The organism is Lactiplantibacillus pingfangensis (genome assembly GCF_005404945.1).
Taxonomy (GTDB): domain Bacteria; phylum Bacillota; class Bacilli; order Lactobacillales; family Lactobacillaceae; genus Lactiplantibacillus; species Lactiplantibacillus pingfangensis.
Map to the genome: position 1 here is coordinate 1 of NZ_BJDG01000008.1, position 57,671 is coordinate 57,671.

Genomic DNA, 57,671 nt, shown 5'->3' on the forward strand with positions numbered 1-57,671 from the left:
GTATAAAAAGCACATAAAAAATCCGTTGCCAGTAATCAAGATTGGTCTTGATTACCAACAACAGATATTATAGAGCCTTGTTTTGTTGCTTTGCCAACGAAGATTGTCATGATTTGAATTTAAAAAACAGGCAACCAGCATTACTCAAGAAAATGGGTCAAGTAATGATGGTTGTCTGTTTTGAACTTATATAAAATAGTATTGTGAATGCTGATTAGTTCCTTTTTGCGTAAGACAAATTTAAGACACTTAACTAGTTGTGCTGTACAATTAACCCCAACTAGTTGTCATATATGGGAGCTGCAATAACCCGTCGGCAGTAGGATCGGTGGTGCCGATGGTTTTTAGATGCCATTGACCTTGATCATCTTTGGTGGCAACAACTTTCTTACGTTTGCCCTCGGTATTTTTGTAGAAGCAATTTTCGCTGTCGGCACTAATTTCACGGCCAAGCACCTGATTTGAGATGATATAACCATCAGCGGTTTGGAACTGTTCAATTTGGTCAACACTGGTTAATTCTGAGTGACCGCGTTGATAGATTTTTTCAATTAAGATCATAATAATTATCCTCTCGTAAAAAATTTCAGTTTTCTTGTTGAAAATAGTTTATCATAATCAAATTAGTTATCGGGTGTTTCTGCCATGTTTTTAGCAAAATATCAGGATATACGGTCGATTTCTTGCTTAACCGGTGGTGAATTGGTACAATAAGCGTTTAAAATCTGTTATAATATCTTTCAGAACTAACGGAGCTAGACTTAATTAATTAAGTTCTAGAATATAAATCAATTTCACTTGGTGAAGGAGAGATCAACGACATGTTAAAGCGCACGAAACAGTATTTGCGATCGATTAATTATGACTACGATAAGACGTATATTCGACCGCTGATGGTTCCTGATAGCGTTTACGTGTTGAAATTCGGTAAGGACCATCGAAATAATCGCGTGGTTGTGAAGTATAGCCATACTTGGACTGGACGCGTTAAAATTAATGAGATTGCCTTACGCCTGCATAAGCAGAAGCATCCTCGAATTTTTAAGCACGAAGCGGATATGCTCAAGTATCTAAATAAACGTTTGACCCGAAAAGCGGCTGATTAGTCGCTTTTTTAGTATCATATGGAAGGTGGCAGGCAACTTTGTTAACCAGTGAATTTTTCAGTGGTCGTTCGACACAACAAATCGCGGCGGCGTTGTTGGGAAAACTGCTCATCTGTCAAACGGACCAAGGACCGCTGAGTGCGTGGATCACAGAAACAGAGGCCTATTTGGGAACCGCGGACGCTGGTGCCCACGCTTTTAAGAACCATCAAACCAACCGTAATCGCGCACTGTGGTTGCCGGCGGGGACGATTTATATTTATCAAATGCGAACGCAGTTTTTGCTAAATTTGGTGACCCAAGCAGCTGGCGTGCCAGAATGTGTCCTCATTCGCGGGGTCGAACCGGCTAGCGGGATTGCAACCATGCAAGCAAATCGACCCGTGCCTCGCAATAATTTAACGAATGGTCCAGGGAAATTAATGCAGGCATTCGGACTTGATAAATGCTTGAATGGGACGCAATTATCCTCAGAGACACTCAACTTGGATTTCAAAGCCGCCCGGACGCCTGTAAAAATCAACAGCAGCCCGCGCATTGGTATTTTGAACAAAGCGGATTGGACAACTGCGTCTTTACGATATTTTGTCGTTGGAAATCCGTTCGTGTCCCGAGTTCGCCAGCGTGAGGTTGATGAGGTCAATCATGGTTGGCAGGAATAAAGTCACTTTAGATATGGAGGATTGAGTCAATGGCAACTGAACTTGAAAAACTTAATCAGGGTGAGTGGTACAACTTTTTGGATGCTGAGGTCGCTGCAAGTAAAGCTCGGGCGGCAAAGTTATGTCAGGAATTTAATGCCATTTCAGCCACAGATCCCGCAGCGCAAACTGCAAAAGCACGAGAAATCTTGGGTTCGGCCGGAAAGAATTTGTCGATGCAAGCGACATTTAACTGTGACAATGGGCAGCATATTCACGTGGGCGATGATTTTTTAAGCAATTATAACCTCACGATTTTGGATATTGCGCCCGTGATAATGGGAAATCATGTCATGATTGGACCCAATGTCGGGTTGTATACGGTCAATCACCCGCTGACAGCTGCTGGACGTCGGCAGTCGCTGGCAAAAGCGGCGCCAATCAAGATTGGTAATGATGTCTGGCTCGCGGGTAGCGTCACCGTTTTACCAGGTGTGACGATTGGCAACAACGTCGTCGTGGCTGCTGGCGCCGTTGTGACCCACGATGTGCCCGATAACTGTTTAGTTGGCGGTGTTCCGGCCAAGGTCATCAAAGCCTTACCAGCCGACTTGAAATAGACGACGTTTTTTTGCGTCAAACGGCGCTTTATGGTTAAAATAAAACTAACGAAGCTTGAACTTTAGGAGGAAATGACTCATGAAATGGACAGAAGTAACCGTCAGCACATCGAATGAAGCTGTGGAAGCCGTCTCAAACATTTTAATGGAATCAGGTGCGAGTGGTGTCAAAATTGATGATGCCCTTGATTACCAGAATTTAAAACCAGACCGATATGGTGAAATTATTGATTTAGCGACAATTCCCCATCCCACAAACGGCGCTCAAATTTCGGCATATTATCCTGAAACGATTTTTGTGCCAGAAATTGTTCCGACCATTAAGCAACGCGTGGCACAATTAGCAGAGTTTGGTTTGAATCCTGAGCCGGCAGATGTGACCATCACTGATCTCTCAGACGAAAACTGGGCAACGGCTTGGAAAAAATACTATCACCCAGTTCGGGTCACGCGCTATTTAACCATTGTGCCAAGTTGGGAAAAGTATGAACCAACCCAGCCTAGTGAGTTGGTTTTGAAGTTAGATCCCGGAATGGCTTTTGGTACTGGGACTCATCCGACGACTAGGTTATCGTTGCAAGGTTTGGAGACAGTCATCAATGGCGGGGAACATTTAATCGACGTTGGGACTGGCTCGGGTATTTTGAGTATTGCAGCTAAGGCGATGGGCGTAGGTCAGGTCGAAGCTTATGATTTAGATGAAGTGGCTGTAAAGTCCGCCCAAGCGAATCTAGACTTAAATCCGGTTGCGGCAGATATTAAAGTTGCGGCCAACGATTTGCTCAAGGGGATTCATACCCAAGCAGATATTATTGTCGCTAATATTTTGGCTGAAATTATACTACCGTTAGTGCCACAAGCCAAAGCAAACTTAAAACGTGGCGGTTATTTCATTACTTCTGGCATTATTGATGATAAGTTTCAAGGCGTGCTGGATGCCATCAAGTCAGCAGGCTTCCAAATTGCGCAACACACCCAGATGGGAGATTGGCATAGTATCGTGGCCTATCTACCAACGGATGCAGATTAACGGAGGACGCGGATGCAACGCTATTTTCTAACAAATTCAATCACAACTCGTCCTGGTGACCAGTTCAACTTGACGGGTGAAAGTGTTCACCATTGGCTAAAGGTCATGCGGGCACAAGTCGGTGATCAGGCCGAGTTTGTGACCAACAACCAACAAGTTGTGATTGGCAAATTGGTCAGTTATGCTAACACTGATGCTCAGGTCGCAGTCGTTAGTGTGACGACGCCCCAAGTTGAATTGCCAGTCAAGGTGGTGATCGCCTGTGGCGTTTCCAAAGGGGATAAAACGGAGCAAATCGTCCAGCGTGGGACGGAACTTGGTGCTAGTGAGTTTGTCTTTTTTGACAGTCAGTATGCGGTTGCAAAATGGGCGGCCAATAAGCGTGAGCGCAAGTTAGCCCGGTTAGCTAAAATTGCCTTGTCGGCGGCCGAACAATCACATCGAACGGTGGTCCCGACAGTGAGTTATCAACCTGGATTGATGCAACTAGTGCAACAAGTGCCTTATGATCAGGGCGTTGTGGCTTGGGAAGAATCCGCCAAGCAAGGTGAGAGTGGCCAGTTAGTCCAAACCTTGAGTCGGATGCAAGCGGGTCAACGATTGTTGGCTATTTTTGGCCCAGAAGGCGGGTTAACGACGACTGAAGTGAGCGACCTCGCCCAAGCAGGTGTCGTGGCAGCCGGACTGGGACCACGAATTATGCGGGCCGAAACCGCCCCAATGTACCTACTTAGCGCGGTTTCTTTTTCACAAGAATTAGTGTAATTTCACCGGTGGTGGTGTACAATAAATAATCATAGTCATTAAGCATTTGAGTGTAAGTGAGGGATTAGTTTGACGGAGAAATTTCGTAAATTTAACGGCCAATATTGGCTGGTAGCGATCTTTATTGGGGTCGTTTTACCATGGCTATTAAAGTTATTGGGTGTCAGCCGGTTTCATCAAATCGTCTGGTTACTATTTTGCTTTGACTTTATTGTTTCCATGATCATTGGTTGGCAGATTCGGCGGACGGCTCGTACGGGCTGGTTACTCTGGTTGTTACCAATATTTTGTTTACTTGGTCTCTATCTATTTTTCCCACAGTACGTCTACTATCTCGCATTAGTCGATTTAGGGCTCTCGTACTTAGCTTACGGGATGGCCGCACCTCGCGAAGCACAACGGGATTAGCGGTAAGCAAGGCACGTTGATGAACGTGCCTTTTTATGAAACTAAAATTTGGAGAAATCGTGGTGATATGGTATGCCCAAACAACCCACTTGGACGGCACAAGACGTCCTAACAGCGGTTCAAAAGTACATGAATGCTGACCACGTCGCGTTGGTTAAACGGGCGTGTGATTTTGCAACTTACGTGCATCAAGATCAGATTCGCCAATCAGGTGAACCTTATATTATGCATCCAATTCAGGTTGCTGGTATTTTGGCTGATTTAAAAATGGACCCAGAAACGGTCGCGTCAGGATTTTTACATGATGTCGTGGAAGACACTGGTGTCACGTTGGGAGACGTTGAGGAATTATTTGGTCATGACGTCGCCGTTATCGTGGATGGTGTCACTAAACTCGGTAAAATTCGTTATAAGTCTAATAAGGAACAGTTAGCCGAAAATCACCGTAAATTGTTGTTGGCGATGTCTAAGGACATTCGGGTCATGATTGTGAAGTTGGCTGACCGGCTACACAACATGCGCACGCTACAACATCTCCGTCCCGATAAACAACGTCGAATTGCGAATGAAACCCTCGAAATTTATGCGCCCATTGCAGATCGTTTAGGGATCAGTACGATCAAATGGGAACTCGAGGATATTTCGCTGCGTTACTTAAATCCGCAACAGTATTATCGAATTGTTCATTTGATGAATTCCCGGCGTGAAGATCGGGAAAAATACATCGAAATTGCGATTCAAGATATTCAAAAGGCTTTAAAAGATTTGAAGTTACCTGAAGCTGAAATCTATGGCCGCCCGAAACATATTTATTCGATTTATAAAAAGATGCGTGATAAGCACAAGCAATTCAGCCAGCTCTACGATTTGTTAGCCATTCGAGTTGTGGTGGATTCGATTAAAGATTGTTATGCCGTTTTAGGCGCAATTCACACGCAATGGAAGCCAATGCCTGGTCGTTTTAAAGACTATATTGCGATGCCCAAGGCTAATATGTACCAATCCTTGCATACAACAGTTGTTGGACCAGAGGGCAAGCCGCTGGAAATTCAAATTCGAACTTATGAGATGCATAAAGTTGCTGAATATGGGGTTGCGGCACATTGGGCCTACAAAGAAGGCGTGCGGGATCAAGTTCAGGCAACCAAGTCTGGTAATAAGCTGAACTTGGTGAAAGAAATTATCGAATTACAAGATGAAAGCAAAGATGCCGCCGATTTTATGGAAGGCGTTAAAGGTGACCTGTTTAGTGATCGGGTCTATGCCTTTACCCCTAAAGGTGATGTGACCGAATTGCCAAAGGGCGCTGGGCCATTAGACATGGCTTACTCGATTCATACTGAAGTTGGTAATCACACAACCGGTGCTAAGGTCAACGGTAAAATTGTACCGCTCGATTATCAAATTAAAAATGGGGATATTGTCGATATTTTGACTTCGACCAGTTCGACTGGTCCAAGTCGGGATTGGCAAAAACTCGTTTACACCCGTCGTGCCCGCAACAAAATTAAGCAGTTTTTCCGTAACGCTGACCGTGAAGAAAATATTATCACGGGCCATGAACTCTTGGAAAAACAACTTCGCGATTTCGACTTTAATCCAAAAGATGTCATGTCGAAAGAAAAGCTTGATGCAGTCGCCAAAAAGATGCACTACGGTAGTGAAGATGATTTATATGCGGCCTTAGGATTCGGGGACGTGCAACCAGTTGGTATAGCCAATCGGTTGACGAGCGATGTCCGCAAACAGCGTGAAGCGGATCGTCAACGTGAGCGTGAACGTGAAATATTAGAAGAACATCATGAACAAGCGACTAAGAAAAAAGCCAAGGATCAACAAGATGATAAGGACAAAAATGATAGCAAACGTCAGAAAGTTTCGTCTTCTGGTGGGGTCATTATTCAAGGCGTTGACAACTTGTTGGTTCGTCTGAGTCATTGTTGTTCACCGATTCCAGGCGATGAGATCGTGGGATATATTACTAAGGGACGTGGCGTTTCCGTTCACCGCGTCGATTGTCCAAACGTTAAAAGTGCCGAGTCGCAAGGTGAGCGTTTAATTGAAGTTCAATGGGAAGATCCAGAAGGTGACCGGACGAACTATAACTCAGATATTGAGATTCAAGGCTATAACCGTAATGGCATGTTGAATGATGTTTTGAAGGTCATTAATAATAACACCAAGTTTTTAACGAACGTCAATGGGAAAGTTGACCATAACAAAATGGTGATTATTAGCGTTTCGTTGGGTGTTCGTAATTTGGATCATCTGCAGCGAATTATTGATAGCTTGAAGAATGTTCAAGATGTTTATGTCGTTGAACGAAAGATGTTTTAGGAGGATTAGCCGCGTGCGAGTTGTTTTACAACGTGTTAAAGAAGCCCAAGTGACCATTGATAGCCAAGTTCATGGGGCGATCAAACAAGGTTTTGTCCTGTTGGTCGGTTTTCAAGCAACCGACGGCCAGGCAGAATTGGATTACTTGACGCATAAGATTTTAAACCTGCGGGTCTTCAGTGACGATAACGGCAAAATGAACCTTAATTTACAACAAGTGACCGGTGAAATATTGTCGATTTCACAATTTACGCTATACGCTGACACCCGGCATGGTAATCGGCCGAGCTTTACGGCCGCGGGTGCGCCAGAATTAGCAACTGAGTTGTATGATCGCTTTAATCGCCAGTTAGCTGCGACTGGCATCAAGGTCGCGACTGGTGAATTTGGTGCTGATATGCAAGTGGCCTTAGTGAATGATGGGCCAGTCACCATTTGCTACGATACTGATCAGAAGTAAGTTTGACTTGGCGTGATCTGGGGGGATCGCACTTTTTTGAAAATGACTAAAAAACACTTTGGAGGAAATTCAGCATGCGAGAATTTATTTGGGACTTTGACGGTACTTTAATGGACACTTATCCGGCAATGGTTGCGGCTTTTCAACGTGCGGTTCAAAATTTAGGTGGCGACTTAAGTTCAACCGAAATTTATGAGATGATGCGTCAAGCTTCAGTTGGGTTTGCTTATCGAGAAGTGGCGGACCGGTTTGGCTGGGATTGGCAGGACTTGCGCGCTGGCTACCAACAATATGAGCCAGTGTTACAAGCACCCAAGGCTTTTAACGGTGCGGCAGAGGTGTTGGAAAAAATTAAAGCGGTCGGTGGTCACAATTATTTGATGACCCATCGTAATCGCCAAGCACTTGATTATTTGGCACAAGCTAAACTGAAAGATTATTTCGATGATTTTGTCACGGCGGAACAGCCCTTTGCACGCAAACCAGATCCGGCCGCATTAGATTATTTGTTGGATAAGCATGCGGTTGATCGCAGGGAAGCTGTCATGGTTGGTGATCGCAATTTGGATATTGATGCTGGGCACAACGCCCACATTGCAGGCTTCTTGTTTGATTATGACCAGTTAATTAAGGTCACAAGTCAGCCGGAGCTGCAGGTGACACGGTTAGTCGAGCTGATGCCGTTCATTAAATAATCTATCCTTGAAAACTTTTAGCCGCTTGCTTTATAACGACTAGTCACAAAAAGCGCCTCAGCTGAGACGCTTTTTTGTTAGCTTTAAATTTTGAAGGCTGAAGCTGGTGGTTACTGCTTGCTTAATTGGTTGCAAAGTAGCTCGTTAAGCCCGCATAGACGGCATTAGCGACTTCTTTTGGATATTTTTGTGAGCTAATCGTTTTAAAGTCAGATTTATCATTGATGTAACCAAGTTCCATGAGAACGGCGGGAACTTGATTATCCCGAATGACTAAGAAGTCGCCAAAGGCCACCCCTTTGCTTGGAATTGGTAAGCCAACGACGTCATCACTTAAAGCATTCGCTAGCGCTAATGACGTCGATTTGTGATAGTAGTAAGTCGTAATCCCGGAAGCCGTATTCTTTTCGGGCGAGCTATCAAAGTGAAAACTAATGAAGGCATCGGCGTGAAGCTTATTGGCTAGTGCTGGTCGCGCACTTAAACTGACCGTTTTATCGGTATCACGAGTCATCACCACGTGAGCGCCGGCTGCGCGTAAACGGGCAGCCACAACATTCGCAACACGTAAGGTGTAAGTTTTTTCCATTTTATTTTTACTTGATAGCGCGCCAGAATCGGAGCCACCGTGGCCGGGATCAATCACAATGGTGGCATCGGAAATTTTAGTCGTTTTCGTCAATTGCGTGTTATGTTCGTTAACGAGCCAACTGGCGATCCAACCAAATTTATGATCGGCGTAACGGATGTAGAGCCAATTGTTTTTTCGACGCATGATATGAACTTTGGTGCCCTTACTCGTGGCATCTGTGATGGCGTAACTCATACCAGGTCCCTCACGAATATTAACGTTCGCGATATTGACCGTCGCGGTATTGTGGGTGGCCAAGACAAAAATGAACCCAACAATGAGTCCGATAAAGACGAGTGAAACGATAATTTGACGCCAAAAATGTTTGAGTACTTGCATGGAAGTCACCAACTAAGTCTAAATAAATTTTTCATTACTAAGTAGTATACCAAAAAATGCGTGGATTGCGGGTCAACCGGATTAATTTTAGGAGTGGTCGTTGACTTTTGCCTGAAAATCGTGTAACTTTAACCATATATTAATAAATCGACCGCAGAGAAAGTATGAGCATTGTGCAACGCTTTAACCAGAGACCGGTAGTGCTGAGAAGCCCGGATTGCGAACAATGAGGAGACGCTTTTGAGGTGAACGTAAAAGTTCCGCCTGTTATTAGTACAGACGTTATCAGTTAGTGCTCATAAAGGTGGTACCGCGCAAAAAGCGCCCTTGGATAAACAAACAAGGGCGCTTTTTTTGTCGATTTGAATAGAAGGAGGAAGTCAAATGAGATACCAACGGCCAAAAGGCACCGCGGACATATTGCCTGGTGATAGTGAAAAGTGGCAATATGTTGAACAAACTGCGCGTGAACTTTTTAAAACATACCAATTTAAAGAAATTCGCACGCCAATTTTTGAAAATTTTGAAGTCTTCTCACGCTCAGCCGGGGATACTTCCGATATTGTCACGAAAGAAATGTATGATTTCCATGATAAGGGTGATCGCCATGTGACCTTGCGTCCTGAAGGCACTGCCGGGGTTGTCCGCGCCTTTGTGGAGAATAAATTGTATGGGCCACAAGTGTTAAAGCCTTATAAAGTTTATTACATGGGACCAATGTTTCGCTATGAACGTCCACAATCTGGACGATTACGGGAATTTCATCAACTTGGCGTTGAAGCGTTTGGCAGTGAAAGTGCTGCATTAGATGTTGAAGTCATTGCAATGGGCTACAACTTGTTGAAAAAGTTTGGCTTAAATGATTTGAAACTTGTGATTAATACCTTGGGTGATCAACAGACACGTGACGACTACCGTCAAGCGTTGATTGATTATTTGGAACCACACTTTGACGAATTGAGCGACGATTCGAAAGCCCGCTTACACAAGAATCCGTTGCGCGTTTTGGATAGCAAAGCAGAACAAGATCAAAAATTTGTCGCCGCGGCACCATCAATTTTGGATTACTTGACGCCAGAAGCTAAAGCTCATTTTGAACAAGCCAAAGCCTTCTTGACCGCCTTAGAGATTCCTTATGAAATTGATGCGACGATGGTGCGTGGGTTGGATTATTACAACCACACGATTTTTGAAATCATGACGAATTCTAAATCATTAGGTCAAGGCTACACCACGATTTGTGCTGGTGGTCGCTACAATGGCTTAGTTAAGGAACTCGGCGGTCCTGAAACGTCTGGTGTTGGCTTTGGTCTTGGGGTTGAACGCTTGCTCGTCTTGATGGATGCTGAAAAAATTGCCTTTCCAACTGATGATCAATTAGACGTCTACGTGGTTGGCATTGGTGATGAAGCCAGTGCGACAACCCTCAAGCTCGTCCAAGCCGTTCGCGCTGCCGGTTTAACTGCCGAACGCGACTACTTAGACCGTAAGCCTAAAGCACAATTCAAGAGTGCTGACCGACTCAATGCGAGTTATACGATGACGGTTGGTGAAAGCGAACTTGAAAATGGTGTCGTGAACTTGAAGTCGATGGCGACTGGTGAAGAGACGCAAGTTGCCATGACAGCGGTGTACGCAAATATTAAACAAGTATTGGCAAGTCACTAATACAAGGAGGAATTGAATTGATGAAACGAACCACATATGCAGGATTAGTCAATGAAGACTATCTTGGTCAAGAAGTTACCTTACAAGGTTGGGTGCAAAAGCGCCGGGACTTGGGCGGCTTGATTTTTATTGATTTACGGGACCGCGAAGGTATTTTACAGTTGGTCTTTAGTCAAGAATTTTCAACGGATGCTTTAGCCGTTGCAGATCAATTGCGTAATGAATATGTGATTGAAGTTCAAGGTAAAGTCGTTAATCGGGCAGACAATGCGATCAACCCGAATATGAAGACGGGTAAAGTTGAAGTCGAAATTCATGACGCTAAAATTTTGAATAAGGCTAAAACGCCACCATTTTATATTCAAGATGATATCAATGTTTCTGATGAATTACGGTTGAAATATCGTTACCTTGATCTTCGTCGGCCTGAAATGCAACGGGGCTTGAAGATTCGTAATGGCATTACCAAGGCAGTTCACAGCTATTTTGACGATAATGGCTTTTATGATATTGAAACGCCATTCTTGACGAAATCAACCCCTGAAGGCGCACGGGATTACTTGGTGCCTTCACGGGTTTACCAAGGTCATTTCTATGCTTTACCACAATCACCACAATTGTTTAAACAATTGTTGATGGGGGCGGGCTTTGACCGTTACTACCAAATTGCCCGTTGTTTCCGGGATGAAGATTTGCGTGGGGATCGTCAACCAGAATTCACGCAAATTGATATGGAAACCTCTTTCTTAACGGCCGAAGAAATTCAGTCTTACACGGAAGGCTTGATCCAAAAAGTCATGAAAGACGTGAAAGGGATTGATGTGCCAGCACCATTCACCCGCATCACTTGGCATGACGCGATGAGTCGTTTTGGCTCTGACAAGCCCGATGTTCGTTTTGGCATGGAATTGAAAGATATGTCTGAAGTTTTTGCTGACACTGACTTCAAAGTCTTCTCTGGCACGATTAAAAACGGTGGCTTTGTGAAGGCTATTGCTGTTCCCGGCGGTGCTGACAAATATTCACGCAAGGCAATTGATGCTTATGCGAGCTATGTTGAACGCTTCGGTGCGAAGGGCTTGGCTTGGATGAAAGTTACTGATGATGGCTTCAGCGGACCAATTGCGAAGTTCTTCAAGGATGATTTTGCCGCAATTACGCAAGCTGCCGATGCTAAACCCGGCGATTTACTATTGTTTGCTGCGGATAACTTTAAGGTAGTTTCTGAAACATTAGGTTATTTACGGAAAGCCATTGCTAAGGAACAAGGCATGATTGATGAAAATCAATACGCCTATCTTTGGGTCGTTGACTGGCCACTCTTTGAATATGACGAAGGTATTGAACGTTGGGTACCTGCGCATCATCCATTCACGATGCCAAATGAAGAAGATGTGCACTATTTGAACGAGGGTGAAGATCCACATAAAGCCCATGCACAATCTTACGATATCGTGCTCAACGGCTATGAATTAGGTGGCGGGTCAATCCGTATCCATACTCGCGAGTTACAAGAAAAGATGTTCAAGGCGTTAGACTTTACTAAAGAACGGGCGCAAGAACAATTTGGTTTCTTACTAGATGCGTTAGACATGGGCTTTCCACCTCATGGCGGTTTGGCAATTGGCTTAGACCGCTTTGCCATGTTGCTTTCTGGTAATGACAATATTCGAGAAGTCATCGCATTCCCTAAGAATTCGAAGGCCTCTGAACCAATGACCAATGCACCAGCGGAAGTTTCGGAACGGCAATTACAAGATTTAGCCTTGTTTGTCACGAAACCTAAAGACTAGTTCACTAGCCTTAAAATGAAGTGTGTCCAATCAAGCGACTGGACGCACTTTTTATTTCGTGTTAGATTTATCTTAAAATTTAATTGGAGTGATTCTCATGAAAACTGAAACGGCAATCTTTGCTGGCGGGTGCTTCTGGTGCATGGTTAAGCCATTTGACAGCCAACCAGGGATTATTAGTGTAGTTTCCGGCTTTACTGGTGGTCATACGGTTGACCCAACCTATGAACAAGTCAAAACGCACACAACTGGTCACACGGAGGCGGTCAAAATTACCTTTGATCCGACGATGATCACGTATGCGGCGTTAGTCGAGATTTATTGGCATCAAACTGATCCGACAGATGCGATGGGCCAATTCCAAGATCGTGGCGATAATTATCGGCCAGTGATCTTCGTAAATAGCGACTCACAACGGGAGATTGCCACGGCCTCTAAAGCCAAGTTGCAGGCGGCAGAACGATTTGACAAGCCAATTGTGACGAAGATTGAAGCGGCTCAGCCGTTTTATCCGGCGGCAGCTGAACATCAACGGTTTTATCAAAACAACCCAGTGATTTTTGCTGAACAAGAAGCCGGCGGCCGGGCTGACTTTATTGCGCAAAAGTGGGCGGATACGCCTAAAGTGGACTAACATGATGGGAATTTTCTGAGAAGCGTTAGACTTTCAGGTGAAATGACGCAAAAGCTGTTTACCACAGTTTAGGCGTGTTAAAATAACGGGGACAGCAGACAAAGGAGCGAAAAAAATGACTGATTTTCAGCAGTTGACTCGTCGTCATCGTGATGTGACGAAGGCGTCAACGGCGTTTATCTATGCGATTTTAGTTTCCGTCGCCATGAACTTTTTTTGGACCCCAGGACATATTTATTCTTCGGGGATTACGGGGTTAGCGCAATTAATTAACAGTTTGTTGGGCAAATTTTCACCGATTCAATTATCAACGGCGCTATTGCTATTTTTATTAAACGTCCCAATGTTTATTATTGCCTGGCGCCAAATTGGGCATCGTTTTACCGTGTTCACCTTTTTAGCGGTTGCCCTATCAAGTATTATGATCAAAGTGGTGGCACCGGAAGGACTGACGCATGATCCAATCATCTGTGCCATTTTTGGTGGCGCGGTCAATGGTTTTGGTACCGGGACGGCGCTCAAAAATGGGATTTCAACGGGTGGCTTAGATATTATTGGAATCGTGTTACGCCGTAAAACTGGCCATAGTATTGGAACCATCAATATGGCGTTTAATTCGATTATCGTGATTGCGGCCGGTTTTATTTACGGTTGGCCGTATGCGTTTTATTCTGCGTTAGGGTTGTTGGTTAATGGTCGTGTCATTGATATGACTTATACACGGCAACAAAAAATGCAAGTGATGATTATTACCAGTCGGCCGAAGACGGTGATTGATAGTGTTCAAAATCGAATTCGACGTGGGGTCACCATTGTGCATAATGCTGAGGGTGCCTATAGACATGATGATAAGACGATTCTATTTACAGTTATCACGCGTTACGAAATGTCAGAATTGACGGCGGCCATGTCGGAGTCCGATCCGCATGCGTTTGTTAGTATTTCTGATACGGTTAAGATTCTGGGGCATTTTTATGAGCCCGAGCCTTGACAAGCAAAGAGTGGGACAAGAGGCGGGTTGCTACCGAGCATAGCCTAGGAAGCCGGATAATCGTTCGGCTTCCGTAGCTAAGCGGAGGTCGCAGCCTCTTGTTCCACGTTTCGAGGATAAATAGTCGGAGCGACAGAAAGAGTCTGGGGTTATTCCAGACTCTTTCTGTCGTTCGGCAACGCGGGGCGCTATGATATAATGCAAACAGGATTAAACCGTGATGAAAAGGTGAGTGTGAGTGAAAAAAATAGGTTATTTATGGCTAGTTAGGCTAGTCTCATGGTTAAGCCACTTCAGACAGTCGCAACAAGTCATTTATTTAATGAGTTTTGCTGACAATTTGGCATTTATTGAACAGTTGCACCAACGAGTTGGCGACCGGCTAGTGGTTTACTATTTGCCGGCTGCCGAGACTGGGGCGAGAAAATTGTTGCCGGCAGGGATCACGATTCGACCGTTTCATGATTCATTGCGGTTTGCAGTGACCGGTATCCCAGTCTTGACTGCTGCTGCCGATATTTATTGTGACAATTATTTTGCTTTCACAGCGGGATTAAAACGTCGCAGCACGCAGCGGCTGATTCAACTCTGGCATGCAAGTGGTGCCATCAAAGCATTCGGCTGGGGTGATCCACAAACCCAGCAGCGTAGCACCGCGGACCAACAGCGTTTTCAAGCGGTCTATGACCAAATGACAGATTTTGTGGTTGGGTCGGAGAAGATGGGACAAGTTTTTGCCAGCAGCTATCAGTTGCCGAAAACACGGATGCGGGTGCTAGGGTATCCACGTTCGGATCGCTATTGTCAGCCTGATTGGGTGCGTGCGACACGCGCGGCAATCTATGCGAAATATCCGGCATTACAAGGACGTGACGTGATCTTGTATGCCCCAACTTATCGTGCTGGGGTCACGTTTACGTTACCGGCAGACTTTTCACAGTTAAAATTGGCAGACAATCAGGTCTTGGTTTTAAAGCTGCATCCGCATTTGGCAGATCAAGCGCAACGTCTTTATGAACGCTATCCAAATTTGATCACGCTAGTCCCGACTTTCAGCACTGATGAGTTGCTGACGGTAACCAATACGTTGATTAGTGATTATTCCTCAGTTATTTTCGACTATGCCTTATTGCCCAATTGTCAGAAAATTGTCTTTTTCACCTTTGATTGGGACAGCTTTCAACGTTCGGTCGGATTACAGGCGGACTTCAAGCAATGGGCGCCGGGGACTTTTGTTAAGACGACCGCAGCACTTGATCAGGTGCTGAAACAGCCTGCCAATCCAAGTCAGTTAGCAAGCTTTAACCAGCTCTGGAACACAAAAAATGATGGACAAGCCACAGAACGGACACTCGATTACTTTTATCCGCGCTCAAATTAGCGTTAAGACGACTGGAGGATGACTAATGTTACGATTAGGATCACATGTTTCAATGAAAGCACCGGAAATGTTGTTAGGGTCTGCTAAAGACGCCGTGAGTTATGGTGCGAACACTTTTATGGTTTATACCGGTGCACCGCAAAATACACGTCGTAAACCGATTGATGAGCTGAATATTCCAGCTGCGCACAGCTTAATGGCCGCACATGATTTAAAACAAATCGTGGTGCATGCCCCTTATATTATTAATCTTGGTAATACCAAGAAGCCGGGATACTTTGAATTTGCGACTGACTTTTTGGCAGCCGAGATTGCCCGTGCAGAAGCGATTGGCGCGACACAGTTGACGCTCCACCCGGGTGCCCATATTGGTGCGGGCGCGGATGCGGCCATCGCGCAAATTGTCAAAGGGTTAAACGCGGTGATTCAGCCGACACAAAAGATTCAGATTGCCTTGGAAACGATGGCTGGCAAGGGGACTGAGGTTGGTCGGAGCTTTGAAGAATTGGCGCAGATGATTGATGGGGTGACTTACAATGAAAAATTGTCGGTCACGTTTGATACTTGCCATACGAGTGATGCTGGTTACAACATTAAGGATGATTTTGATGGCGTTTTGAATGAATTTGACCATGTGATTGGCATTGATCGACTAAAAGTCATTCATTTGAATGATTCCAAGAATCCACAAGGGGCTCACAAGGATCGCCATACCAACATTGGGATGGGGACAATTGGGTTTGATGCGTTGAACAAAGTTGCCCATCACCCGCAATTAGCTGATATTAGTAAAATATTGGAGACACCATATGTTGGTGAGGACAAAAAGCATCAGCTGGCCCCTTATAAGTATGAAATTGCGATGCTTCGGGCTGGTAAATTTAATCCCGAGTTAATTGCCGATATTGAAGGACAAGTTTAGGCGTCTTGATGAATTTTAGCGGTCGGTCTTTGAATAAAGCTTGATTCAGATCGAGCCGACAAAAAAAAGTGGTGACTAGTGATTAGTCGCCACGCTTTTAGATTACAATTAGTTGTTTGCTTCGTTATACCCGAGACTTTCAGTGATCAGTGTTGCGGTTTCTTCGATTGATTTATTCGCAACATTAATGACTAGACAGCCAATCTTCTTAAAGACCTTGTCTGCTGAAGCAAGTTCTTCTTTGATTTTGTCGGTATTCGAGTACATCGTGTCTGGATTGAGTCCGTATTGAACCATCCGTTGACGACGAATGTTGTTGAGCTTTTCAGGATCATTGGTTAAGCCAAAAATCTTTTTAGGATCAACTTGCCAAATTTCATCCGGAATTTGCGCTTTTGGAACTAGTGGCAAGTTGGCAACCTTGAGATTGCGATTAGCAAGATATAAGGATAATGGCGTCTTCGAGGTCCGTGAAACACCGAGTAACACGACATCTGCTTCCAAAAAGCCGGTTGGATTTTTGCCATCATCATAAGTCACCGCAAATTCAATCGCGTTGATGCGATCGAAGTAGTTGTCATTTAAGGCATGCACGGTACCTGGATGATTGGCAGGCTGCGTATGGGTGATGCCTGAAAAAGTGTCCAGAGCTGGTGTAATGACATCAAAGTAAGGCAAATTATGGGTCTGACAAAATTCTGTGGCCATCTGGCTGAGCTTGCGGTCAACGAAGGTGTGGAAAATGGCCGCTTGTTCTTTATCGGCTTGTACGAGGACAGTTCTGAGTAAGGATTCTGTCCGGACAAAAGGGAAACGTTGATAATTAATTTGAAAATCAGAAAACTGGGCGGCAGCCGCCTGTGCAACTGAATGTGCCGTTTCACCCACGGAATCTGATAAAATAAAGATCTTAATTTCTGGCATCGTTAAAACCCCGTTTCATTCTTAATAATGTCTCTAGTGTAGCATAGGCATGGGGTTATGAAAACGATTTACTGTCTGCAATTATCGATTAGTATCAGATTATTTTTATTATTCTTTAAACTTTTATTGACGGGGTTTTACGATTTATGTATAATTTACTAGAACAGTTGTATTATGTAAGGCTACATAATTTGACGGTTACTTTTTAAGCTCGGAGGGAGGGAATTTATTATGGCAAAAACAGTCGTTCGTAAAAACGAATCTCTTGATGATGCTCTTCGTCGCTTTAAACGTACCGTTTCAAAAAGTGGTACTTTACAAGAATACCGCAAACGGGAATTTTACGAAAAACCAAGTGTGAAGAAGAAGTTAAAATCTGAAGCAGCACGGAAACGTAAGAACCGTCGTCGTTTCAAGTAATTAGTATTTCGATACTAACACTTGGAATTGAGGAGGGTACCCAATGAGTTTAACAGATACGCTCAATGGTGATCTTAAAGCTGCGATGAAAGCACGCGATAAGCAAAGCCTCAGTGTTTTGCGGATGCTTAAGTCAGCATTAATGAATGAAAAGATTAATGCTGGGCACGATTTAACTGCCGATGAAGAAGTGAGCGTCCTTTCACGCGAACTAAAACAACGGCGCGAATCATTAAGTGAATTCGAAAAGGCTGATCGTCAAGATTTAGTTGACGGCGTCAAAGCCGAAATTGCCATTGTTGAAAAATACATGCCTAAGCAATTGTCTGACGATGAAGTCAAACAGATTGTGGCAGAAACGATTCAAACTGTCGGTGCAACCGGCAAAGGTGATTTTGGTAAAGTGATGGGAGCTGTCATGCCGAAGCTGAAAGGCCAAGCAGATGGTAAACTTATCAACCAAACAGTTAAATCATTATTGAATTAACGGTTAAGTCAAGGAGCAATCCTTGGCTTTTTTTGTGCATCCAAGTTGCTAGTTATCGCCGTCAGTTGACGATTAAATGGGTCAGTCACGACCAGTCATCAGTTACCGGATGAGCGGCAAAAACAAAATGGTTGACCAAGTGAGCGATGGCCCCGACTTCAAGGAGGCCAAACTGGTAGGGGCAAGGCTTTTATGCTATGATTAGTTAACAAAATGTCGCTAATTTTCTTGCCAAGGTGGTAAGAGTAGCGTTAGCCATGAGAATCGTGATGGCGATTAAATCTGTCGATAAAGGAGTCCATGTTTTTGACCGAAAACTCAAAATATGAACAAAAATTTCTTATTGCTGATCCCGGTCAATCGGTTGCTTTACTTGGACCAGAAGATCAGCATCTCGCAATGTTGGAAGATGGGCTGCATGTGACGCTCCATGTCTTTGGGGATCAAATGACCATCGCAAGCGATGATGAAGAAGCTGTTCATAAAACTTATGCTGTTTTAGAGAATTTGACAAGCTTAATCAAGCAAGGCATTCAGATTGGTGCCCCCGATGTCATCAGTGCAATTAAGATGGGCAATCGTGGTACCTTAGACTATTTCAAAGATTTGTATGCGGAAACGCTAATTAAAGATAATCGTGGGCGTCCAGTTCGGGTCAAAAACTTTGGTCAACGCCAATATGTCCAAGCCGTCGATAAAAGTGATATCACTTTTGGGATTGGGCCGGCCGGAACCGGGAAAACTTATTTGGCCGTCGTGATGGCTGTGGCCGCGTTGAAGCGTGGCGATGTGGAAAAGATTATTTTAACTCGGCCAGCCGTTGAAGCTGGTGAAAGCTTGGGCTTTTTACCGGGTGATTTGAAAGAAAAAGTCGATCCTTATTTGCGTCCAATCTACGATGCGTTGTATGAGATTTATGGCGCTGAACACACGCAGCGACTCATGGATCGCGGCATCATTGAAATTGCGCCGTTGGCCTATATGCGTGGCCGAACCTTGGATCGAGCCTTCGTCATCTTAGATGAAGCGCAAAACACGACGAATGCCCAAATGAAAATGTTCTTAACGCGACTCGGATTTGGGTCCAAGATGATCGTTAATGGTGATATTTCACAAATTGATTTACCACGTCAGACGACCAGTGGGTTAATTTTGGCGGAACGGATTTTGACTGGGGTTAGCAACATTGCGTTTGTGACCTTTACGGCGGATGATGTCGTTCGTAATCCAGTTGTCGCTAAGATTATTACGGCGTACGAAAAAGTAGAACAACGTTAGACGGAGGAAGTCATGGATTTAGAATTATTTGATCAAACCGTTGCGGGAGCACGAGCGTCCGATTTACAGCTCGTCCGTGACCTGATTGCCTTAGCGGGTAAAACGTTAGCACTTCGGGAGGATACTGAAGTTTCGGTAACGTTAATGACTAATGATGCGATTCAAAAAATTAATGAAAAATATCGTGGTGTTGATCGACCAACGGATGTGATTAGTTTTGCGATGCATGATGATGATGCGGATGATTTAATTGTGATGGCACCTGAAATGGCTGCGGAGTTACCTTTAAATCTGGGCGATATTATGATCTCAGTTGATAAAGTTGACGAACAAGCAGCTTTCTTAAAACATTCACGTGAGCGAGAATTGGGCTACTTAGTGGTCCACGGTTTCTTACATTTAAACGGCTATGACCATATGCAACCAGCAGACGAAACCGAGATGTTCGCACTACAACGAAAGATTCTTGACGCGTATGGCTTGGAAAAATAAGCCGGAACAACCGCAAGTGGGTAAAAATCATTCGTTTTGGCAGTCATGGTTGCATGCCTGGACGGGGTTAAAAACGGTTGTCCGTGAAGAACGTAATATGCAAACCCATTTGCTGTTAGGAGCCGTGGCTTTACTGGCTGGTTGGTTCTTTGGCCTAACTATCAACGGTTGGCTGTGGCTTTGTTTGGCCATTTTTCTAGTAATGCTGTGTGAAATCAACAATACGATTGCTGAAAATATTTGTGATTTAATTACCGGGCCACATTATCAACCACTCGCAAAAAAGGTTAAGGATATAGCAGCCGGAGCCGTTGTTTTTGCGGCGGCGTTCGCAGTACTGGTTGGTTTGATTTTGTTTGTGCCCAAGATTTGGCAACTTATTTCAACTTGGTGGTAAGAAAGGGATTAATTAATGATGGATAAGCAAGCGTTTCATTCAGGTTTCGTGGCAATTATTGGGCGACCTAATGTGGGTAAATCCACACTTTTAAATCGGATCGTGGGCCAAAAGGTCGCGATTATGTCTGATAAGGCACAAACGACACGGAATCGAATTCAAGGGATTTATACGACTGATGAGTCGCAGATGGTCTTTATTGATACTCCCGGGATTCACAAGCCTCATAGTCGCTTAGGCGACTTCATGGTCAAGTCGGCTTTATCAACACTTGGCGAAGTTGATGCCATTATCTTTATGATCAATGCTGATGAACGGCGTGGTGCTGGTGATAACTTCATTATTGATCGTCTGAAGGATGTCAAAAAGCCCATTTATTTAGTGATTAATAAAATTGATCAAATTCATCCTGACCACTTATTAGAAATCATGGATCAGTATCAGGACGCCTTAAAATGGGAAGATATTTATCCAATTTCGGCACTGGAAGGTAACAATGTGCCTGAATTATTGGCGACTTTGCAGTCCAAGTTACCAGTTGGACCACAATACTATCCTTCTGACCAAGTGACGGATCATCCCGAACGGTTCATTATTTCTGAGTTGATTCGCGAAAAGGTCTTAGAATTGACGCGTCAAGAAGTGCCCCATTCAACGGCGGTGGTGATTGATTCTATTAAACGTCAAGATGAAGAAAAGGTTCATATCCAGGCAACCATTATTATCGAACGATCCTCACAAAAAGGGATCATCATCGGTAAGGGTGGCAGTATGCTCAAAAAAATCGGGTCACTTGCTCGACGGGATATTGAAACGCTTTTAGGTGATAAGGTCTATTTGGAACTTTGGGTCAAAGTCCAAGAAAATTGGAAAGATCGGGAAAACTTGCTCGCAAGCTACGGCTATCGGCAAGATGATTATTAGAAACATTAGGTGAGTCAATGGCCCAACAAATGATTACGAACTTTAACGGCATTTTACTCTATCGGCGAGATTATCGTGAGCGTGATATGCTGATTAAGTTTTTGACGGCAGAGTATGGGAAGAAAATGTTTTTCATTCGCGGCGCACGCCGACGCGGCTTTAAAATGGCCGCGGAGCTGTTACCGTTTACCATGGGCGAATATGTCGGCGATTTGAAGGATCAAGGACTGTCATACATTAATAGTGTTAAAACGGTTCAATATTTTGAGCAGATTAGTCAAGATATCAGTCTGAATGCTTATGCGACTTACGTGATGAACTTGATTGATGTGGCTTACCCAGACAATCAACCTGTTGGTCGTTGGTATCAACAGATTACTAGTGCCTTGCAGCTGATTGATCAAAATGTTGCGCCAGCACTCGTCGCCAATGTGGTTGAAATTCAGCTCCTTGGCGCGTTCGGCGTCGCCCCCGAGTTACGCTGGTGTACGGTGTGTGGGCGTCAGGATTTGCCATTGGACTATTCTGAAAGCTATGGTGGACTCTTGTGTCAGCAGCATTGGCACTTAGATCCGCACCGCTTACACGCGAGTCAAGCAACGATTTTTTACTTGCGTCGATTTTCGGTGCTTGATTTGTCGAAGGTTAACTCTATTAAAGTCAAACCGGCCACTGCGACGCAATTACGGCGTGTTTTAGATGAAATTTACGATAATTCAGTCGGTTTACATTTAAAATCGAAGAAGTTCATTGACCAGATGGGGAGCTGGTATCAACCACTTAAACCCCGGTCAAACGATAATTGACAAACGTCAATGAGTCGACTATGATGATGAAGAACTGAATAGTTAAGTGTTGATGAGAGAAAGTTATCCCTTGTCTTTTCTAGTGAGACCATGTTGGTGGAAAATGGTTAAAAGATGATGATAATTGGCGCCCTCGGAGCTTTTAGAAATTAATCAAGCTGCTGAGGTCACTCAGAAGTAGGGTGGAACCGCGATTTAATCGTCCCTATGTCGTTTTTAGTGAACGACAGGGGACTTTTTTTGTGGCATCAAACTACTCAGTCACAAATTTTGGGAGGAAGAAAATGAGCAAAAAATTATCAGTGCAAGAAATTATTTTAACCTTGCAAGAATTTTGGTCAGACCAAGGCTGTATGTTAATGCAGGCTTATGATACGGAAAAAGGGGCTGGGACAATGAGCCCATACACTTTCTTACGTGCCATCGGTCCAGAACCATGGAATGCGGCCTATGTGGAGCCCTCACGGCGACCAGCAGACGGGCGCTATGGTGAAAACCCTAACCGGTTGTATCAACATCATCAGTTCCAAGTTGTGATGAAGCCATCACCAGAAAATATTCAGGAATTATATTTACAAAGTTTACAAAAATTAGGGATTAACCCCTTGGAACATGATATTCGTTTCGTTGAAGATAACTGGGAGAATCCATCAATGGGTTGTGCCGGTGTTGGTTGGGAAGTTTGGCTAGATGGCATGGAAATCAGTCAATTCACTTATTTCCAACAAGTCGGTGGCCTTGAAGTGGACCCCGTGACTTCTGAAATCACTTATGGTTTGGAACGGTTGTCTTCCTATATTCAAGACGTGAACTCTGTTTTCGATTTGGAATGGGGCGATGGCGTGAAGTACGGCGACATCTTCTTGGAACCAGAATTTGAAAATTCAAAATACGCCTTCGAAGAAAGTAATGAAGACTTATTATTAATGTTGTTTGACGAGTACGAAAAGGAAGCCAAGGCGCAAATTAAGAACGGCTTGGTTCATCCAGCCTATGATTACTGTTTGAAGTGCAGCCATACTTTTAATTTGATGGATGCGCGCGGCATGGTTTCGGTTACGGAACGTGCAGGCTATCTGGATCGTATTCGAAACATGGCAAAATCAATTGCGAAAGAATTTGTGGCGCAACGTGAGAAACGTGGCTTCCCACTGCTAAAACATGCGAAGGAGGAAACGAAGTAATGGCTAAAACTTATTTATTAGAAATTGGTTTGGAAGAAATGCCCGCTCACGTGGTGACGCCTAGTGTGATTCAACTAAAAGAACGTTTTGCGAAATTCTTAAAAGAAGCACGTTTGGATTTTGATGAAATCAAGACATTTTCAACGCCACGGCGGTTAACCCTCCAAGTTGAAGGCTTAGCGGATAAGCAAGCAGATGTTAAGAAGGAAGTCCGTGGACCCGCTAAGAAAATCGCGCAAGATGCTGATGGTAACTGGACCAAAGCCGCTATTGGATTTTCAAAAGGACAGGGCGCATCAACTGACGACATCGTCTTTAAAGAAATCAAGGGGACACCTTACGTCTTTGTCCAAACTTTCACGGCCGGTAAATCAGCCAAGGATGTGTTAGCGGGCGTCAAAGATGTGATCACTAAGATGAACTTTCCAACCATGATGAAGTGGTCAGCTTATAGTTTCAAGTATATTCGGCCGATTCGTTGGTTAGTTTCCTTACTTGATGATGAAATTGTGCCGATTGAAATCTTAGATGTTCAAGCCGGCCGGACGAGTCGCGGTCATCGTTTCTTAGGTCATGATGTTGAAATTAAAACAGCGAGCGATTATGAAGCTGACTTAGATCAAGTTTTCGTCATGGCCGACGCCGCGAAACGGAAAGCCAAGATTCGTGAACAGATTGCGCAACTCGCGACGGAACATGATTGGAAAATTCAAGTTAACGAAGACTTATTAGAAGAAGTCACGAACTTAGTTGAATTTCCAACGGCGTTCGCTGGTGATTTTGACACGAAATACTTGCAGATTCCTGATGAAGTGTTGATTACGTCAATGCGTGATCATCAACGGTTCTTTTACGTCACCGATTCGGAAGGCAATTTATTGCCACACTTTGTTTCCGTTCGAAATGGTAATGCAGATCATATCCAAAACGTGGCCCTTGGTAATCAAAAAGTGTTAACTGCGCGTTTGGAAGATGCCGCGTTCTTCTTCCATGAAGATCAGGAACATTCAATTCAGGAATACGTTGAACGACTTAAAAAAGTCAGTTTCCACGATAAAATTGGGACGATGTATGAAAAAATGCAACGGGTCATGTATATCAGTGGTTTCTTGGCCAATCAATTTGGTTTGACTGAGACCGAAAAGAACCAGTTGCACCGGGCCGCCCAAATTTATAAATTTGATTTGGTGACTGGAATGGTTGGCGAGTTCCCAGAATTACAAGGGGTCATGGGTGACAAGTATGCGGTCTTAAAGGGTGAAAATCCGGCCGTGGGTCAAGCCATCCGCGAACACTACATGCCAATTAGTGCCGATGGGGCATTACCACAGTCTAAAGTGGGTGCCGTCTTGGCAGTTGCTGACAAGATCGACTCAATTGCCAGCTTCTTCGCGGTTGGATTAGTACCAAATGGGTCAAATGATCCATTTGCCCTCCGTCGTCAGGCCTTTGGGATTGTCCGGATTGTCCGTGACCAAGGTTGGGACTTCCCAATTCGTCAGTTTGAAACTGAAATTCAAACCGAGTTACAGGCACACGATGCGACCTATAATCTTGATTTCGAACAACAGACGCAACCCGTTGCCGATTTCTTAACCGATCGTGTCAAGCAATGGTTCAGTAATCAGAAGATTCGCTATGATATCGTGGATACAGTTGTCAAAGGTCAGCGCCAAGATATTCGTCAGATGTTCAAGGCGGCGGATGTCCTCAACGCACATCAGAATGATCCACAATTCAAGGACACGATTGAAGCCTTAACCCGGTTATTACGGATTACTGCGAAATCAGATATTGCGCTGAGCGACTTGACGGTTGATCCGGCACTCTTTGAAAATGATGCGGAGCAGGCCCTTTACGAGGCCGTCGAAAAGTTACAAAAGACGGTCACACCAACCATGTCGATGGATGAACGCTTCAAGGCTTTAGCGGGATTACGGCCGTTGATTGCCGCGTATTTTGAAGCAACCATGGTGATGAGTAAGAATGAAAAGGTTCGTGACAATCACTTGAAGCAATTACTAATTATTGCGAACATGGTGACGGTCATGGGTGACTTGAATCAATTAATCGTTAAATAGCCTTTAGCGGTGTATAATTTAGGGATCTACCGGCGAGTGGTTTGGCCGGTGAGATTCCTTTTTTTGTCTCCAGATTTCAAGTGAGACAAACTTGACAGATCTGTCTAATAAGCGAGACTTATTATTGCAGTGCTGTCAAACTTGTGGTAGACTATATTTTGTAGAAATTCGCACATTAATAGTCGCATCTCGTTGTCGTGATGCGACTTTTCAATGTTTTTAGATTAGTGTCAGTCGTTATGGTGAGAAATGGGGTGGCGATTTGGCCAATTTAATTCCAGAAGAAAAAGTTGATCAGGTTCGCACCGCGGTCAATATCGCAGACTTTGTTGGCCAGTATGTCCAACTGAAAAAGGCTGGCAAAAATTTATTTGGGCTGTGTCCGTTTCATGAGGAACGGACGCCGTCTTTTTCGGTCAATGAACAAAAGCAAATTTTTCATTGTTTTAGTTGTGGTCGAGGCGGTAATGTTTTTTCATTTATTATGGACTTGGAAAATTTATCATTTCCAGAAGCCGTCGCCAAAGTGGCTGATTTTGGGCACATTGACTTGCCAGCCAGTTACACCGCACAAAGTCAGCCGGCAACGCCAAAAAATCAAGAACAAGCTGATTTACTGAAATTATATGCCGATAGCACGAAGCTCTACCAGCACGTGTTGATGAACACCGAAGCCGGTGAACCGGCGCTGAGCTACTTGCATGAACGGGGCTTGGACGATGACATCATCAAAACCTTTGATATTGGCTATGCACCGCCTGAGCGCCTGCTACTGGATTTCTTTCAGGAACATCAGATTGATTATCAGTTATTACGGCAATCAGGTCTGTTTATTGAAAATCAAGCGGGTGAATTGCGTGACCGGTTCGTCGGTCGGGTCTTATTCCCCATTAAAGATGCTAGTGGTCGGGTGATTGCGTTCTCGGGACGAATTCTTAAAAAATCTCCTGATGAACCGAAGTATTTGAATAGCCCAGAAACCAAGCTCTTTAATAAACGGTCGGTCTTATTTAATTTTGATCTGGCGCGCGGTGCCATTCGTCAAAATAAATCAGTTGTGTTATTCGAAGGGTTTATGGACGTCATCGCCGCCTACCGGGCTGGGATTCAAAATGGTGTGGCCTCAATGGGGACAAGCTTGACCAACGAGCAAATTTACATGTTGGAACGGGTGACGGATCAGCTTTATATTTGCTATGATAGTGATATGCCGGGACAGAAGGCCACGGATCGCGCCTTAAAGCTCTTAGGTGGCAATAGTCGGCTGAAGCTCGGTGTGATTCAAATGCCAGACGGAATGGACCCAGACGAGTACTTACGTTCTGCTGGGACTGAAAAGTTTGCGGCCGTTTTTAGTGCGGGACAACAAACGCCGACTGCGTTTGAAATGCAATACTTGCGGCATGATTTAAATTTGCAAAATACCCAAGACCAGTTGACTTATATTGCAGCGGTTTTGCAACAGCTGAGTCAACTTGATTCCAGTGTTGAGCAAGACTTATATTTAAACCAATTGGGTCAAGAGTTCGGGTTAGATAAAGCCGACTTGCGACAACAATTACGGCGAGTGGTGGGCCAGCAAACGGTTCATCAGCAACAGCCGCACGGTGGGCCACCAACGCCACCACCACCAGTTGACATGACGCCACCGCCCCCGACGATCACGGGGATGGCACCAGATAATGGGCCGATTAGCCGCGTTGAACGGGCAGAACGCTTGCTATTGTTCCGATTACTGCATGATCATGATGTTTGGCTACGTGTCATGGCAATTGCGGGCTTCCATTTTGTGCATGACAATTATCAGCAGATTCTAGTTTATGCGGAAGCTTACTTTAAGACACATCCTCAGTTTGAGCTGGCCAATTTTACCGACTTTATGGGCGATCAAGCCTTGCAGCCGGTAGTGACGAGCCTCGAGTTTATGGATGTCGCGAGTGAGACGTCGAAAGAAGAAGTAGCGGATCTAGTCAATGTGATCATGAATCAACAACCGGTCGCGGAAAAAATTAATGGTAAAAAAGCCGAGTTAACAACGGCGAAACAGTTGGGCAACAATGATTTAGTCCAACAACTGACTTTGGAATTAATTGAGTTGTACCGGCAAGCACAGCGGGTACAACAAGCTGACAACTTATAGGAGGCTGCAATTTTATGGCAAAAGCAAAATCAACAAGCACAACGACTGAATATAACAAGGCCGTACGTGCCTTAATTAAAGATTACAAGAAAACGGGTACGATCAAGTATGATGAATTATCCGACAAACTTGCCGCACCGTTCAAATTAGATGCCAAGAAGATTGATAAATTATTACAAAAAGTTGAAGATGCTGGGATCAGCGTTGTTGATGAAAAGGGCGAACCAGATGCTCGGGCCGTTAAGAGCGTGAAGAAGGTCAGCAAGAAAGAATTAAGCACGGCCGGTTCCTCAACTGGGATTAAAATCAATGATCCCGTACGGATGTATTTGAAGGAAATTGGTCGGGTTGATTTGTTAACTGCTGATGAAGAAGTTGCGCTAGCCTTGCGGATCGAACAAGGTGATGAAAGTGCCAAACAAGAATTAGCTGAAGCCAACTTGCGGTTGGTCGTTTCAATTGCCAAACGTTATGTTGGGCGTGGCATGCAATTTTTGGATTTGATTCAAGAAGGTAACATGGGCTTGATGAAGGCCGTTGAAAAGTTCGATTATCGCAAGGGATTCAAGTTCTCAACGTATGCCACTTGGTGGATTCGCCAAGCGATTACGCGGGCAATTGCGGACCAAGCACGGACCATCCGGATTCCAGTTCATATGGTGGAAACCATTAATAAATTGATTCGGATTCAGCGTCAATTGTTGCAAGATCTTGGTCGCGAACCAACCCCTGAAGAAATTGGGGCCGAAATGGATATGCCAACGGAAAAGGTTCGTGAAATCTTGAAGATTGCCCAAGAACCCGTTTCATTGGAAACACCAATTGGTGAAGAGGATGACTCGCATTTGGGTGACTTCATTGAAGATCAGGATGCCACTTCCCCTGCGGATGCGGCCGCTTATGAACTTTTGAAAGAACAATTGGAAGGCGTCCTTGATACCTTAACGGATCGGGAAGAAAATGTCTTGCGGTTACGTTTCGGTTTAGATGACGGTCGGACTCGGACTTTGGAAGAAGTTGGAAAAGTCTTCGGTGTGACGCGTGAACGGATTCGTCAAATTGAAGCGAAAGCGTTGCGGAAGTTGCGCCACCCATCACGTAGCAAACAATTAAAAGATTTCTTGGAATAAAGAATGAGCGGAAAACGGTCGTATCAGTCACCTCAATGAGGGTGCTGATACGACCGTTTTTTTTGTTTGTCGGCGGCGTATATGGGCTGGTTATTAAGGAAGCGTAGAATGAGGTTACAAGCTCAAAGCAACGAGGTCAACTAAGAGGTGACAACTCCAAGACCCCCAGAGACTTTTTCCAGTCGCTAAATAAATACCGTTAAAAATTAGGCGAGCCATGCCTTGAAGAACAATCACGTGGACGAAGGTTGAAACAAGGTCACCATCCCAGTAAACAACTGCGTGCATCAGGCCAAAAATGAGGGCACTGATTAGCGTGCTAAATAGCAGTGAACGCCCCTGATTGCGAGCGACTTCGAGAATACCAATCCCTAATAATTCTTCACCCATTAACATCAAGGGTAACTTGAAAATCAGGATGGTCAAGTGACCACTTTCCGGATTTGCTGACCAGTTAAATCCCAGTTGTTTGGCTAATAGTCCGACCGCCAGGCTTAAGAGCAAATAGCCGATTGCGCCTAGTGGAATGGTCCAAAGACGATGTGGTCGTCGGAATGCTGACCAAGTCGTTCGTTGAAACACCACGAGCCAAGCCAGACCGCCGCCAATCAGTAGCGCCCACCAGGCCCAACTAAATGCGGTTAATAACCAGAAACCGCCAATTAAACCGAGACTGCCTAGCACTAATCTTTGAAAATTGATTGGAATGATTTCAAGACTGTTCATATTAAATTTCCTCCTTCGATGGTTGGCGCTGCATGTGCAAGCGTAACAATTGTTTGTGACGAAAAAGTAAGCTATATTTGATGGAAATACTATAACTTCTACAATATGATTTTTATAAGAAAGTAGCCTATTTGCGACTACTTAATTTTAAGGAGTGAGACGCATGTCAAGTTTTGGTGAAACCATGCGACAGATTCGCCTCAAAAAAGGCTTAACGCAAAAAAGACTCTATCAAGAAATTCTATCGAAGTCTTATGCCATTCGTTTTGAGCAAGGCAATCATGAAATTTCTTTTTTCTTGCTTCAACAAATCTTGGCACGATTTCCGATGGATCTGGCAGAGTTTTTGTATATTCATCGTGGTTATCGGCCCGATGAGACTGAATGGTTTTATGCGGGGTTCTTACACTGGGGTAATCGAACAGATTTGCAGGCATTACGTCAGTTTAAACAGGAGTATTTGGTGCGTTACCCACATAGCGAGCAACAAGCGATTCGGGTATTACAACTTGAGTTACGCTTGTCTCAGTTGGCTTATTATCAAGCCAGTGGCAAGGTGCTTGGCGATACTGTGCCGGAGACAATCAAACGTCCCGTGACCGAATTGTTAGCGGCAATCCAATCATGGACGATTGAAGATATTCGCTTTGCGAGCAACACAATGGATCTGATTACTTCGGAAGATTTAACGTTGTATTTTCGAACGATCATGGCTAGCCTACAACGTTATCGTGAGTTCACCCCCGGCAAAAGTATTATTTGTGTCTTCCTCATTAACGCCATTCATCAAGTTATTTTCGCAGATGAACTGGCTTTGGCAACCCAACTGTTGGCGAGCCTTGCCGAATTTTCACAAGATGAAACACAGATGTTTTACCGCAATTATGCCGAATTCTATGCAGGCATTGTTCAATTGTTACAAGGAAATTTAGCCGCACAGGCTCGCTCCGATCAGGCAATCACATGTTTTCGTCAACTGAATTATCAGCATCACGCGCAACTGGCAACTGCAACCTTAAACTCGGCTCGACAGCTTTATGAAAGCCGCAGATCATAAAACCCCCAAGGTTGGCATTTCTGTCCAATCTTGGGGGCTACTTCGACTTTAGTGATATAACCATTTATGGTTTTTAGCTCGTGATGGCTAGCGGGCAGCGTTAGGACGCAGAGAAATAACTAATCACATCTAAACTTGTGTAACTCACTGGAAAGGCTTGTTGCTGACGGATTTGTTCCTGACGTTTGGTAATGCCGCCGTTGGCTAGTGATTCTGGACTTTCTGCGAGATTGAAATTGAAGACACGGAAGGTATCTGGCACACCCCAAGGCAACGCAATCAGCTGCGGATTACCTAGAAACTTAGGAAATTGACCATAGATGGCAGCCAAAAAGTACATCGCGAGTGGCTCGATTAGTCGGTGCAGCCGCTCATATTGTGTTCGAGCGACTAAATTACCGACTTGTAAATAGCGTTCAAGTTCGGCGTCGGTCGGTTCGCTGCTGAGTTGCATGCCACCGGCTTCAAACCAAGCTTGTTGTTCGGGATATTGTTCTAGTAGTTGCAGTAAGGCGCGTTTTGACGGTGACAAGGTTTCAACGGGTAAGAGTTGATCTAATCTGGTCGCAATCCCATCACCCTCAAGCACCTCATCAAAGGCATCGTTCAAAGTAAAGGTGAATAGACTACCATTCTGATGATAGCGACCAGTTAAAGGTAGATCAAACTGCAGTTGTTGATCATGATCAATAAAGCTAACAGTGCCATTAAATTGCTGGGCGTTTTCATCCATCGCTGTGAGCGTCACATCAAGATCCAAGTCTGGAGAAATCAGGAATAAGTCGTTGAGTTCGATATCGAGTGCCCGGATGATTTTGTTTAACTGTGTAAAGGTAATACTCTTGGCCCGACCATCAATAATTTTAGTCAATGCCTTTTGATTGATGCCCGTCATGGCGGCTAATTCTTGATTAGTAATGGTCCGATCTAATAGGATCGTTTTCAGTTGGGATTGAATCATCGTTTAACACTCCTTAGTTGGGTTGGTTTTAGTAGGTCTCAATACGATTTAATACGCAGCAATGGGTCGCTGTCTCCTTTACAAGGGTCAGTTACGCAAGCCGATTCTAGATCAGTTTAATTTGATGAAAATATTGGGGCGACGTCATTGGCGTGTTAAAAATTTTGGCGATTGTCACTAACAGGCTTCACAAACAATGGTAAAATAAAATCAGGAAAGCGATTTAAATAATAACGTTAAAAAAGGGGTTATGTCGGTGGATGCCAAACAATTATCAGTACGATTAACAACGGTTGGCGCTTTTGTGCCACAAGGGGCGCGATTGGCCGATATTGGTTCAGATCATGCCTACTTGCCGGCTAACTTAGCGTTAAATCGGCGAATTAGTTACGGTGTCGCAGGCGAAGTCGTTAAAGGACCATTTGAGAATGCCCAGCACGAGATCGAAAAATTGCGGTTAGGTGACCACTTGGTGGCGCGGTTGGCGGATGGTTTAGCAGCGATTCAACCGGCGGACCAGATTGATACGATTACAATTGCCGGCATGGGTGGGCCGTTAATTCGACACATTTTAACCCAAGGCCCGGCTGCCTTAATTGGCGTAAAACGATTGGTGTTACAGCCGAATGTTGGTGAGGCAACGGTGCGTGACTGGTTAGCACACAATCAGTTCAAAATTACCGCGGAACGGATTTTAGCTGAAGACGGCCACACTTACGAAGTCATTGTAGCGGATCGGACCACTGAGTCGGTTCACTATACGCCCGCAGAACAGTTATTTGGGCCGTTTTTGGTCGCTGAAAAGTCACCAGTCTTTGTCGCAAAATGGCAGCGAGAATTACAACGGTCCCAGTCGGCTGTTGCGCAGATGCAGCAAGCCAAAGTTGCCCCAACGGCACATCTAGCTGCCGCGGAGACGAAAATTAAATTAATCGAGGGAGTCTTATCAGATGTTGGCAAATGAGTTAATCCAACGTTTTGAACAATTTGCACCATTAAAGTTGAAATGGGATCGTGATCCAACTGGGTTACAAATTGGTGATCGGAACCAAGAAATCCATAAAGTTTTAGTGACCTTGGATGTGCGGCCAGAAGTCGTTGATGAGGCCATCAAGCTTGGTGCGGATATGATCTTTGCGCACCATCCCGTGATGTTTCGACCAGCAGCTAACTTAGACTATCAAGACCCACAAAAAGCAATGTATGCGGCCATTGCGGCGCATCGCATCGTCGTCTATGCGGCACATACCAATTTAGATAGTGCTGACGGTGGGATGAATGAATGGCTGGCAACGGCGTTAAAACTACAAAATGTGACCGGTCTAGTGCCTGGTTATCATGCCGATGCCGTCAAATTAACGGCAATCGTGCCAACCGATCGAGTCGAAGCAGTCCAAGACTATTTGACCAAGACTGCTGGGGCTAAATTAGATCGTTATGCGTTTAATTCAGGCGAACAGTTCACGGTCGACATTTTACAAGATGCCGTCGCGACTGCGGTGGCTGGCATTAATCAAATTGTTCCAGCCAATCAGTGGGATTACCAACTCCAACCCTTAGTAAGTGGTGGTCATCAGTACACGATGGGCCGCATTGGGACTCTCGCTGAACCGATGACCGTACGGGCTTTTGCGGAACAATGTAAAACCACGTTCCACATTCAAGGCTTACGGCTAGTCAGTCAGCAGCCGGATGCCTTGATTCAACGTGTCGCTGTGCTTGGTGGCGATGGCGGTAAGTTTTACAAGACGGCGCTCAAGCAGGGTGCCCAAGTCTTTGTGACCGGAGATGTGTATTATCATACGGCGCATGAGATGCTTGCTGCCGGGTTGTCCGTGGTTGATCCTGGACATCATATTGAAAGTATTTGTAAACCACAGCTGACCACGCTATTTAAGCAGTGGCAAGTTGAAAATGACTGGTCACTTGAGGTGGTCGCCTCTCAATTAACGACTGATCCTTTCACATTCATTTAAAATTCAAGGGGGAAATACCGATGGCAACTTATCCAAATTTAATTTCTGATTTTCTAACGTTCGTCAAAGTCAACAGCCGCTCAGATGAAACCTCAACGACGGTCCCTTCATCACCACGAGAAACGGCCTTTTTAGACCAATTGAGTCGTAAACTCACTGATTTAGGGTTAAGCAATGTTCATCAAGACCCGCAGAGTGCGTATGTTTTTGCCACCTTACCTGCAAATACCGCCGCTGATGTGAAAACGTTAGGCTTTATTTCACATATTGACACGGCCGACTTTAACTCGGAAAACATTCAACCACAAATCGTTGAAAACTATGATGGTCAATCGATTATTAAGTTGGGGACGAGTGGTTACGAACTCGATCCGAAAGTGTTCCCACATTTGAAGAATTATGCAGGTCACACGTTAATTACAACCGATGGGAACACGTTGCTTGGCGCTGATGACAAGTCCGGGGTCGCGGAATTATTCAGCGTTGCTGGCTACTTGTTGGCACATCCAGAAATCAAGCACGGCACGGTTCGCTTCGGTTTTGGTCCCGATGAAGAAATCGGCACGGGTGCAGATCATTTTAATGTGGCCGATTTTGCGGCGGACTTTGCTTATACTGTTGATGGTGGGCCTTTAGGTGAGTTGGAATATGAAACCTTTAATGCGGCGCAGGCTGAAGTTAAGATTAGCGGAGTCAATGTCCATCCCGGTGAAGCATACGGTGTGATGGTCAATGCGTTACAGTTAGCCGTTGATTTTCAAAATGGCTTACCGGCAGCCGAAGTTCCTGAAAAGACTAAGGGACGTGAAGGTTTCTTCTTCCTGTTAGCCTTAGATGGCACTGTCGATAATGCCAAATTAACTTACATTATTCGCGATCACGACCGGAAAAATTTTGAAGCACGCAAAGCGCTGTTTAAAGCCGTCGCTGCTCAGATTAATGACCGCTTAGGCGTGGAACATGTCAAAGTTGAGATGAAAGATCAATACTACAATATGCGCGAAGTCATCGAAAAGGACATGACCGTCGTTGAACTAGCTAAGCAAGCGATGCTCAAGCTAGGAATTGAACCAGTGATCGAACCAATCCGTGGTGGGACTGATGGTTCCAAGATTTCATTCATGGGATTACCAACGCCAAACTTGTTTGCCGGTGGCGAAAACATGCATGGGCGCTTCGAGTATGTTTCAGAAGAAGTCATGTCACAAGCGGTCGATGTGGTGCTCCAAATTATTCAAGATAACGTCCAAGAAACTAAATAGTTGGCAAGGTTGGTCATTCGTTATATAATGCAATGGTCAATAAAGGTCAAACAAAAATTGGCAGCTTTCAACGCTGCCTTTTTGCTAACCTAAATTTGAGGAGGTTATCAATTATGAATCCAGAACAATTAACAGAAAGTTTACAACAAGCCTTAGCTGAGGCCCAAAAAATTGCCCAAACAAGACACCATCAAGAAATTGGCGTACCACATTTATTTAAGTTTTTAACGCAACCCGGTGAATTGGTGCGGCAGATTTTTAGTGAGGCGGGTGCCGATTTAGATCAGCTACAAGCCGAGCTTGATCGTGAATTAGATGAAATCAGTACGGTTAGCGGTGGCAACGTGCAATATGGTCAAAGTTTGAGCAGCAGTTTGGCAACCTTAATGCAGACAGCCGATCAAAAACGGCAGTCACTCGGTGATGATTTCTTAGCCACTGATACCGTCGCTTTAGCGTTGATGGCGCAAACTGGCGATCAATTAACGAAATATTTGACGCAACAGGGCATCACAGCGGGACAAGTCAAAAATGCGGTTGACCGTATGCGTGGCGGTCAACGTGTGACGTCACGCAATCAAGAAGACCAGTATCAAGCGCTGGAAAAATACGGTGTGGATTTGGTGAAAGCTGCCCGCCAAGGCAATCAAGACCCAGTCATTGGTCGTGATGAAGAAATCCTAGATGTGATTCGGATTTTGTCACGCAAGACTAAGAATAATCCGGTCTTGATTGGTGAACCGGGTGTTGGGAAAACGGCGATCGTTGAAGGCTTAGCACAACGGATTGTGCGTGGCGATGTGCCGGAAAATTTAAAAAATAAAACCTTGTTCTCCTTAGATATGGGGTCGCTGATTGCAGGTGCCAAGTATCGCGGTGAATTTGAAGAACGATTGAAAGCCGTTTTGAAGGAAATCAAGAAGAGTGATGGCCAGATCATCATGTTTATTGATGAAATTCATAATATTGTTGGTGCCGGTAAAACTGAAGGTAGCATGGACGCTGGTAATTTATTGAAACCAATGTTGGCGCGTGGCGAACTTCATTTGATTGGCGCAACCACCTTAGATGAATATCGGCAGTACTTGGAAAAGGATAAAGCCCTTGAACGTCGCTTTCAACGGGTCTTGGTGGCGGAACCTTCTGTCGATGATACGATCAGTATTTTACGTGGCTTGAAAGAACGTTTTGAAATTCATCACGGGGTACGGATTCATGATAATGCCTTAGTTGCGGCGGCAAAATTATCGGATCGTTACATTACGGATCACTTTTTGCCAGATAAAGCACTCGACTTGATTGATGAAGCTTCCGCAGAAATTCGCGTGGAAATGAATTCTAATCCAACCGAGCTTGACCAAGTTAATCGGCAATTGATGCGGCTTGAAGTTGAAGCAGCAGCACTGAAAACTGAAACGGATGACGCGTCGATTAAACGCTTGGCTGACTTACAGCACGAATTAGCAAGTGCGAAAGAAAAACAACGGGCGTTGGCTGAACGCTGGGATGCTGAAAAGAAGAGTTTAAAGGCGTTGAGCGACAAGAAGGCCGCCTTAGATAAAGCCAAACACGATTTGGAAACGGCCGAAAGCCACTATGATTTGGAAACGGCGGCGAAGTTGCAACACGGCACGATTCCAAAATTAGCGGCCGAACTGAAACAAATGGAAGCCAATGACCACCATGACGATTGGTTGGTTGAAGAATCCGTGACCGCTGATCAAGTTGCCAACGTCGTCTCACGGATGACGGGTATTCCGGTTAATAAACTGGTAGCTGGCGAACGGGAAAAATTGTTACATTTGGCAGATCATTTGCATGAACGGGTTGTCGGTCAGGATGCGGCAGTGAATGCGGTGTCCGACGCTGTCTTGCGGTCCCGTGCGGGCTTACAAGATCCGAACCGGCCATTAGGATCATTCATGTTCCTTGGCCCAACCGGGGTTGGGAAGACGGAATTAGCGAAGGCATTGGCGGAAGACTTGTTTGATGCGGACGATCACATGGTTCGAATTGACATGAGTGAGTACATGGAGAAAGAATCCGTGTCACGGTTAGTCGGGGCGGCACCTGGTTATGTTGGCTATGAAGAAGGCGGCCAACTGACGGAAGCTGTGCGGCGCAATCCTTATTCCATTGTCTTATTTGATGAAATTGAAAAAGCCCATCCGGACGTCTTTAATATTTTGTTACAAGTGTTAGATGATGGCCGCTTAACGGATGGTCAAGGTCGGACGGTTGATTTTAAGAATACAATCTTAATTATGACTTCGAACTTAGGTTCTGAGTTGTTGTTGGCGGGCGTGGACGATCAGGGTAAGTTGTCGGCTGAAACGCATCAACAAGTCATGCAGTTGGTTCAAACACGTTTTAAGCCAGAATTTCTAAACCGAATCGACGATATTATCATGTTCACACCGTTGTCCTTGGACGCGATTGAACAAATCGTGGTTAAGCTAATTGATCGACTTTCAACGCGACTTCAAGATCGTGAGATTACGCTTAAAATTTCGGATGACGCCAAGAAATGGCTAGCTAAGCAAGGGTACGAACCAGCATATGGGGCCCGACCATTGCGCCGCTTTATTACCAATAATGTCGAAACACCGCTAGCCAAAGAAATTATCGCCGGCCGTGTGGCACCACAGTCAACGGTGACGATCAACTTGTCGAATAATCAGTTGGTATTTGAAACGTCTCAACCGGTTGAAAAGACCAGCGACTAAACAAAGAAGACCACCGCAACGGTTAACGTTGCAGTGGCCTTTTTGTTTTACAATTGCTTATTTGTTTTCTGAACCTTTAATGGGCATAGAATGATTAGTAATCAGTGAAATGCCGTTAACCGTGACTAAAGCGAAAATTGCGGCCACAAGACCGATTTCGCCTGGGTTGTAAGTCATCGATTCCAAAGCACTACCAATATAGCCAATGACTTCACCAAAAAGGACACTCCAGAAAATAACTACAAGTTGTTTCGTCATCTTCTAACACCTCCCAATGAAAGTAATTTTAGCACAATCAACCAGAAAAGCAATTGCCTTATCACTGCTTTATGGAACAAGGGTTTGGTATAATAGGTTTAATAAAACTAAAGAAGGGAGACGTCAATATGCAGGTCGTGCCTTTACAGGTCATTAGTACCTTCAGTTTACTTCAGAGTACCAGCACGGTTACGGCGCTTGTTCAAGCGGCCAAAAAACAAGGTTATCCAGCACTGGCTTTAACCGACGTTGATGTGATGTACGGCATCGTTGATTTCTATAATGCTTGTCGTCAGGCTCAGATCACGCCGATTCTTGGCATTACGCTAGAACTGGCGGGTAGTCAGTTAGCTGAGCAAACCTTCAAATTAGTTGTGCTAGCCAAAGATTGGGCGGGCTACCAAAATTTGATGCAGCTCTCGACTTTGAAACAAACCGCTGCGGCGGAAACACCGATCACTCTTAGCACAATTTTACCGTATCTTGGGCACTTAATCGTCATGACCCCCGCTAAGGAGAGTGAATTGATTGCGTTATTGCAGCAAGATCAATCTTCAGCAGCAATTGCTTGGTTGCAGTCACTAAAAAAGAGCTGTGATCCAGACAGTTTGTATTTAGGCATATCGTTAGACCAATCGCCAGCCTTACGCACAACGCTAGTCTCATTTGCCAGTGACCAGGAGTTGCCAATCGTCGCCCTTGATCCCGTTGACTATGTCCAAGCGACGGATTACTTTGCGGTTTCCGTGTTACGGGCAATTGAAAGTGGTCAGCAGATCGACCAACCAGAAAATTTACAAGGCATTTCTGGCTCGCACTATCTGAGAGCCGCTGACGAACTTGTTGCGGCCTACACGCAGCTTAATTTGACGGCTGCGCTTGAAGCGACGACAGCGATTGCAGCCGCTTGTCAAGTCGAACTAGTTTTCAAAAAGCCGCAATTACCACATTTTCCAACGCCACAACAATTGCCGGCGTCTCAGTATTTACGACAACTCTGTGAAGCCGGATTGACGGAACGACTTAAAGCCGTGACGACCGCGGTTGACCCGGCGCCGTATCACGAACGCTTGCAACGAGAATTACAAGTCATTGACCAGATGGGTTTTGATGATTATTTCTTGATTGTTTGGGATGTGATGAATTATGCGCATCGTGCCGATATTACCACTGGTCCTGGTCGTGGGTCTGCCGCTGGGTCACTTGTGGCCTATGTGCTTAAAATTACGGATGTCGATCCTTTGCAATATGGGCTGTTATTTGAACGTTTCTTAAATGCCAAACGGGCGAACATGCCCGATATTGATTTGGATATTCCAGACAATAAGCGCGAACAAGTCCTCGCGTATGTTCATGACAAATATGGTCATGATCGCGTGGCTCAAATTATTACTTTTGGCACCTTAGCCGCGAAGCAGGCATTACGTGATGTTGGCCGGGTGTTTGGGCTGTCGACCTTTGAAATGAGTGATTGGAGTGCGGCTATTCCCAATCAGTTGCATATTACGTTAACGCAGGCCTATCAAGATTCTCGGCGGTTACAAAATTTAATTGCCGATTCAAGTAAAAATCGGCTGTTGTTTGAAACGGCCAAACGGATTGAAGGGTTGCCACGGCACTATTCGACCCATGCGGCTGGCGTGGTCCTCAGCGAAGTGCCTTTGATTGAAATTGTACCGTTGCAAGCTGGCAGTGAGACGATGATGATGACGCAGTATACGAAAGATACCGTTGAGGCAGTCGGACTGTTGAAAATGGACTTTCTTGGTCTGCGGAATTTATCGTTACTGGCGAGTGCCTTACATTATGTTCAGCGTCAAACGGGGCAAGCGCTAGATATTACCAAAATTGATTTGAATGATCCTGAGACGCTCAAATTATTCCAAGCGGGTGACACATCCGGCGTCTTTCAGTTTGAATCAGCCGGTATTCGAAATGTCTTGCGGAAATTGCATCCCGATAATTTTGAATTGGTAGCGGCGGTTAATGCGTTGTACCGACCGGGTCCGATGGAAAACATTGATCATTTTATTGCGCGCAAACAAGGCCGTGAGCCAGTCACTTATGCCGCACCGGAACTACAACCAATCTTGGGACCGACATACGGTATCTTGGTTTATCAAGAGCAAGTGATGCAGGTCGCGGCGGTAATGGGTGGTTTTAGTTTAGGCGAAGCCGATTTATTACGCCGTGCGATGAGTAAGAAGAAAAAAGCCGTGATTGATGAAATGCGCCAAAAATTCATTGATGGCGCGGAAAAGCAACAGTTTACGGCAGCGGTTGCGACCCAGGTCTACCAATATATTGAGCAATTTGCCAACTATGGGTTCAACCGGTCACATGCGGTCGCCTACAGCAAAATGGCGTTTGAACTGGCCTATTTGAAGGTACACTATTCTGGCGCGTTCTTTGCCTCACTGATGAATTCGATTCTTGGTAACGCGACTAAGTTGAAACAATATTTGGCAGAGGCGAAACAGCATCAAGTTAAGGTGGTACCGCCGGATATTAATGTCAGCGGGGCCTACTTCGATTGGAATGGTCAGCAGTTGACGTTTGGGTTGAGCTCAATCAAGGGCTTACGGCGCGATTTCATTGCGAGTGTGATTACTGAGCGACAAGCGAATGGCCCGTTCAAAAATTTGCAACAGTTAATGCAGCGTTTAGATCCAAAGTGGTTGAAAGCGGATCTAATGAATGCGTTGATCTACGCGGGGGCCTTAGATCATTTTGGCTTAAACCGTGCGGAATTACTGACGAGTGTGCCTGAATTGATGTCTAGCGCAGAATTGGCAGGTAACAGTATGAGCTTGTTTGCCTCATTAGCGCCTAAGATCAAGAAACAGCCAGAGTTGCCATTGGCTGAACGTTTAGCAAAGGAAGCAGATGTGCTCGGCGCGTATGTTTCTGGTCATCCAGTCGAATCATACAACTGGCTGGCACAGCAACAACAGACGACCTCAGTCAGCTCGCTCAGCGCTGAACAAAATGTCAAATTATTGGTCTACATTACTAAAATTCGGGTGATTCGGACGAAACGTGGTCAGCAAATGGCCTTTGCGACCGGCAGTGACTTATCTGGTGAGATTGATTTGACGATTTTTCCGACAACTTATCAACGGTTGCAGGAGACACTTAAAACGGACAGTATTGTCTTGATCAGCGGCAAAGTTGAAGTCAAACGTGGGTTGCAAGTCATTGTCAATCAGTGGCAGTTGGCCACGAGTTTCCCGGCGCCATCGGGTCAGTTATTCTTGCGTTTACAACCGGAAACAGCTACGCCAGCAACTCAAAGGGAAATCTTGACAATTTTGCGTCAATTTACTGGATCGAATCCAGTGTTGATTTATTCCAGTGTAGCGCATAAGACTGTTGAACTAAATTCACAGTATTGGGTCCAAGATGATGCGAAAATGATTGGAGCGCTTACAAGCCTATTAGGTCGCGATAATGTTGTCATGAAAAGCGTAATCCCTTGATATGACGGCGTTTTTAATTGCTGCTATTTTCAAAAAAAGCCAGACAATTTTCGTGAAAAGTGTTAAAATCACTTATGGAGTTACGAACTCAATTTATTGCCTGAGGTGAAAAAATGAAACGCATTGGTATTTTAACTAGTGGCGGCGACGCTCCTGGTATGAATGCGGCCGTTCGTGCAGTTGCTCGTAAAGCAATGGCCGAAGGGTTAGAAGCATACGGCATCAATTACGGCTTTGCCGGATTAGTTGCTGGTGACATTCATAAAATAGAATCAGTAGATTTAGACGGTGTTGTTGGTGAAGGCGGAACGTTACTCTATTCCGCTCGTTATCCAGAATTTGCACATGTCGAAGGTCAATTGAAAGGGATCGAACAACTGAAGAAATTCGGTATCGATGCCTTGGTTGTTATTGGTGGCGACGGGTCTTATCATGGGGCCTTACGTTTAACTGAACATGGCTACAACACAATTGGTCTTCCTGGGACCATTGATAATGATATTCCATTCACTGATTTCACGATTGGTTTCGATACGGCGGTTAATACCGACGTTGAGGCTCTTGATCGGATTCAGGATACTGCTCACAGTCATGATCGGACTTTCGTTGTGGAAGTCATGGGTCGTGGCGCTGGGGACGTGGCATTATGGGCTGGCGTTTCTGCTGGTGCTGATGAAATCATCGTTCCTGAACGCGAATGGGACATGGAAAGTGTTGCTAACAAAATCAAACACAACCGGGCTAATGGTCATCGCAGCAATATTGTTGTTTTGGCTGAAGGCGTTATGGGTGCGGATGAATTTGTTGAAAAGCTTTCACAATACGGTGACTTTGATGTCCGTGCAAACACAATTGGCCATATGCAACGTGGTGGCCGACCATCTGCTAAAGACCGGGTCATGGCCAGCAAGATGGGTGCCTATGCAGTGGAACTTTTACTTAGCGGTAAGGGTGGCCTAGCTGTTGGTATTCAACACAATGAACTAGTGAACCACAGTATGCTTGATCTGTTTGATTCTAAGCATGAAACTGAAGCGTCACTAGCTAAGTTGAATGACGAAATTTCATTTAGCTAACTTGTTTCTTACTAATTTGATAAAAATGACGTAAATGTCTTTTTATAAAAACTTTCAAGGGAGAGATTTTTCTTATGAAGAAAACCAAGATTGTTTCAACACTTGGTCCTGCCAGCACCGATACTGACACTATTGTTAAATTGATCGAAGCCGGCGCAAATATTTTCCGCTTTAACTTCTCGCATGGTGACCATGCAGAACATTTGGATCGTTTAAACAAGGTTCACGAAGCAGAAAAGATTACAGGTAAGACTGTTGGTATCATGCTTGATACTAAGGGTGCTGAAATTCGGACGACTGTTCAAAAAGACGGTAAGTCTGAATACAAGATCGGTGATAAGGTACGTATTACCATGGATGATTCACTCGAATCAACCAAGGATAAGATTGCCGTTACCTATGATGGCCTATTTGACGATGTTCATGTAGGTGGTCATGTCCTCTTCGATGATGGTTTATTAGACATGAAGATCGACGAAAAAGACGAAGCTAACCGCGAATTGGTTACCACTGTTCAAAACGCCGGCGTTTTAGGCTCACGTAAAGGTACTAACGCTCCTGGCGTTTCTATCAACTTACCTGGGATTACTGAAAAAGACTCAGACGATATTCGTTTTGGTTTGGATCACGAAATCAACTACATTGCTGCTTCTTTCGTTCGTAAACCACAAGATGTCTTAGACATCCGTGAATTACTTGAAGAAAAGCATATGGAACATGTTCAAATCTTCCCTAAGATCGAATCACAAGAAGGTATCGACAACGTCGATGAAATTCTTAAGGTTTGTGATGGTTTGATGGTTGCTCGTGGTGACATGGGTGTTGAAATTCCAGCTGAAAATGTGCCTTTGGTACAAAAGAGCTTAATCAAGAAATGTAATGCTTTGGGTATGCCAGTTATTACTGCAACTCAAATGCTTGATTCAATGCAAGAAAACCCACGTCCTACTCGTGCCGAAGCATCTGACGTTGCCAACGCTGTCTTTGACGGTACTGACGCAACGATGCTTTCTGGTGAAAGTGCTAATGGGCTTTACCCAGTTGAATCAGTTGCCATGATGGCTAAGATCGACCAAAAGGCCGAAAACACTTTAGCTGAAAATGGTAACTTACAATTAAACCGTTTCGACAAAACTAGTGTTACTGAAACAATCGGTATTGCGATTGCTCGTGCCGCTAAGAACCTTGGTATCAAGACGATTGTTGCTGCGACTGAATCTGGCTACACTGCTAAGATGATTTCGAAGTACCGTCCAGATGCTGATATCTTAGCAATCACTTTTGACGAACGGACACAACGTGGCTTAATGGTTAACTGGGGTGTTCAACCAATCGTGGCTGAAAAACCAGAAACTACTGATGACATGTTTGATTTAGCTGCTTCAAAAGCTGTTGAACTTGGTTTTGCCAAGGAAGGCGACTTAATCTTGATTACTGCCGGTGTGCCAGTTGGCGAACGCGGTACAACTAACATCATGAAGATCCAATTAATTGGTTCTCGTTTAGCTGATGGTCAAGGTGTCGGTGACGAAACCGTTATCGGTAAAGCAGTTATCGCAACTTCTGCACAAGAAGCAATCGACAAGGCCGTTGAAGGTGGCGTCTTAGTTACTAAGACAACCGACAAAGACTACTTGCCAGCAATCGAAAAGTCTAGCGCTTTGGTTGTTGAAAATGGCGGTTTAACTTCACATGCTGCTGTTGTTGGTATCTCAATGGGTATTCCTGTTATCGTTGGTGTTAAGGATGCTACAACGGTTATCGCTGATGGTCAATTGATCACGGTTGATTCACGTCGTGGGATTGTTTACCGCGGTGCTTCAAACGCCTTATAAAATTCACTTAAACCTGAATTTGAAAAGTCGTCGCTTAGCGGCGGCTTTTTTAATACATAGCTAAAGCTTGAAAGATGGCAATCACTAATAAGTGCCATCGTGTCAATAACTAGTTTATACGAATTAATTAGCAGTTGTTGCTTCCGGCTAGGACTGATAACATGCGGTCGTGGGACCGGTCCAAGCCAAGGACGTCTTGGACCTCGCCCGAAACATTTGCAAAAATCGCAAGTGTCCCGGACAGTCCGTGGTGTAACGTCGGCCAAAACCAGCCGATGCAACGCCACCATCACGACCGATGTTATCAGTCCCAGCCTGCAGCTCACTAGTTTTAGTGAAGACAGTCGAAATCACAGACCGTAGTTTGCAGGGCGATAGCACGATGATTCTGACTGGCGGAACACTTCATCACGAATTTGATTTAGGAGCGACGGTTGTTAATATGATCCTGTTCACAACTCTTTTTGTCACTTTTAACTTTTAGGAGTTAAGCATTCTTTTTCAGTCTGGTAATGACAACTGTATTAGTCCGTCCAGATCCGCGGCTGTCTCAACAATTGATAGGTGATCCAGTTGTCACGAAGGGGTGACTAATAATCTAAAGAGTGCTCATCTGTAGCCGTGAGGGACTTCGTTTGGGGCTCAGCCGTGGCATTTGACTTAGCGCGGTGATTTGTCCGCGGTTAGTCAAAAACCAGCTTTTGAGACCGCCTTTTGGCTCAAAAATGGTTCATGGCGTTCCAGCCCCAAACGAAGCCCCCGGTAGGCGGGAATTGGAATCCGTTCACATACAATTTATGACCATTCCTCGCTATCTGGGGCGTTTTCGGTTACAATTAAACACACGTGAGGTGTCGTATGGAAAGCTGGCTATTTTTATTAGCGATATTATTAATTGCCTGGTTAGGTAAAAACCAATCACTACAAATTGCGACCTTAGTCGTGTTAGTCATTAAACTCATTCCCAACACAACGAAGTTATTAACGACGATTGGTCAAAAAGGAATTAATTGGGGCGTCACGGTCATCACCGTGGCGATCCTCATTCCGATTGCAACTGGTCAAATCGGTTTTCGTGACTTATGGCATGCGTTTAAATCACCAGTTGGCTGGATTGCGGTGGCCTGTGGGGTGTTAGTTTCGGTTTTGTCATTTCACGGCGTTGGGCTGCTAAGTGCTTCCCCAGAAATTACGGTGGCATTGGTTTTTGGCACGATTATGGGTGTCGTCTTACTACGCGGTATCGCAGCTGGACCAGTGATTGCGGCCGGTATTACTTATTGCATTATTCAAGTTTTACATTTAAGTTTGCAATAATTTAAAGGAGTTCATTATGGAAGATAGTATTATGGGAACGGTCGTTACTGCAAAAGTAACAGATGAAAATGACGAGGCCTATTTTGTTCAAGTCAATGGGCAAACATTATGGGTCGACAAACAAGAACCAGAACAACCGTTGCATATTGGCGGCATGTATGAAGGGTTTGTTTACGAAAATGAGAACCACCAAGCACAATTGACACGACATGTGCCAGAGATCTCATTTGAAAATTTTGTTTGGGGCACAGTTGTCCGGACGCGTCATGATTTAGGCGTGTTCGTTGATGTTGGGCTACCAAATAAGGATTTGGTGGTATCTTTGGATGAGCTACCAACGCTCAGTCGATTATGGCCTAAAAAGGATGACCGATTATTAGTAAAACTGGCGCGTGATAATAAGGAACGTCTTTGGGGTACCTTGGCTGATCAAACCGTCTTCACGGACATGGCAACCCCTTATGATCGTGACCAAGTAAAAAATGCTGACACTGAAGTGACCGTTTTCCGACTAAAAATGGCGGGAACATCGGTAATCACAGATGATGGACATCTCGGATTTGTGCATCCTTCAGAACGAGATCAAGAACCCCGCTTAGGACAGCACATGAAGGCCCGCGTCATTGGGCACCTGCGTGACGGTGAATTGAACTTGTCTTTGAAGCCGCGGGGTTACGAAGAAATTGGTGACGATGCGCAAATGTTATTGGCGGCCTTGCAACATCAAGCAGATCATACACTGCCATTTTGGGACAAGAGTGATCCAGAAGATATTCGGACTTACTTTAATATTAGCAAGGGACAATTCAAGCGCGCGGTAGGTAATTTATTAAAACAACGGTTGATCACGCAGCAACCAGGTGAAATCAAATTAACTGAGGTTAATGATGACGAAACCGACGATTAATCAAACGATGCAGGACCAGCTTGCTGATTACCTGCATTTTTTGCGTGTTGAACGCGGGTTGGTGACGAATAGTCTCAAAAGTTATCAGCAGGATTTAACTGAGTTCGCGGGCTATCTGACCACCCAAAAAATGACGTCGTTTAAGCAAGTTGATCGTTATGTTGTTTTGAATTATTTACAAGTGCTTGATGAACAAGGCAAGGCGCGCAATACGATTATCCACGCAGTGTCCAGTCTACGAAAGTTTTTTCAATATTTGGCTCAAATGGGTGACGTGGATAGTGATCCAATGTTAAAAATTGATACCCCAAAACGGGCGCAACATTTGCCGCAAGTCTTATCTGCGCATGAGGTGGAACGCCTGCTAGCGGTGCCTAAGATTGACACGACGCTCGGGCTACGAGATCGCGCGTTACTTGAAGTCATGTACGCGACGGGACTACGGGTCAGCGAAACCATTAACGTGAAACTTGATGATTTACACTTAGACCTGGGCTTGATTCAAACGATCGGTAAAGGTGACAAAGAACGCATTATTCCGATTGGGGACGTGGCGATTGATTTTGTTGAGCGCTATTTAAAAAACGCTCGGCCAAAGTTGGTCTCTGCGAAGCGACGCAACAACTACCTCTTTTTGAACAATCATGGCGGGCAACTGACGCGACAGGGCGTTTGGAAGAATTTAAAGGCCCAAGTGAAAGCTGCCGGGATTGAAAAAGACGTCACGCCACATACGTTGCGCCATTCGTTTGCGACGCACATTTTGGAAAATGGCGCCGATCTGCGCGTGGTTCAGGAATTATTGGGCCATGCCGATATTTCAACGACTCAGATTTATACGCATATTACCAAGAAACGACTGGCGGAGGTCTATAATAAATACCATCCGCGGGCGTAGTTAGGAGAGGCCAAATGCTTGTCAAATATCGTAAAGACTATGAAAAAGTTGCCATGGGCCTACTTTCGTTTATTCCTGATTTCAAGGAGATTACCCATTTACAAACCGAAATGCAGTGGTATCAGGCCACGAATAATCATCAACTTTTGTTGTGGCGTGAAGCCGATGGTGATTTTTGCGGTATCGTGGGCATTGAAATCGGGCCTGATTTTATTTTAGTTCACCACGCGTCGCTGTCACCAGAAGAACGTAATTCACAAAATTTACAACAAATGTTAGACGAATTGGCGGACTTGTATCCGCAGCAACGGGTCATGGGGACGTTAGAAATGGCACCAGTTATTGGCGCATGGGAGCGAAGTCGTGATGAACAACGAACAACCGATCACCATTAAAATTTCAGAATTTGAAGGCCCCTTGGACCTCTTATTACATTTGATTCGCCAAAATAAAATGGACATTTATGATATCCCAATTGCCGCCATTACCAAACAATATTTGGATTATTTACAGTCAATGCAAGCATTACAACTAGACATTGCTGGCGATTATTTGGTGATGGCGGCGACGTTGATGACGATCAAAAGTCGTGATCTATTGCCACAGGCGCCGGTGGCGGAAGATGAGGCCGACGACGAGCTGGATCCACGGGAGTCACTGGTGGCTGAACTGCTAGCTTACAAAGTTTATCAAGAAGCTGCCGGCGAATTGCGGGTGAAAGAACAGGCCCGGCAACAACATTTTACCCGTGAAGCGATGCTCATGCCGGCAGAGTTACCGACACCACAATTGACGGCCGGCATTACGGTCGGCGACTTGCAGGCGGCCTTTCGGCAATTAGTGGCCAAGCGTCGCCGGGCACAACCATTAACGAAAACGGTCACTGCCGATCCAGTCACGATTGAGACCCGGATGGCACAAGTTCGCCAACGACTCGTCGCTGAACCACAAGGGGTTGACTTTGCGACCTTATTTACACCGAGTGCCAGCGATGATATGCTGGTCACAACTTTTATGGCTGTGTTAGAATTAACCAAGCAGGATCAGTTGACGCTCCAACAGACCGCACGACTGGGTCCAATTCACTTATATTTACGACAGGATGAAACGCATGACGAACATTGAACAAATTGAAGGACTACTTTTTGTGGCTGGCGACGAAGGTGTGACGGTGGCGGAAATTGAACATGCCACGGGTTTTGCCAAGCCGGCCATCAATACGATGTTGACGACGCTGGCAGCGCATTATGCCGACGATCCGGATTGTGCCTTGGTGATTTTATCAACGGCGAATACGTTCAGACTAGCAACGAAAGCTGCGCTAGCGCCGGTCTTAAAACGTTATTTTGAAGCGCCATTGTCGACGAGTTTGTCCCAGGCCTCGTTAGAAGTCTTGGCAATCATTGCCTACCGACAACCCTTGACTCGAATTGAAATTGATGAGATTCGCGGGGTCCAAAGTGGGTCAACAATTCAAAAGTTGGTGCTCCGTCAATTGGTGACGGAAACGGGGCGACTCAGCGAACCTGGTCGTCCGATTTTGTATGGTACCACTGAGTTGTTTTTAGACTATTTCGGCTTAAAGTCACTCGATGAGCTACCGGCAATCGACCTCGAGGCGTTGACGGATAGTGAACATCCAGCACCCGAAACAGATCTGTTTTTGACAGCATTTCAAGCAAAACTCAACGGAGAACATCCAGATAGTGAGGAAAATTAATGGCAGAACGTTTACAAAAAATTATGGCTGAAGCGGGCGTTGCGTCACGGCGCAAGTCAGAAGTCTTAATTACTTCCGGTCATGTGAAGGTCAATGGTAAAACCGTGACCGAATTAGGGGTTAAAGTCGAACGCCATGATCAAATTGAAGTCGATGGGACGCCAATCTTGGCCGAAAAACTTGTTTATTATTTGTTTTATAAGCCACGTGGGGTCGTGACAACGGTCCATGATGAACGCGGTCGTAAGACGGTGATGGACTATTTCAAGGACGTGCCAGAACGGATTTATCCGGTTGGCCGCTTGGATTATGATACTTCGGGACTCCTGATTATGACTAACGATGGCGCTTTAGCTAATCGCTTGACGCATCCAAAGTATGAAGTTAAGAAAACTTATTTGGCTAAAGTCGAAGGGGTGCCGACCAATGCCGACCTTAAACAATTGCGTTTAGGGGTTGAAATTGATGGTCGGACCACCGCGCCGGCTAAATCGAATTTGTTAGATAGTGATCATAAGAAGCAAAATGCCTTAGTGCAATTGACCATTCATGAAGGCCACAATCATCAAGTTAAAAAGATGTTGGCCGCCATTGGTCACCCCGTAACTAAGTTAAAGCGGGAACGCTATGGTATTTTGGACCTACAGAGTTTACAAGCTGGTGAGTATCGCAAGCTAAAACCAATTGAAATTAGCAAGTTAAAGGGTGAACGATAGCGCTTGCATTTTTGTATTGAAGTGTGTAAACTAAAGATGTTAAAAAATAATATTTGGTTCATCTTCAGGGCAGGGTGTAATTCCCGACCGGCGGTTATAGCCCGCGACCTATGTGTAAGCATAGTGATTTGGTGTAATTCCAAAGTCGACAGTTAAAGTCTGGTATAAAGAAGATCGAGCTTATTTGGCATAAATCCGCAAATAAACCCGCCCTGATGACAGTTCTTTTGTTGTCGGGCGTTTTTTTGTAGTGTTATGACGAAGCGGTTCATTGAAGATGACCCATAGGAGGGTGCGTTATGCAACAAACGACGTTACGCCGACTTGTGGGCATTGCCTTGCTCGGCGCGTGTGCTTATATTTTGATGTTATTGGAGTTTCCAATTATTCCAATAGCGGCTTGGATGAAGATTGACTTCTCAGATATTCCGATTCTGATTGGGTTATTCTTGTACGGCATGGGTGGTGCGTTTGCGATTACCTTAGTCAAACTATTTCTTCATTCAGCCACGATGGGATTCGCCATCCCAGATTTGATTGGGTCTTTGGCGAGTTTTCTCGGATCGGCGGTCTTAATTATCGCCTTTGCCTTAGTTTTACGTTATTTTCATGGCAATGAAAAGTGGCGGATGCCATTAGCCATCATCTTAGCAACGGTCGGTTTAGTCATTGTTGAATCGTTGGCAAACTTAACTTTTGTCTTGCCGTTCTACATGCAAGTCATGGGGATGAAATTAAGTGTTTCACTCAACACCTTAGTTTTGATTGCCGTGGTACCGTTCAACTTGATTAAGGGGCTCTTGGTCGGCGGCGTCTTTTGGCTGGTCTACCATCGCTTGGCGAAGTGGCTCGGGAGTCGCAATCAACTAATGACTCGCGTTTAAACGGTGACGTCATTGCCGACAGCAAGCATTAAATTAAACGATTAATCGAAACGGCCCGAACGAGTCAAGACAACTCGTTCAGGCCGTTTTTTTGAGTTGGTCAGAACTGCGGTTACATGCTATGCTTAAGAGGCTTAACTCGTTGAAAGAAGGTGCCGGATTGTTAGCTGAATATCTCTTATTGTTATTTACGACGGCACCACGTCGCCCGAAGGCTTTGTTCAATGTCCTCCGCGGCAAACGAACGGTGTCAACCTTGTTTGCCGGGTTGACGACGGACAGCTTGTCGTTATTAGGCAGTTGCCATGGGATTCCGTTAGTCAGCTTTGAGCGCGCAACTGAGCAGTTGGTTAGTGACGGTTGGTTGAAAACGACCCAACCAGGATATTTACAATTGACGATCGCTGGGGCAGCCGCGCAACAACGGTTAAAAGACACGCTATATTTGCCGACAGCTTGGGAAAATTATCAAGCAGCGGATGTGCGCCAGTTTACGGCTGCGAGTCAATTGGCCTTACAAGTCGTCTCAGAAGCCGTTCATCAGCAGCGACGCTATTATCCGATCACGACAGATCGTCACATTCAATGGCAAGTCAAGCAGTGGTTTCGACAATGGCAAAGTCCAACGCTTGGACAACAAATTCAACAAGAATTAACCGCATTTTTACAAACACAAACGACTGAACTAGCTACGGTCTTCAGCGGGAGTTTAACTGGATTCAACTTTCCCGGGCAGACCGAGCAACAGTTGGCGACGCAACTTGATCGCCAGCCGTTGGAAATCGTGGTGATGCGCAAAGATCTGAGTTGCCATTGGGTGGCGTGGCTAAAACAACAGCCGACAACGCCATTAGCAGCATTGTTGCGGCCATTATTGAAAGTAACTCCGGTCAGCAGCAGTGCTTGGCAAACGTATCAAGATTACCGTGCCAGTCAAAATTTAACGCTGGTGGCGCAACGTCGCAAACTGAAGCTGAGTACCGTGCGGGAACATTTGTTAGAAGTCGCAATCTTGTGGCCGGAATTTCCCGCGGCTGAGCTATTGACCCCAATCCGGATTCAGCAATTGACGGGTCTTTTTTCAGAAAATCCGAGGATTGAAACTTGGCGTTTTGACACCGTGCAAGCTGCTTTTCCAGAAATAGATTTCTTTTGGTTTCGACTTTATCAGATTATGAGGTGCCATGATGCAGCGTGAAGCCATTTATCAACGATTAAAAGCTAAATATGGGTTTGATGAGTTTCGTCCGGGCCAATATGAAGTGATTAGCGACTTACTCGCAGGCGAAGATGTGCTGGCGGTTTTACCAACTGGAACAGGGAAATCATTAATTTATCAATTGGTTGGTAGCTTGCTGCCCGGTTTGGTGGTTGTCATTTCACCCTTGATTTCGCTGATGCAAGATCAAGTCGCACGATTAAACTATCAAGGTGAGAAGCAGGTGGCGGCGCTGACATCGCAATTGGACTTTGGCACTCGCAAAAGTGTGTTAAGACAGCTCCCGCAATTGAAATTTTTATTTATTTCACCAGAGATGCTGAAACAACCGAGGGTGTTAGCGGCACTCCAGCAGACGACCATTAGTCTACTAGTCATCGACGAGGCGCACTGTATTTCGACTTGGGGTCCGGACTTTCGCCCAGACTATTTGTCGCTAGGAACGTTGAAACAGGCGATTGGTAATCCCTTGACGTTGATGTTAACGGCGACCGCGACTGCCAAAGTCCGCCAAGATATTGTGACACAGTTACAAGTTCCCGCTGCAAAACAAGTCGTTTATTCGGTTAATCGGCCGAATATTTATTTGGCAGTGGAACAAGTCGCTTCTGAGGCCGATAAACGGGAGCGATTACAGCAATTGGTGTTGGCTGTGAAGCGACCAAGTATTGTGTATTTTAGTTCAAAGCGCCAGACTGATTTGATTGCGGAATGGCTACGTTCGACAACCCACTTACGCGTGGCGGCCTATCACGCCGGCTTGACGGCGGAAAATCGCTTTAAAATTCAACAGCAATTTATGGCGGGCGAACTGGACGTGATTTGTGCCACCTCAGCTTTTGGGATGGGCATTGATAAAGCCGATATTCGGCAAGTGATTCATTATCATTTACCAACCAATCTGGCTGATTATGTTCAAGAAATTGGGCGTGCAGGGCGTGACGGTCAGCCGGCACTGGCCGTTTTATTGTACGCGCCTGGTGATGAACAGCTGGTCCGTAATCTGAACAACCTAACTGCGGCCAGCCCGGCTGAAATTCAACTGGATCAGCAACGCTTTCAACAATCACAAGTGGCTGAGACTGATTTAAGCTTGGTTTTGCAGTATTATTGGACACATGGCTATTCAGTTGAACAAGTCACAACCCAGTTTGAAAGCCGGCAACGGGCTAAAGAAGCTGAACTCGCACAACTATTAACGTATGTCCAAGCTAAAACTTGTCGGCGAGCCGTTTTGATGGCTTATTTTAATGAACCGGCACCAGACCATACGCCGCGCTGTTGTCAGCTTTCAGGGGAGCCATTGCCACTTGCACAATTAGGTCTTACGGCAAGTAAAGCACAGTCGCAAGCGGCAACAATCCCGTGGCAGCAGATTTTAGCACAACTGTTTTTACAAAATTCTTAAAGAAATCAGTTTGGCGTTATGTTACAATATTTGATGAAAGTTTTTTGAGGAGGAACACCCTATGAGTCAAAAAAATGATGATCAAAAATCCCAAAAAGATAAACCATGGGATAAAACTTTTGAAGACGATCGGGATGATTCAGGCAATTTATCGCGAACTCAAAAACGTAAACAGGATAGCAGTAATTCCACTCTGACGACCGTCTTAGTGGTGTTAATTTTGTTGCTCGCGCTTGCACCAATTGGTTATTTTTTGGTGAAGAAAAATTCGTTGAATAATCCGCAACAGACTGAACAAGTTGCTAGCTCTAGCTCAAAGAAAAAAGCCTCGAGTACGGCAGCGAAATCATCTTCAAAGGCGGCAAACAAGTCTAGTGAGTCAACTGCTGCTAAAAAGAAAGCTGCTGCCAAAAGTAGTAGTTTAGCATTAGCCAGTTCCAAGGCGGCTGCGAAGGCTAGTAGTAAGGCCGCCGCTTCGACAACCGAATCTAGTAGTAGCGCATCTTCAAGCTCGGCGAGTAGTGACAGTAGCAGTAGTTCATCAGCCTCTGGTGAAAAGTACGTAACGGTTGCTGCTGGACAAGGGGTTTATCGGGTTGCGACCAATGCTGGGATCTCGGTGGATGAGCTCTTGCAACTGAATGGGTTATCATCTGGATCAACCATTTCGGCTGGTCAGCGGTTACGTGTCCGTTAAAAATGCGATTTTTAGAATTGTGAGGATTTAACGGTTATGGCAGAACAGGCATTACAAGTCGCCATTGATGGTCCAGCTTCGGCTGGAAAAAGTACCGTCGCTAAACTGGTTGCAAAACGGTTTGGCTATATCTATGTGGATACCGGTGCGATGTATCGTGCGGTCACTTATTGGGCCATGACCCACCAAGTGGCACTGACGGATGATCAAGCGGTTGCGACCATGATGCAGTCATTGACCATCAGCTTTAAGCCAGGCGAACCTGACCAATTGGTGTTCGCGAATGACGAAGATATTACCGCGGCAATTCGGCAACCAGATGTGACGAATAACGTGTCGACGATTGCGGCATTGCCAACGGTACGGACGATCTTAACGGAACAACAGCGTCAGATTGCCGCTGCTGGTGGGATTGTCATGGATGGCCGCGATATCGGGTCGACCGTATTACCACAAGCCGAAGTGAAGATTTTCTTAGTTGCTTCAGCAGCAGAACGGGCCAAACGCCGGTATGCAGAAAACATTACTAAAGGAATCAATACACCGCTCGCACAATTGCAAGCAGAGATTGAGCTCCGTGATCATAAGGATTCAACTCGTAAAGTCTCACCATTGACACAAGCTGCTGATGCAGTTTTAGTCGATACGACGCCAATGTCGATCGAAGAAGTGGTTGAGGCCATCGCGAGAATTATAAAAAAACAAAGTTCAACAATCTAATTACACAAGTTGGTGTTTTTAGCTAGCTTTTCATCGCAGTTTCAGCTATGATATAGGTTAGAGTTATTGTTGACAGGAGGAAATTTGCATGAGTGAAAATGAAAACAGTCAAAATGAGAAAAAAGAACTTTTAGATGCTTTAAATAGCGTCTCAGAAGTTAACGTCGGTGATGTTGTTAAGGGTGAAGTCTTAGCAATTGACGACGACAAGCAAGTTATTGTTGGGATCCAAGGTACCGGCGTTGAAGGGGTCGTTCCTTTGAAGGAACTCTCAACACAACGGGTTGAAGATGTCAACGAAGTCGCTAAAGTTGGCGATGTTTTAGACTTGGTTGTCATTTCTCGAATTGGCACCGATAAAGAAAACGGCAGTTACTTACTGTCACATCGTCGGTTAGAAGCTCGCAAAGTTTGGGACGATGTAGAAAAAGAATACGAAGCAGGCCATACAATTAAAGCTCCTGTAACGCAAGTAGTTAAAGGCGGCTTAGTCGTTGACGCTGGCGTTCGTGGCTTCATCCCTGCCTCAATGATTGATGATCATTATGTTGAAGATTTAAGTGCTTACAAAGGCCAAGAACTTGAACTTAAGATTATTGAAATTGAACCTAGCGAAAACCGTTTGATCTTGTCACACCGTGCCGTTGTCGAAAAGACACGCGAAGCACAACGTGCCGAAGCATTACAAACCTTAGAAGCTGGCTCAGTTGTCAGTGGGAAAGTTGCACGTTTGACTAACTTTGGTGCGTTTGTTGACCTTGGTGGTATTGATGGGTTAGTTCACGTTTCTGAAATTTCATACGAACGTGTTGAAAAACCTGCCGACGTTTTAAAGGTTGGCCAAGAAGTTCAAGTGAAGATTTTATCTGTTGATGCAGATCGCGAACGTGTGTCACTTTCAATCAAAGCAACCTTACCAGAACCTTGGGATGGGATTGAAGAAAAAGCCCCTCAAGGTGCCGTTCTTGATGGTAAAGTTAAACGCTTGACTAGCTTTGGTGCCTTTGTTGAAGTATTCCCTGGTGTTGAAGGTTTGGTTCATATTTCACAAATCTCACATCAACATATTGCAACACCAAACGATGTCTTAAAAGTGGGCCAAGAAATCAAAGTTAAAGTTTTGGACGTTCGTCCAGACGAAAAGCGGTTGGCATTGTCAATCAAAGCTTTGGAAGAAAAGCCACAAGCTGCTGAAGGCGAAGAAGAAACGCCAAGCCACAGCAATAATAATCGCGGTGGTAACAACAACCGTCGTAACAACAATCGTCGCGACAACCGTTCTGCTTCTGAACGCTCAACGGCTAATGCACCGGAAGAATCAACTGGTTTCAGTTTAGGTGATTTAGTTGGTGACGCTTTGAAGAACGCTGAACACAATGATGATGAAAAGTAATCATTGATTGCTTCTAAAAATACCCTTCAAGCTGGCCTTGAAGGATATTTTTTTATGAATCGAGATCAATGACTTATTTTGTGAAGGAGGAGTTTAGATGCCAAAACCAGTTGTCGCCATTGTAGGGCGACCAAACGTTGGTAAGTCAACGATATTTAACCGGATTGCCGGTGACCGTATTTCAATTGTTGAAGATACGCCCGGGGTTACCCGTGATCGAATCTATGCCAACAGTGAATGGTTAGGTCGGGAATTCAGTTTAATTGATACCGGTGGGATTGATATTGATGATGCCCCGTTTATTAAACAAATTACGCAACAAGCCGAAATTGCGATTGACGAAGCTGATGTCATTGTTTATTTGGTTAGTGCTAAAGAAGGTGTCACGGACGCCGATGAACACGTGGCACAAATCTTGTATCGTTCCGACAAGCCAGTCGTTTTAGCCGTTAATAAAGTCGATAATCCAGAGTTACGTGCACAGATTTATGATTTTTATTCCTTAGGCTTTGGCGAACCATTCCCAATTTCTGGGGCGCATGGCTTAGGCCTGGGTGATTTACTCGATGCGGTCATCAAGAATTTCCCAGAGTCAACCGGTGAAGATGAACCCGGTACCATTCGTTTCAGTTTAATTGGTCGGCCAAACGTTGGGAAGTCTTCAATCGTCAACGCTTTGCTTGGTGAAGACCGGGTGATTGTGTCTGACGTGGCTGGGACGACCCGGGATGCGATTGATACAAAATTTACTGATGCTGACGGTAATCGGTTTGTCATGGTGGATACGGCTGGTATTCGTAAAAAGGGTAAAGTCTACGAAAATACCGAACGTTATTCAGTCATGCGGGCGTTAAAGGCAATTGATAATAGTGATGTTGCCCTGTTTGTCATCAATGGTGAAGAAGGCATTCGCGAACAAGATAAGCGGGTTGCTGGCTATGCCCATGAAGCGGGTAAAGGGATCATTATTGTCGTGAATAAGTGGGATCTGGTCAAAAAGGATAATCATACGATGCAAGAGTTTGAAGCTTACATCCGTGATCAATTCGTGTACCTCGCCTATGCGCCAATTATCTTTGTTTCGGCAAAGACCACGCAACGTTTGGCACAGTTGCCAGCGATGATTCAGACCGTCAACACGAACCACTCACGGCGGATTCAGTCGTCTGTTTTGAATGATGTCATTATGGACGCAATTGCGATGAATCCAACGCCTAGTGACAATGGGAAACGGCTTCGGGTTTACTATGCGACCCAAGTGGCAATTCAGCCACCAACCTTTGTGGTTTTCGTGAATGATCCTGATATGATGCACTTTTCATATGAACGTTTCTTGGAAAATCAGATCCGAAATGCGTTTGATTTTACCGGGACACCGATCCATATGATTGAACGGCGTCGAAAGTAGTCAAAAAGGCTTGAAACCGGCATTTTAGCATAATGCTTAAAAGTTGTAAACGATTATTACTTATTTTTCGTTTTTTACTCAAAAAGGCCAAAAAAGCTTGCTATTACAGCATTCCTATGCTATCTTTGATGAAGAAATGATGCTTGTCATCGTTTCTCTCATTTTTGGACCACTCAAAAATGATCATCTGGATGTACGTAATTTAATACATACATCTTCACTCTGTAAAGGGGAGGTGAATCAAACATGGCAAACAAAGCTGAATTAGTTAACAACGTTGCTGCTTCTGTAGATAACTTGACTAAGAAACAAGCAACTGCTGCAGTCGACGCAGTCTTTGCATC

At 44.9% G+C, this 57,671-nt stretch carries 57 protein-coding genes and 1 riboswitch (1 of these 58 running past the window's edge); of the genes, 50 read left to right on the forward strand and 7 right to left on the reverse strand.

Annotated elements, in window-relative coordinates; all coding sequences use genetic code 11:
• Positions 1 to 270 precede the first annotated feature (270 nt).
• A complete protein-coding gene (locus FFM74_RS04965) occupies positions 271 to 561 on the reverse strand; it encodes a hypothetical protein (RefSeq protein ID WP_137625533.1) in 291 nt (96 codons plus the stop codon).
• Positions 562 to 821: 260 nt separating this feature from the next.
• Between FFM74_RS04965 and FFM74_RS04970 the strand changes: the two genes are divergently transcribed.
• The 9 genes from FFM74_RS04970 (at position 822) to FFM74_RS05010 (ending at position 8,062) form a co-directional block, all read left to right on the forward strand.
• Entirely contained in the window at positions 822 to 1,106 is a 285-nt protein-coding gene (locus FFM74_RS04970) for a hypothetical protein (protein WP_137607192.1), read from the forward strand.
• Between the two features lie 38 nt (positions 1,107 to 1,144).
• Positions 1,145 to 1,768, forward strand: a complete 624-nt coding sequence (locus FFM74_RS04975; RefSeq protein WP_137625534.1) for a DNA-3-methyladenine glycosylase — start codon at positions 1,145 to 1,147, stop codon at positions 1,766 to 1,768.
• A gap of 29 nt (positions 1,769 to 1,797) precedes the next feature.
• Positions 1,798 to 2,367, forward strand: coding sequence for a sugar O-acetyltransferase (locus FFM74_RS04980; protein ID WP_137625535.1), 570 nt, complete (start codon positions 1,798 to 1,800; stop codon positions 2,365 to 2,367).
• Positions 2,368 to 2,446: 79 nt separating this feature from the next.
• On the forward strand, positions 2,447 to 3,397 hold the full coding sequence (gene prmA, locus FFM74_RS04985; RefSeq protein ID WP_137625536.1) for a 50S ribosomal protein L11 methyltransferase: 951 nt from the start codon (positions 2,447 to 2,449) through the stop codon (positions 3,395 to 3,397).
• A gap of 12 nt (positions 3,398 to 3,409) precedes the next feature.
• Positions 3,410 to 4,162, forward strand: a complete 753-nt coding sequence (locus FFM74_RS04990) for a 16S rRNA (uracil(1498)-N(3))-methyltransferase (protein WP_137625537.1) — start codon at positions 3,410 to 3,412, stop codon at positions 4,160 to 4,162.
• Positions 4,163 to 4,231: 69 nt separating this feature from the next.
• The gene (locus FFM74_RS04995) at positions 4,232 to 4,570 is read left to right on the forward strand and encodes a hypothetical protein (RefSeq protein ID WP_137625538.1); all 339 of its coding nucleotides are present in this window, start codon (positions 4,232 to 4,234) and stop codon (positions 4,568 to 4,570) included.
• 72 nt (positions 4,571 to 4,642) lie between these two features.
• Positions 4,643 to 6,907 carry a RelA/SpoT family protein gene (locus FFM74_RS05000; RefSeq protein WP_137625539.1) on the forward strand — a complete coding sequence of 755 codons (2,265 nt, stop codon included), beginning with the start codon at positions 4,643 to 4,645 and terminating at the stop codon, positions 6,905 to 6,907.
• A gap of 13 nt (positions 6,908 to 6,920) precedes the next feature.
• Positions 6,921 to 7,367 (forward strand): D-aminoacyl-tRNA deacylase, encoded by a 447-nt coding sequence (gene dtd / locus FFM74_RS05005; protein ID WP_137625540.1) that lies wholly within the window; start codon positions 6,921 to 6,923, stop codon positions 7,365 to 7,367.
• 74 nt (positions 7,368 to 7,441) lie between these two features.
• Positions 7,442 to 8,062: an HAD-IA family hydrolase gene (locus FFM74_RS05010; RefSeq protein ID WP_137625541.1), complete on the forward strand. Its 621-nt coding sequence runs from the start codon at positions 7,442 to 7,444 to the stop codon at positions 8,060 to 8,062.
• Between the two features lie 121 nt (positions 8,063 to 8,183).
• On the opposite strand, the gene FFM74_RS05015 is transcribed toward FFM74_RS05010, so the two are convergent.
• Positions 8,184 to 9,032 carry an N-acetylmuramoyl-L-alanine amidase family protein gene (locus tag FFM74_RS05015; protein WP_137625542.1) on the reverse strand — a complete coding sequence of 283 codons (849 nt, stop codon included), beginning with the start codon at positions 9,030 to 9,032 and terminating at the stop codon, positions 8,184 to 8,186.
• Between the two features lie 384 nt (positions 9,033 to 9,416).
• Here FFM74_RS05015 and hisS point away from each other — a divergent pair, with 384 nt between their 5' ends.
• The 6 genes from hisS to FFM74_RS05045 all read left to right on the forward strand — a co-directional run bounded on the left by hisS (position 9,417) and on the right by FFM74_RS05045 (position 16,421).
• Positions 9,417 to 10,700, forward strand: coding sequence for a histidine--tRNA ligase (hisS, locus tag FFM74_RS05020; RefSeq protein WP_137625543.1), 1,284 nt, complete (start codon positions 9,417 to 9,419; stop codon positions 10,698 to 10,700).
• A 20-nt stretch (positions 10,701 to 10,720) separates the two neighbouring features.
• On the forward strand, positions 10,721 to 12,493 hold the full coding sequence (gene aspS, locus FFM74_RS05025; protein ID WP_137625544.1) for an aspartate--tRNA ligase: 1,773 nt from the start codon (positions 10,721 to 10,723) through the stop codon (positions 12,491 to 12,493).
• A 97-nt stretch (positions 12,494 to 12,590) separates the two neighbouring features.
• Positions 12,591 to 13,127, forward strand: a complete 537-nt coding sequence (msrA, locus tag FFM74_RS05030) for a peptide-methionine (S)-S-oxide reductase MsrA (protein ID WP_137625545.1) — start codon at positions 12,591 to 12,593, stop codon at positions 13,125 to 13,127.
• A 115-nt stretch (positions 13,128 to 13,242) separates the two neighbouring features.
• Positions 13,243 to 14,118, forward strand: coding sequence for a YitT family protein (locus FFM74_RS05035; RefSeq protein ID WP_137625546.1), 876 nt, complete (start codon positions 13,243 to 13,245; stop codon positions 14,116 to 14,118).
• A gap of 322 nt (positions 14,119 to 14,440) precedes the next feature.
• Entirely contained in the window at positions 14,441 to 15,499 is a 1,059-nt protein-coding gene (locus tag FFM74_RS05040) for a CDP-glycerol glycerophosphotransferase family protein (protein ID WP_137625633.1), read from the forward strand.
• Positions 15,500 to 15,524: 25 nt separating this feature from the next.
• On the forward strand, positions 15,525 to 16,421 hold the full coding sequence (locus tag FFM74_RS05045; RefSeq protein WP_137625547.1) for a deoxyribonuclease IV: 897 nt from the start codon (positions 15,525 to 15,527) through the stop codon (positions 16,419 to 16,421).
• A gap of 108 nt (positions 16,422 to 16,529) precedes the next feature.
• Here the strand turns inward: FFM74_RS05045 and FFM74_RS05050 are convergent, their stop codons facing one another.
• On the reverse strand, positions 16,530 to 17,345 hold the full coding sequence (locus FFM74_RS05050) for a pyruvate, water dikinase regulatory protein (protein WP_137625548.1): 816 nt from the start codon (positions 17,343 to 17,345) through the stop codon (positions 16,530 to 16,532).
• 231 nt (positions 17,346 to 17,576) lie between these two features.
• Between FFM74_RS05050 and rpsU the strand changes: the two genes are divergently transcribed.
• From rpsU to rpoD, 11 genes are all read left to right on the forward strand, one after another.
• A complete protein-coding gene (gene rpsU, locus FFM74_RS05055) occupies positions 17,577 to 17,765 on the forward strand; it encodes a 30S ribosomal protein S21 (protein WP_003638914.1) in 189 nt (62 codons plus the stop codon).
• A gap of 43 nt (positions 17,766 to 17,808) precedes the next feature.
• Positions 17,809 to 18,252, forward strand: a complete 444-nt coding sequence (locus tag FFM74_RS05060; RefSeq protein WP_137625549.1) for a GatB/YqeY domain-containing protein — start codon at positions 17,809 to 17,811, stop codon at positions 18,250 to 18,252.
• Positions 18,253 to 18,552: 300 nt separating this feature from the next.
• The gene (locus tag FFM74_RS05065; RefSeq protein WP_137625550.1) at positions 18,553 to 19,530 is read left to right on the forward strand and encodes a PhoH family protein; all 978 of its coding nucleotides are present in this window, start codon (positions 18,553 to 18,555) and stop codon (positions 19,528 to 19,530) included.
• Positions 19,531 to 19,542: 12 nt separating this feature from the next.
• Positions 19,543 to 20,022 (forward strand): rRNA maturation RNase YbeY, encoded by a 480-nt coding sequence (ybeY, locus tag FFM74_RS05070; protein ID WP_137625551.1) that lies wholly within the window; start codon positions 19,543 to 19,545, stop codon positions 20,020 to 20,022.
• A complete protein-coding gene (locus tag FFM74_RS05075; protein WP_137625552.1) occupies positions 20,006 to 20,419 on the forward strand; it encodes a diacylglycerol kinase family protein in 414 nt (137 codons plus the stop codon). Before ybeY ends, FFM74_RS05075 begins: the two co-directional genes overlap by 17 nt.
• A 15-nt stretch (positions 20,420 to 20,434) precedes the next feature.
• A complete protein-coding gene (era, locus tag FFM74_RS05080) occupies positions 20,435 to 21,343 on the forward strand; it encodes a GTPase Era (protein WP_137625553.1) in 909 nt (302 codons plus the stop codon).
• Between the two features lie 29 nt (positions 21,344 to 21,372).
• Positions 21,373 to 22,149 carry a DNA repair protein RecO gene (gene recO / locus FFM74_RS05085; protein WP_137625634.1) on the forward strand — a complete coding sequence of 259 codons (777 nt, stop codon included), beginning with the start codon at positions 21,373 to 21,375 and terminating at the stop codon, positions 22,147 to 22,149.
• Positions 22,150 to 22,433: 284 nt separating this feature from the next.
• On the forward strand, positions 22,434 to 23,333 hold the full coding sequence (gene glyQ, locus FFM74_RS05090; protein WP_137625554.1) for a glycine--tRNA ligase subunit alpha: 900 nt from the start codon (positions 22,434 to 22,436) through the stop codon (positions 23,331 to 23,333).
• Entirely contained in the window at positions 23,333 to 25,414 is a 2,082-nt protein-coding gene (gene glyS, locus FFM74_RS05095) for a glycine--tRNA ligase subunit beta (RefSeq protein WP_137625555.1), read from the forward strand. The genes glyQ and glyS overlap by 1 nt, the downstream gene beginning before the upstream one ends.
• Positions 25,415 to 25,676: 262 nt before the next feature.
• Positions 25,677 to 27,554, forward strand: a complete 1,878-nt coding sequence (dnaG, locus tag FFM74_RS05100; RefSeq protein WP_137625556.1) for a DNA primase — start codon at positions 25,677 to 25,679, stop codon at positions 27,552 to 27,554.
• Between the two features lie 14 nt (positions 27,555 to 27,568).
• Positions 27,569 to 28,684 carry an RNA polymerase sigma factor RpoD gene (gene rpoD, locus FFM74_RS05105; RefSeq protein WP_137625557.1) on the forward strand — a complete coding sequence of 372 codons (1,116 nt, stop codon included), beginning with the start codon at positions 27,569 to 27,571 and terminating at the stop codon, positions 28,682 to 28,684.
• Between the two features lie 114 nt (positions 28,685 to 28,798).
• Here rpoD and FFM74_RS05110 read toward each other — a convergent pair whose 3' ends face one another.
• Complete coding sequence (locus FFM74_RS05110) at positions 28,799 to 29,410, reverse strand: CPBP family glutamic-type intramembrane protease (RefSeq protein WP_137625558.1); 612 nt, start codon at positions 29,408 to 29,410, stop codon at positions 28,799 to 28,801.
• Positions 29,411 to 29,573: 163 nt separating this feature from the next.
• Between FFM74_RS05110 and FFM74_RS05115 the strand changes: the two genes are divergently transcribed.
• Entirely contained in the window at positions 29,574 to 30,467 is an 894-nt protein-coding gene (locus FFM74_RS05115) for a helix-turn-helix domain-containing protein (RefSeq protein ID WP_137625559.1), read from the forward strand.
• A 100-nt stretch (positions 30,468 to 30,567) separates the two neighbouring features.
• Here FFM74_RS05115 and FFM74_RS05120 read toward each other — a convergent pair whose 3' ends face one another.
• A complete protein-coding gene (locus FFM74_RS05120; protein WP_137625560.1) occupies positions 30,568 to 31,428 on the reverse strand; it encodes a helix-turn-helix domain-containing protein in 861 nt (286 codons plus the stop codon).
• 256 nt (positions 31,429 to 31,684) lie between these two features.
• Here FFM74_RS05120 and FFM74_RS05125 point away from each other — a divergent pair, with 256 nt between their 5' ends.
• The 4 genes from FFM74_RS05125 to clpB all read left to right on the forward strand — a co-directional run bounded on the left by FFM74_RS05125 (position 31,685) and on the right by clpB (position 37,392).
• Positions 31,685 to 32,392 (forward strand): tRNA (adenine(22)-N(1))-methyltransferase, encoded by a 708-nt coding sequence (locus tag FFM74_RS05125; RefSeq protein WP_137625561.1) that lies wholly within the window; start codon positions 31,685 to 31,687, stop codon positions 32,390 to 32,392.
• Positions 32,379 to 33,404, forward strand: coding sequence for a Nif3-like dinuclear metal center hexameric protein (locus FFM74_RS05130; protein WP_137625562.1), 1,026 nt, complete (start codon positions 32,379 to 32,381; stop codon positions 33,402 to 33,404). The genes FFM74_RS05125 and FFM74_RS05130 overlap by 14 nt, the downstream gene beginning before the upstream one ends.
• 20 nt (positions 33,405 to 33,424) lie before the next feature.
• Entirely contained in the window at positions 33,425 to 34,666 is a 1,242-nt protein-coding gene (gene pepT / locus FFM74_RS05135) for a peptidase T (protein WP_137625563.1), read from the forward strand.
• Positions 34,667 to 34,779: 113 nt separating this feature from the next.
• A complete protein-coding gene (gene clpB / locus FFM74_RS05140; protein WP_137625564.1) occupies positions 34,780 to 37,392 on the forward strand; it encodes an ATP-dependent chaperone ClpB in 2,613 nt (870 codons plus the stop codon).
• 57 nt (positions 37,393 to 37,449) lie between these two features.
• On the opposite strand, the gene FFM74_RS05145 is transcribed toward clpB, so the two are convergent.
• A complete protein-coding gene (locus tag FFM74_RS05145; RefSeq protein WP_137625565.1) occupies positions 37,450 to 37,650 on the reverse strand; it encodes a YjzD family protein in 201 nt (66 codons plus the stop codon).
• A gap of 16 nt (positions 37,651 to 37,666) precedes the next feature.
• On the opposite strand from FFM74_RS05145, the gene FFM74_RS13640 reads away from it, so the two are divergent.
• From FFM74_RS13640 to pyk, 4 genes are all read left to right on the forward strand, one after another.
• A complete protein-coding gene (locus tag FFM74_RS13640) occupies positions 37,667 to 37,807 on the forward strand; it encodes a hypothetical protein (protein WP_171000655.1) in 141 nt (46 codons plus the stop codon).
• The gene (gene dnaE, locus FFM74_RS05150) at positions 37,779 to 41,129 is read left to right on the forward strand and encodes a DNA polymerase III subunit alpha (protein WP_137625566.1); all 3,351 of its coding nucleotides are present in this window, start codon (positions 37,779 to 37,781) and stop codon (positions 41,127 to 41,129) included. The genes FFM74_RS13640 and dnaE overlap by 29 nt, the downstream gene beginning before the upstream one ends.
• A gap of 113 nt (positions 41,130 to 41,242) precedes the next feature.
• Positions 41,243 to 42,205: a 6-phosphofructokinase gene (gene pfkA, locus FFM74_RS05155; protein WP_137625567.1), complete on the forward strand. Its 963-nt coding sequence runs from the start codon at positions 41,243 to 41,245 to the stop codon at positions 42,203 to 42,205.
• A 74-nt stretch (positions 42,206 to 42,279) separates the two neighbouring features.
• Positions 42,280 to 44,040 (forward strand): pyruvate kinase, encoded by a 1,761-nt coding sequence (pyk, locus tag FFM74_RS05160; RefSeq protein ID WP_137625568.1) that lies wholly within the window; start codon positions 42,280 to 42,282, stop codon positions 44,038 to 44,040.
• A gap of 147 nt (positions 44,041 to 44,187) precedes the next feature.
• Here the strand turns inward: pyk and FFM74_RS05165 are convergent, their stop codons facing one another.
• On the reverse strand, positions 44,188 to 44,394 hold the full coding sequence (locus tag FFM74_RS05165) for a hypothetical protein (protein WP_137625569.1): 207 nt from the start codon (positions 44,392 to 44,394) through the stop codon (positions 44,188 to 44,190).
• 504 nt (positions 44,395 to 44,898) lie between these two features.
• On the opposite strand from FFM74_RS05165, the gene FFM74_RS05170 reads away from it, so the two are divergent.
• The 15 genes from FFM74_RS05170 to FFM74_RS05245 all read left to right on the forward strand — a co-directional run.
• Positions 44,899 to 45,357: a DUF441 domain-containing protein gene (locus FFM74_RS05170; RefSeq protein ID WP_137625570.1), complete on the forward strand. Its 459-nt coding sequence runs from the start codon at positions 44,899 to 44,901 to the stop codon at positions 45,355 to 45,357.
• Between the two features lie 16 nt (positions 45,358 to 45,373).
• Entirely contained in the window at positions 45,374 to 46,264 is an 891-nt protein-coding gene (locus tag FFM74_RS05175; protein ID WP_137625571.1) for a CvfB family protein, read from the forward strand.
• 7 nt (positions 46,265 to 46,271) lie between these two features.
• Positions 46,272 to 47,162, forward strand: a complete 891-nt coding sequence (xerD, locus tag FFM74_RS05180; RefSeq protein ID WP_137625635.1) for a site-specific tyrosine recombinase XerD — start codon at positions 46,272 to 46,274, stop codon at positions 47,160 to 47,162.
• Between the two features lie 14 nt (positions 47,163 to 47,176).
• Complete coding sequence (locus FFM74_RS05185) at positions 47,177 to 47,557, forward strand: N-acetyltransferase (protein ID WP_137625572.1); 381 nt, start codon at positions 47,177 to 47,179, stop codon at positions 47,555 to 47,557.
• Positions 47,529 to 48,287 carry a segregation and condensation protein A gene (locus tag FFM74_RS05190; RefSeq protein ID WP_137625573.1) on the forward strand — a complete coding sequence of 253 codons (759 nt, stop codon included), beginning with the start codon at positions 47,529 to 47,531 and terminating at the stop codon, positions 48,285 to 48,287. Before FFM74_RS05185 ends, FFM74_RS05190 begins: the two co-directional genes overlap by 29 nt.
• Positions 48,274 to 48,882: an SMC-Scp complex subunit ScpB gene (gene scpB / locus FFM74_RS05195; RefSeq protein WP_137625574.1), complete on the forward strand. Its 609-nt coding sequence runs from the start codon at positions 48,274 to 48,276 to the stop codon at positions 48,880 to 48,882. Before FFM74_RS05190 ends, scpB begins: the two co-directional genes overlap by 14 nt.
• Positions 48,882 to 49,598: a pseudouridine synthase gene (locus FFM74_RS05200; RefSeq protein WP_137625575.1), complete on the forward strand. Its 717-nt coding sequence runs from the start codon at positions 48,882 to 48,884 to the stop codon at positions 49,596 to 49,598. Before scpB ends, FFM74_RS05200 begins: the two co-directional genes overlap by 1 nt.
• 56 nt (positions 49,599 to 49,654) lie before the next feature.
• Positions 49,655 to 49,777: riboswitch (FMN riboswitch) on the forward strand.
• A 120-nt stretch (positions 49,778 to 49,897) separates the two neighbouring features.
• A complete protein-coding gene (locus tag FFM74_RS05205) occupies positions 49,898 to 50,482 on the forward strand; it encodes an ECF transporter S component (protein ID WP_137625576.1) in 585 nt (194 codons plus the stop codon).
• A gap of 142 nt (positions 50,483 to 50,624) precedes the next feature.
• Complete coding sequence (locus tag FFM74_RS05210; protein WP_223877167.1) at positions 50,625 to 51,680, forward strand: helix-turn-helix domain-containing protein; 1,056 nt, start codon at positions 50,625 to 50,627, stop codon at positions 51,678 to 51,680.
• Positions 51,670 to 53,109 carry a RecQ family ATP-dependent DNA helicase gene (locus tag FFM74_RS05215; RefSeq protein WP_137625577.1) on the forward strand — a complete coding sequence of 480 codons (1,440 nt, stop codon included), beginning with the start codon at positions 51,670 to 51,672 and terminating at the stop codon, positions 53,107 to 53,109. The genes FFM74_RS05210 and FFM74_RS05215 overlap by 11 nt, the downstream gene beginning before the upstream one ends.
• Before the next feature lie 61 nt (positions 53,110 to 53,170).
• Positions 53,171 to 53,806 (forward strand): LysM peptidoglycan-binding domain-containing protein, encoded by a 636-nt coding sequence (locus FFM74_RS05220; protein ID WP_137625578.1) that lies wholly within the window; start codon positions 53,171 to 53,173, stop codon positions 53,804 to 53,806.
• Positions 53,807 to 53,842: 36 nt separating this feature from the next.
• Positions 53,843 to 54,526, forward strand: coding sequence for a (d)CMP kinase (cmk, locus tag FFM74_RS05225; protein WP_137625579.1), 684 nt, complete (start codon positions 53,843 to 53,845; stop codon positions 54,524 to 54,526).
• An 88-nt stretch (positions 54,527 to 54,614) separates the two neighbouring features.
• The gene (gene rpsA / locus FFM74_RS05230) at positions 54,615 to 55,919 is read left to right on the forward strand and encodes a 30S ribosomal protein S1 (protein ID WP_137625580.1); all 1,305 of its coding nucleotides are present in this window, start codon (positions 54,615 to 54,617) and stop codon (positions 55,917 to 55,919) included.
• A 97-nt stretch (positions 55,920 to 56,016) separates the two neighbouring features.
• Complete coding sequence (der, locus tag FFM74_RS05235; RefSeq protein ID WP_137625581.1) at positions 56,017 to 57,327, forward strand: ribosome biogenesis GTPase Der; 1,311 nt, start codon at positions 56,017 to 56,019, stop codon at positions 57,325 to 57,327.
• A gap of 246 nt (positions 57,328 to 57,573) precedes the next feature.
• Positions 57,574 to 57,671: the 5' end (the start) of an HU family DNA-binding protein gene (locus FFM74_RS05245; RefSeq protein WP_137625582.1), read on the forward strand. It continues 181 nt past the right edge of the window; only the first 98 of its 279 coding nucleotides appear in the window; its start codon is at positions 57,574 to 57,576; its stop codon lies off the right edge, out of view.

What these genes read in the sequence shown, in the direction of transcription:
- aspS (WP_137625544.1), top strand. Translation starts at nt 10,721, where the DNA reads ATGAAACGAACCACATATGCAGGATTAGTCAATGAAGACTATCTTGGT.
- FFM74_RS05215 (WP_137625577.1), top strand. Translation starts at nt 51,670, where the DNA reads ATGCAGCGTGAAGCCATTTATCAACGATTAAAAGCTAAATATGGGTTT.
- FFM74_RS05145 (WP_137625565.1), bottom strand. Translation starts at nt 37,650, where the DNA reads ATGACGAAACAACTTGTAGTTATTTTCTGGAGTGTCCTTTTTGGTGAA.
- FFM74_RS05205 (WP_137625576.1), top strand. Translation starts at nt 49,898, where the DNA reads ATGCAACAAACGACGTTACGCCGACTTGTGGGCATTGCCTTGCTCGGC.
- FFM74_RS04970 (WP_137607192.1), top strand. Translation starts at nt 822, where the DNA reads ATGTTAAAGCGCACGAAACAGTATTTGCGATCGATTAATTATGACTAC.
- hisS (WP_137625543.1), top strand. Translation starts at nt 9,417, where the DNA reads ATGAGATACCAACGGCCAAAAGGCACCGCGGACATATTGCCTGGTGAT.
- FFM74_RS04980 (WP_137625535.1), top strand. Translation starts at nt 1,798, where the DNA reads ATGGCAACTGAACTTGAAAAACTTAATCAGGGTGAGTGGTACAACTTT.
- FFM74_RS04965 (WP_137625533.1), bottom strand. Translation starts at nt 561, where the DNA reads ATGATCTTAATTGAAAAAATCTATCAACGCGGTCACTCAGAATTAACC.
- cmk (WP_137625579.1), top strand. Translation starts at nt 53,843, where the DNA reads ATGGCAGAACAGGCATTACAAGTCGCCATTGATGGTCCAGCTTCGGCT.
- pyk (WP_137625568.1), top strand. Translation starts at nt 42,280, where the DNA reads ATGAAGAAAACCAAGATTGTTTCAACACTTGGTCCTGCCAGCACCGAT.
- FFM74_RS05015 (WP_137625542.1), bottom strand. Translation starts at nt 9,032, where the DNA reads ATGCAAGTACTCAAACATTTTTGGCGTCAAATTATCGTTTCACTCGTC.
- FFM74_RS04990 (WP_137625537.1), top strand. Translation starts at nt 3,410, where the DNA reads ATGCAACGCTATTTTCTAACAAATTCAATCACAACTCGTCCTGGTGAC.
- glyQ (WP_137625554.1), top strand. Translation starts at nt 22,434, where the DNA reads ATGAGCAAAAAATTATCAGTGCAAGAAATTATTTTAACCTTGCAAGAA.
- FFM74_RS05175 (WP_137625571.1), top strand. Translation starts at nt 45,374, where the DNA reads ATGGAAGATAGTATTATGGGAACGGTCGTTACTGCAAAAGTAACAGAT.
- FFM74_RS05010 (WP_137625541.1), top strand. Translation starts at nt 7,442, where the DNA reads ATGCGAGAATTTATTTGGGACTTTGACGGTACTTTAATGGACACTTAT.
- FFM74_RS05200 (WP_137625575.1), top strand. Translation starts at nt 48,882, where the DNA reads ATGGCAGAACGTTTACAAAAAATTATGGCTGAAGCGGGCGTTGCGTCA.
- recO (WP_137625634.1), top strand. Translation starts at nt 21,373, where the DNA reads ATGATTACGAACTTTAACGGCATTTTACTCTATCGGCGAGATTATCGT.
- FFM74_RS05065 (WP_137625550.1), top strand. Translation starts at nt 18,553, where the DNA reads ATGTTTTTGACCGAAAACTCAAAATATGAACAAAAATTTCTTATTGCT.
- FFM74_RS05050 (WP_137625548.1), bottom strand. Translation starts at nt 17,345, where the DNA reads ATGCCAGAAATTAAGATCTTTATTTTATCAGATTCCGTGGGTGAAACG.
- clpB (WP_137625564.1), top strand. Translation starts at nt 34,780, where the DNA reads ATGAATCCAGAACAATTAACAGAAAGTTTACAACAAGCCTTAGCTGAG.
- FFM74_RS05110 (WP_137625558.1), bottom strand. Translation starts at nt 29,410, where the DNA reads ATGAACAGTCTTGAAATCATTCCAATCAATTTTCAAAGATTAGTGCTA.
- FFM74_RS05035 (WP_137625546.1), top strand. Translation starts at nt 13,243, where the DNA reads ATGACTGATTTTCAGCAGTTGACTCGTCGTCATCGTGATGTGACGAAG.
- dnaE (WP_137625566.1), top strand. Translation starts at nt 37,779, where the DNA reads ATGCAGGTCGTGCCTTTACAGGTCATTAGTACCTTCAGTTTACTTCAG.
- era (WP_137625553.1), top strand. Translation starts at nt 20,435, where the DNA reads ATGATGGATAAGCAAGCGTTTCATTCAGGTTTCGTGGCAATTATTGGG.
- FFM74_RS05045 (WP_137625547.1), top strand. Translation starts at nt 15,525, where the DNA reads ATGTTACGATTAGGATCACATGTTTCAATGAAAGCACCGGAAATGTTG.
- FFM74_RS05040 (WP_137625633.1), top strand. Translation starts at nt 14,441, where the DNA reads ATGAGTTTTGCTGACAATTTGGCATTTATTGAACAGTTGCACCAACGA.
- glyS (WP_137625555.1), top strand. Translation starts at nt 23,333, where the DNA reads ATGGCTAAAACTTATTTATTAGAAATTGGTTTGGAAGAAATGCCCGCT.
- rpsU (WP_003638914.1), top strand. Translation starts at nt 17,577, where the DNA reads ATGGCAAAAACAGTCGTTCGTAAAAACGAATCTCTTGATGATGCTCTT.
- rpoD (WP_137625557.1), top strand. Translation starts at nt 27,569, where the DNA reads ATGGCAAAAGCAAAATCAACAAGCACAACGACTGAATATAACAAGGCC.
- FFM74_RS05130 (WP_137625562.1), top strand. Translation starts at nt 32,379, where the DNA reads ATGTTGGCAAATGAGTTAATCCAACGTTTTGAACAATTTGCACCATTA.
- pfkA (WP_137625567.1), top strand. Translation starts at nt 41,243, where the DNA reads ATGAAACGCATTGGTATTTTAACTAGTGGCGGCGACGCTCCTGGTATG.
- msrA (WP_137625545.1), top strand. Translation starts at nt 12,591, where the DNA reads ATGAAAACTGAAACGGCAATCTTTGCTGGCGGGTGCTTCTGGTGCATG.
- FFM74_RS05185 (WP_137625572.1), top strand. Translation starts at nt 47,177, where the DNA reads ATGCTTGTCAAATATCGTAAAGACTATGAAAAAGTTGCCATGGGCCTA.
- prmA (WP_137625536.1), top strand. Translation starts at nt 2,447, where the DNA reads ATGAAATGGACAGAAGTAACCGTCAGCACATCGAATGAAGCTGTGGAA.
- FFM74_RS05075 (WP_137625552.1), top strand. Translation starts at nt 20,006, where the DNA reads ATGGCTTGGAAAAATAAGCCGGAACAACCGCAAGTGGGTAAAAATCAT.
- FFM74_RS05220 (WP_137625578.1), top strand. Translation starts at nt 53,171, where the DNA reads ATGAGTCAAAAAAATGATGATCAAAAATCCCAAAAAGATAAACCATGG.
- rpsA (WP_137625580.1), top strand. Translation starts at nt 54,615, where the DNA reads ATGAGTGAAAATGAAAACAGTCAAAATGAGAAAAAAGAACTTTTAGAT.
- FFM74_RS13640 (WP_171000655.1), top strand. Translation starts at nt 37,667, where the DNA reads ATGAAAGTAATTTTAGCACAATCAACCAGAAAAGCAATTGCCTTATCA.
- pepT (WP_137625563.1), top strand. Translation starts at nt 33,425, where the DNA reads ATGGCAACTTATCCAAATTTAATTTCTGATTTTCTAACGTTCGTCAAA.
- ybeY (WP_137625551.1), top strand. Translation starts at nt 19,543, where the DNA reads ATGGATTTAGAATTATTTGATCAAACCGTTGCGGGAGCACGAGCGTCC.
- scpB (WP_137625574.1), top strand. Translation starts at nt 48,274, where the DNA reads ATGACGAACATTGAACAAATTGAAGGACTACTTTTTGTGGCTGGCGAC.
- FFM74_RS05060 (WP_137625549.1), top strand. Translation starts at nt 17,809, where the DNA reads ATGAGTTTAACAGATACGCTCAATGGTGATCTTAAAGCTGCGATGAAA.
- FFM74_RS05170 (WP_137625570.1), top strand. Translation starts at nt 44,899, where the DNA reads ATGGAAAGCTGGCTATTTTTATTAGCGATATTATTAATTGCCTGGTTA.
- FFM74_RS05115 (WP_137625559.1), top strand. Translation starts at nt 29,574, where the DNA reads ATGTCAAGTTTTGGTGAAACCATGCGACAGATTCGCCTCAAAAAAGGC.
- FFM74_RS05120 (WP_137625560.1), bottom strand. Translation starts at nt 31,428, where the DNA reads ATGATTCAATCCCAACTGAAAACGATCCTATTAGATCGGACCATTACT.
- FFM74_RS05190 (WP_137625573.1), top strand. Translation starts at nt 47,529, where the DNA reads ATGAACAACGAACAACCGATCACCATTAAAATTTCAGAATTTGAAGGC.
- der (WP_137625581.1), top strand. Translation starts at nt 56,017, where the DNA reads ATGCCAAAACCAGTTGTCGCCATTGTAGGGCGACCAAACGTTGGTAAG.
- FFM74_RS05000 (WP_137625539.1), top strand. Translation starts at nt 4,643, where the DNA reads ATGCCCAAACAACCCACTTGGACGGCACAAGACGTCCTAACAGCGGTT.
- xerD (WP_137625635.1), top strand. Translation starts at nt 46,272, where the DNA reads ATGCAGGACCAGCTTGCTGATTACCTGCATTTTTTGCGTGTTGAACGC.